Annotated in this window: 47 protein-coding genes and 1 riboswitch (1 of these 48 running past the window's edge); of the genes, 17 read left to right on the forward strand and 30 right to left on the reverse strand. The window is 68.3% G+C overall.

Translation table 11 applies throughout. The features are described 5' to 3' along the window. The 5 genes from GDJ08_RS07635 to GDJ08_RS07655 form a co-directional block, all read right to left on the reverse strand. Positions 1 to 145: transposase (locus tag GDJ08_RS07635; protein WP_153164635.1), on the reverse strand; the 145-nt coding region annotated here is incomplete at its 3' end. A gap of 233 nt (positions 146 to 378) precedes the next feature. Continuing rightward, on the reverse strand, positions 379 to 843 hold the full coding sequence (locus tag GDJ08_RS07640) for a hypothetical protein (RefSeq protein ID WP_153164636.1): 465 nt from the start codon (positions 841 to 843) through the stop codon (positions 379 to 381). A 288-nt stretch (positions 844 to 1131) separates the two neighbouring features. Further along, complete coding sequence (locus GDJ08_RS07645; protein WP_136003111.1) at positions 1132 to 2382, reverse strand: DUF819 family protein; 1251 nt, start codon at positions 2380 to 2382, stop codon at positions 1132 to 1134. A gap of 116 nt (positions 2383 to 2498) precedes the next feature. Beyond that, complete coding sequence (locus GDJ08_RS07650; RefSeq protein WP_017356898.1) at positions 2499 to 3812, reverse strand: sensor histidine kinase; 1314 nt, start codon at positions 3810 to 3812, stop codon at positions 2499 to 2501. Further along, positions 3799 to 4500, reverse strand: a complete 702-nt coding sequence (locus tag GDJ08_RS07655) for a response regulator transcription factor (RefSeq protein ID WP_017356899.1) — start codon at positions 4498 to 4500, stop codon at positions 3799 to 3801. Before GDJ08_RS07655 ends, GDJ08_RS07650 begins: the two co-directional genes overlap by 14 nt. A 131-nt stretch (positions 4501 to 4631) precedes the next feature. Between GDJ08_RS07655 and GDJ08_RS07660 the strand changes: the two genes are divergently transcribed. The 4 genes from GDJ08_RS07660 to GDJ08_RS07675 all read left to right on the forward strand — a co-directional run bounded on the left by GDJ08_RS07660 (position 4632) and on the right by GDJ08_RS07675 (position 10998). Then, a complete protein-coding gene (locus GDJ08_RS07660) occupies positions 4632 to 6338 on the forward strand; it encodes an ArnT family glycosyltransferase (RefSeq protein WP_136003109.1) in 1707 nt (568 codons plus the stop codon). 110 nt (positions 6339 to 6448) lie between these two features. Then, complete coding sequence (locus GDJ08_RS07665; RefSeq protein WP_037590791.1) at positions 6449 to 7222, forward strand: phosphatase PAP2 family protein; 774 nt, start codon at positions 6449 to 6451, stop codon at positions 7220 to 7222. Continuing rightward, positions 7219 to 8871, forward strand: a complete 1653-nt coding sequence (locus tag GDJ08_RS07670; RefSeq protein WP_136003108.1) for a phosphoethanolamine transferase — start codon at positions 7219 to 7221, stop codon at positions 8869 to 8871. Before GDJ08_RS07665 ends, GDJ08_RS07670 begins: the two co-directional genes overlap by 4 nt. A gap of 129 nt (positions 8872 to 9000) precedes the next feature. Then, positions 9001 to 10998: a M2 family metallopeptidase gene (locus GDJ08_RS07675; RefSeq protein WP_153164637.1), complete on the forward strand. Its 1998-nt coding sequence runs from the start codon at positions 9001 to 9003 to the stop codon at positions 10996 to 10998. A 201-nt stretch (positions 10999 to 11199) separates the two neighbouring features. On the opposite strand, the gene GDJ08_RS07680 is transcribed toward GDJ08_RS07675, so the two are convergent. Both GDJ08_RS07680 and GDJ08_RS07685 read right to left on the reverse strand, forming a co-directional pair. After that, positions 11200 to 11592 carry a hypothetical protein gene (locus GDJ08_RS07680; RefSeq protein ID WP_017354835.1) on the reverse strand — a complete coding sequence of 131 codons (393 nt, stop codon included), beginning with the start codon at positions 11590 to 11592 and terminating at the stop codon, positions 11200 to 11202. Positions 11593 to 11733: 141 nt separating this feature from the next. Beyond that, on the reverse strand, positions 11734 to 12957 hold the full coding sequence (locus GDJ08_RS07685) for a multidrug effflux MFS transporter (RefSeq protein ID WP_026070575.1): 1224 nt from the start codon (positions 12955 to 12957) through the stop codon (positions 11734 to 11736). Between the two features lie 293 nt (positions 12958 to 13250). Beyond that, positions 13251 to 13352, forward strand: a riboswitch (glycine riboswitch). Positions 13353 to 13435: 83 nt separating this feature from the next. On the opposite strand from GDJ08_RS07685, the gene gcvP reads away from it, so the two are divergent. Next, entirely contained in the window at positions 13436 to 16315 is a 2880-nt protein-coding gene (gene gcvP / locus GDJ08_RS07690; RefSeq protein WP_026070574.1) for an aminomethyl-transferring glycine dehydrogenase, read from the forward strand. Positions 16316 to 16393: 78 nt separating this feature from the next. On the opposite strand, the gene GDJ08_RS07695 is transcribed toward gcvP, so the two are convergent. Then, complete coding sequence (locus GDJ08_RS07695) at positions 16394 to 17788, reverse strand: amino acid permease (RefSeq protein ID WP_017354832.1); 1395 nt, start codon at positions 17786 to 17788, stop codon at positions 16394 to 16396. 92 nt (positions 17789 to 17880) lie between these two features. Then, positions 17881 to 18591 carry an AraC family transcriptional regulator gene (locus GDJ08_RS07700; protein ID WP_017354831.1) on the reverse strand — a complete coding sequence of 237 codons (711 nt, stop codon included), beginning with the start codon at positions 18589 to 18591 and terminating at the stop codon, positions 17881 to 17883. Positions 18592 to 18736: 145 nt separating this feature from the next. On the opposite strand from GDJ08_RS07700, the gene GDJ08_RS07705 reads away from it, so the two are divergent. Next, positions 18737 to 20821 (forward strand): catalase, encoded by a 2085-nt coding sequence (locus GDJ08_RS07705; protein ID WP_136003104.1) that lies wholly within the window; start codon positions 18737 to 18739, stop codon positions 20819 to 20821. 46 nt (positions 20822 to 20867) lie between these two features. Here the strand turns inward: GDJ08_RS07705 and GDJ08_RS07710 are convergent, their stop codons facing one another. From GDJ08_RS07710 to hflK, 9 genes are all read right to left on the reverse strand, one after another. Further along, positions 20868 to 21716 carry a hypothetical protein gene (locus GDJ08_RS07710; RefSeq protein WP_153164638.1) on the reverse strand — a complete coding sequence of 283 codons (849 nt, stop codon included), beginning with the start codon at positions 21714 to 21716 and terminating at the stop codon, positions 20868 to 20870. Beyond that, positions 21713 to 22519, reverse strand: a complete 807-nt coding sequence (locus tag GDJ08_RS07715) for a hypothetical protein (protein WP_136003102.1) — start codon at positions 22517 to 22519, stop codon at positions 21713 to 21715. Before GDJ08_RS07715 ends, GDJ08_RS07710 begins: the two co-directional genes overlap by 4 nt. Before the next feature lie 57 nt (positions 22520 to 22576). Next, the gene (locus tag GDJ08_RS07720; RefSeq protein ID WP_017354827.1) at positions 22577 to 22984 is read right to left on the reverse strand and encodes a hypothetical protein; all 408 of its coding nucleotides are present in this window, start codon (positions 22982 to 22984) and stop codon (positions 22577 to 22579) included. 5 nt (positions 22985 to 22989) lie between these two features. Beyond that, positions 22990 to 23454, reverse strand: coding sequence for a GNAT family N-acetyltransferase (locus GDJ08_RS07725; protein ID WP_051008561.1), 465 nt, complete (start codon positions 23452 to 23454; stop codon positions 22990 to 22992). A gap of 142 nt (positions 23455 to 23596) precedes the next feature. Then, entirely contained in the window at positions 23597 to 25717 is a 2121-nt protein-coding gene (locus GDJ08_RS07730) for a methyl-accepting chemotaxis protein (RefSeq protein ID WP_153164639.1), read from the reverse strand. Between the two features lie 193 nt (positions 25718 to 25910). Continuing rightward, positions 25911 to 27203 (reverse strand): adenylosuccinate synthase, encoded by a 1293-nt coding sequence (locus GDJ08_RS07735; RefSeq protein ID WP_017354824.1) that lies wholly within the window; start codon positions 27201 to 27203, stop codon positions 25911 to 25913. Positions 27204 to 27451: 248 nt separating this feature from the next. After that, a complete protein-coding gene (locus tag GDJ08_RS07740; RefSeq protein ID WP_026070572.1) occupies positions 27452 to 27637 on the reverse strand; it encodes a DUF2065 domain-containing protein in 186 nt (61 codons plus the stop codon). Positions 27638 to 27715: 78 nt separating this feature from the next. Then, positions 27716 to 28579 carry a protease modulator HflC gene (gene hflC, locus GDJ08_RS07745; protein ID WP_017354822.1) on the reverse strand — a complete coding sequence of 288 codons (864 nt, stop codon included), beginning with the start codon at positions 28577 to 28579 and terminating at the stop codon, positions 27716 to 27718. Continuing rightward, positions 28576 to 29712, reverse strand: a complete 1137-nt coding sequence (gene hflK / locus GDJ08_RS07750; protein ID WP_136003098.1) for an FtsH protease activity modulator HflK — start codon at positions 29710 to 29712, stop codon at positions 28576 to 28578. The genes hflC and hflK overlap by 4 nt, the downstream gene beginning before the upstream one ends. A gap of 205 nt (positions 29713 to 29917) precedes the next feature. Here hflK and GDJ08_RS07755 point away from each other — a divergent pair, with 205 nt between their 5' ends. Further along, positions 29918 to 30916: a YhdH/YhfP family quinone oxidoreductase gene (locus tag GDJ08_RS07755; RefSeq protein ID WP_153164640.1), complete on the forward strand. Its 999-nt coding sequence runs from the start codon at positions 29918 to 29920 to the stop codon at positions 30914 to 30916. Positions 30917 to 31005: 89 nt separating this feature from the next. Continuing rightward, positions 31006 to 31389, forward strand: coding sequence for a twitching motility response regulator PilH (pilH, locus tag GDJ08_RS07760; RefSeq protein WP_026070786.1), 384 nt, complete (start codon positions 31006 to 31008; stop codon positions 31387 to 31389). 40 nt (positions 31390 to 31429) lie between these two features. Here pilH and GDJ08_RS07765 read toward each other — a convergent pair whose 3' ends face one another. Next, a complete protein-coding gene (locus GDJ08_RS07765; RefSeq protein ID WP_136003096.1) occupies positions 31430 to 32329 on the reverse strand; it encodes a DnaJ C-terminal domain-containing protein in 900 nt (299 codons plus the stop codon). A 224-nt stretch (positions 32330 to 32553) separates the two neighbouring features. Between GDJ08_RS07765 and GDJ08_RS07770 the strand changes: the two genes are divergently transcribed. Beyond that, positions 32554 to 33036: a peroxiredoxin gene (locus GDJ08_RS07770; protein ID WP_017356157.1), complete on the forward strand. Its 483-nt coding sequence runs from the start codon at positions 32554 to 32556 to the stop codon at positions 33034 to 33036. A 29-nt stretch (positions 33037 to 33065) separates the two neighbouring features. Continuing rightward, positions 33066 to 33659, forward strand: a complete 594-nt coding sequence (locus tag GDJ08_RS07775; protein ID WP_153164641.1) for a ferritin-like domain-containing protein — start codon at positions 33066 to 33068, stop codon at positions 33657 to 33659. A gap of 43 nt (positions 33660 to 33702) precedes the next feature. On the opposite strand, the gene pbpC is transcribed toward GDJ08_RS07775, so the two are convergent. From pbpC to prpB, 7 genes are all read right to left on the reverse strand, one after another. Continuing rightward, a complete protein-coding gene (gene pbpC, locus GDJ08_RS07780) occupies positions 33703 to 36075 on the reverse strand; it encodes a penicillin-binding protein 1C (RefSeq protein ID WP_153164642.1) in 2373 nt (790 codons plus the stop codon). A 55-nt stretch (positions 36076 to 36130) separates the two neighbouring features. After that, positions 36131 to 41065, reverse strand: a complete 4935-nt coding sequence (locus GDJ08_RS07785; RefSeq protein ID WP_017355917.1) for an alpha-2-macroglobulin family protein — start codon at positions 41063 to 41065, stop codon at positions 36131 to 36133. Between the two features lie 99 nt (positions 41066 to 41164). Next, complete coding sequence (locus GDJ08_RS07790; RefSeq protein WP_017355918.1) at positions 41165 to 42619, reverse strand: bifunctional 2-methylcitrate dehydratase/aconitate hydratase; 1455 nt, start codon at positions 42617 to 42619, stop codon at positions 41165 to 41167. 61 nt (positions 42620 to 42680) lie between these two features. Then, complete coding sequence (gene prpF / locus GDJ08_RS07795) at positions 42681 to 43862, reverse strand: 2-methylaconitate cis-trans isomerase PrpF (RefSeq protein WP_153164643.1); 1182 nt, start codon at positions 43860 to 43862, stop codon at positions 42681 to 42683. Positions 43863 to 43916: 54 nt separating this feature from the next. Continuing rightward, positions 43917 to 46532, reverse strand: coding sequence for a Fe/S-dependent 2-methylisocitrate dehydratase AcnD (gene acnD, locus GDJ08_RS07800; protein WP_017355920.1), 2616 nt, complete (start codon positions 46530 to 46532; stop codon positions 43917 to 43919). Positions 46533 to 46671: 139 nt separating this feature from the next. Then, positions 46672 to 47829 (reverse strand): bifunctional 2-methylcitrate synthase/citrate synthase, encoded by a 1158-nt coding sequence (gene prpC, locus GDJ08_RS07805; RefSeq protein WP_017355921.1) that lies wholly within the window; start codon positions 47827 to 47829, stop codon positions 46672 to 46674. A gap of 29 nt (positions 47830 to 47858) precedes the next feature. After that, on the reverse strand, positions 47859 to 48749 hold the full coding sequence (prpB, locus tag GDJ08_RS07810; RefSeq protein ID WP_051008596.1) for a methylisocitrate lyase: 891 nt from the start codon (positions 48747 to 48749) through the stop codon (positions 47859 to 47861). A gap of 157 nt (positions 48750 to 48906) precedes the next feature. Here prpB and prpR point away from each other — a divergent pair, with 157 nt between their 5' ends. Continuing rightward, positions 48907 to 50526 carry a propionate catabolism operon regulatory protein PrpR gene (gene prpR / locus GDJ08_RS07815; protein ID WP_136003092.1) on the forward strand — a complete coding sequence of 540 codons (1620 nt, stop codon included), beginning with the start codon at positions 48907 to 48909 and terminating at the stop codon, positions 50524 to 50526. A 19-nt stretch (positions 50527 to 50545) separates the two neighbouring features. Here prpR and aac(6') read toward each other — a convergent pair whose 3' ends face one another. Then, positions 50546 to 51007, reverse strand: a complete 462-nt coding sequence (aac(6'), locus tag GDJ08_RS07820) for an aminoglycoside 6'-N-acetyltransferase (protein ID WP_153164644.1) — start codon at positions 51005 to 51007, stop codon at positions 50546 to 50548. Next, positions 51004 to 51603, reverse strand: coding sequence for a pyridoxamine 5'-phosphate oxidase (gene pdxH, locus GDJ08_RS07825; protein ID WP_136003090.1), 600 nt, complete (start codon positions 51601 to 51603; stop codon positions 51004 to 51006). The genes aac(6') and pdxH overlap by 4 nt, the downstream gene beginning before the upstream one ends. Positions 51604 to 51644: 41 nt before the next feature. Between pdxH and GDJ08_RS07830 the strand changes: the two genes are divergently transcribed. Then, on the forward strand, positions 51645 to 52505 hold the full coding sequence (locus tag GDJ08_RS07830) for a kinase (RefSeq protein WP_153164645.1): 861 nt from the start codon (positions 51645 to 51647) through the stop codon (positions 52503 to 52505). Here the strand turns inward: GDJ08_RS07830 and GDJ08_RS07835 are convergent. After that, positions 52474 to 52677: a dodecin family protein gene (locus GDJ08_RS07835; RefSeq protein ID WP_136003088.1), complete on the reverse strand. Its 204-nt coding sequence runs from the start codon at positions 52675 to 52677 to the stop codon at positions 52474 to 52476. The two genes, GDJ08_RS07830 and GDJ08_RS07835, sit on opposite strands and share 32 nt — an antisense overlap. Before the next feature lie 95 nt (positions 52678 to 52772). Between GDJ08_RS07835 and GDJ08_RS07840 the strand changes: the two genes are divergently transcribed. The 5 genes from GDJ08_RS07840 to mdtD all read left to right on the forward strand — a co-directional run bounded on the left by GDJ08_RS07840 (position 52773) and on the right by mdtD (position 57438). Next, positions 52773 to 53315, forward strand: coding sequence for a shikimate kinase (locus GDJ08_RS07840; RefSeq protein ID WP_136003087.1), 543 nt, complete (start codon positions 52773 to 52775; stop codon positions 53313 to 53315). Next, complete coding sequence (gene aroB, locus GDJ08_RS07845) at positions 53312 to 54421, forward strand: 3-dehydroquinate synthase (protein ID WP_153164646.1); 1110 nt, start codon at positions 53312 to 53314, stop codon at positions 54419 to 54421. Before GDJ08_RS07840 ends, aroB begins: the two co-directional genes overlap by 4 nt. Positions 54422 to 54492: 71 nt before the next feature. Beyond that, positions 54493 to 54744, forward strand: a complete 252-nt coding sequence (locus GDJ08_RS07850) for a WGR domain-containing protein (RefSeq protein ID WP_136003085.1) — start codon at positions 54493 to 54495, stop codon at positions 54742 to 54744. A gap of 66 nt (positions 54745 to 54810) precedes the next feature. After that, positions 54811 to 55884 carry a uroporphyrinogen decarboxylase gene (gene hemE / locus GDJ08_RS07855; protein ID WP_136003084.1) on the forward strand — a complete coding sequence of 358 codons (1074 nt, stop codon included), beginning with the start codon at positions 54811 to 54813 and terminating at the stop codon, positions 55882 to 55884. Between the two features lie 150 nt (positions 55885 to 56034). Beyond that, positions 56035 to 57438, forward strand: coding sequence for a multidrug transporter subunit MdtD (mdtD, locus tag GDJ08_RS07860; protein WP_017357382.1), 1404 nt, complete (start codon positions 56035 to 56037; stop codon positions 57436 to 57438). A gap of 6 nt (positions 57439 to 57444) precedes the next feature. Here mdtD and GDJ08_RS07865 read toward each other — a convergent pair whose 3' ends face one another. Beyond that, positions 57445 to 57671, reverse strand: partial view of a hybrid sensor histidine kinase/response regulator gene (locus GDJ08_RS07865; protein ID WP_017357381.1) — the 3' end only. Its footprint extends 3313 nt past the window's final position; only the last 227 of its 3540 coding nucleotides appear in the window; the start codon falls outside the window, past its right edge; its stop codon occupies positions 57445 to 57447.

Raw genomic sequence — 57671 nt, forward strand, 5'->3', positions numbered from 1 at the left:
CGCTCATGCCACCGAACTTGCTGCGCCACAGGTAGTACGAGGCCTCACTGAAGCCATGTTGGCGGCACAGATCCTTGATCGGCATGCCGGCCTCCGCCTCGCGCAGGAAGCCGATGATCTGTTCTTCAGAAAAGCGCTTCTTCACGTCCAATCTCCTTGTCGTTGAGGATTGGACTCCAAACCGTCGTGCTACTCAATCCCGGGGGGACGTCGGCTCCCCCTTGGGACTGAGCCCCACCACTACTTTCAATAAGGCGCTGCTCGCGTCCAGCGATTGCATCAGGATTTGAAGAGTTCTTGTCCACCGTGGCAGGACGGTACCCATCTGCAGTTTTGGCTTGATGATCTGGCTGAGCTGTACGCTTTGCCACCTGCTGCTCAGGCGTCCCTGTTCCGCTCGTTCTCCCTGAGTATGTTGGCTTGACCGGATGGTCGCTGCATATGCGACGCTTGTGACCGACGAGCAGCGCGCCATCGGCTCGGCGGTGTAGACGTTCCATCCCGAGTAATGCTCGAAGGTCCCCCCAGGTAGGGAATGTCGATGTCCCAGTCGCCCATCGGCAGGTTGGGAATCCCTTCGCCTGGCACCGCATACTTCCGCCCCAGCGCCACAGGCAAGTTGTTGTTGCCCGGAATGGAGACGTCGCTGACGGCGAAACTGAGCTCGCCCGTGTAAAGGTTTACGGCGTCGCCAAAGAGCTGCGGCCCTTCAGCCGTGATGCGCTCGCGCGATTTGATCAGCTTGGAGTATTCCTCCCTAGGCTGCGCGGCCCAGACTGGCTGCGTGAGAAGTACGAAGGCGCACAGCAGGGTCCGACCCGCCGCCCGAAGGAGAGGCTTCATAGGATGTGATTCCTTTCTGACGTTCCACGGCCTCCCCACTCATTGAATTGAGTCGGACAGCCCCCTGTTACCGATGTGTCGTGCTGCTGTCGGCTCCCCAGTCGAACAGCATCGGGTTTGTATCACGGGTAGGCGAGCTTCACAATCTCGGAAGGACGTCGGTCGGGGCGTCCGCAACAAGACCAAGGTGTTCAAGCGCGTCGCCCGGCAGCACCGGGACGACACGCTTTTTCTCCTGAAAGTCCGGGCAGCCCTCCCCGGCGCTGGGTGAAGGGCCGGTTTCGTCCCTTACCCCCCGGCCATCCATTTCAGGATCAGGCCGGTCACATAGGCCAGGCCGGTACCGGTGGCATAGCCCACCGTGCCGAGCAGCACGCCCACCGGTGCCAGCGACGGATGGAACGCCGCGGCGACCACCGGGGCCGATGCGGCGGCGCCGATGTTGCCCTGCGAACCAATGGCGAAGAAGAACAGCGGCGCGCGCACCAGCTTGGCGACGATCCACAGCACCAGGATGTGGGTGAGCATCCAGATCACACCCAGGGCAAACAGCCACGGGCGGTCCAGCAGCGACATCAGGTCCATCTGCATGCCGATGCAGGCGATCAGGAAGTACAGGAACACCGTGCCCAGGCGCGAAGCGCCGGCCGCTTCGAGTCGGCGCGCACGGGTGAAGCTCAGACCCAGGCCGAGCGCGGTGGACAGCAGCACCACCCACACGAACGGGCTGTCCAGGCTGAACTGGCTGGCCCAGCTGACGTTCTCCTTGAACCAGCCGCTGAGCGGCGCGGCAATCGCATGGGCCAGACCCACGCCGCCCAGCGCCACGCCGACAATCACCATCAGGTCGGTCAGGCTGGGAATGCGCGCGTTCTGCGCCTCGTAGGCGGAGATGCGTTCTTTCATCTCGTCGATGGCGCGGGTGTCGGCGCCGTTGCGGATGTCGATCTGCTTGGCGCGATTGGCCAGGAACAGCAGGATGGCCATCCACAGGCTGGCACAGGCCACATCGACCACCGCGAACTGGCCGAAGGTGGTGGCGTCGGTGCCGAACACTTCGCGCATCGCCACCATGTTGGCGCCGCCGCCGATCCAACTGCCGGCCAACGCCGCCATGCCCGTCCAGGTATCGCCGGCCACCGTTTCGGGGTGGATCCAGGACATCACCTGGAACGACACGATCGCGCCGAGCATGATGCCAAGCGTGCCGGCGCAGAACACCAGCAGCAGCTTGGGACCGAGCTTGATCACCCCCTTGATGTCGATCGACAACGTGAGCAGCACCAGCGCGGCCGGCAGCAGGACGTCACGGGCGATCGGGTTGTACAGCGTGGTGTTGTGCCCGTCGATCAGACCGGCGGTGTTGTAGATGGCCGGGATGAAGTAGCACAGCAGCAGCGCCGGGACCCAGGCGAAGATTTTTTTCAGGAGCGGGGTCGGGCCGCTGGCAGCCCAGAAAACAAGGGCCAGGGTGGCGGCAATCAGGCCGAGGCCGACGATGTCGCTGGTGATCAGGGCAGTACTGGGTTCGGTCGGCATGACGCCATCCTCTGTCGATCGAAGGGATAAAAAAAGCGCCGCATGTAGCGGCGCGTAGTGAGCTTAACATTGTCTTCACGACGGGCCGTGCCGCGGCGCAGCGTGGCCCGGGACGATCACGACGTCGGCCAATCCGGCAGCGACGCGCCCAGATCGAGAATCACCCGCGTCCCGCGTGGCTCGCACGGCTCGATCTGCAGGGCCCAGCCAAGGTGCTCGCAGAGGCGGGCAATCAGCTCCAGCCCGATCCCGCTCTGCTCATTGCGGTAGCCGCGGGCCATGCGCGCGTGCACCGCGGCGATTTCTTCCGGACTCATGCCGTGCCCGGGATCCTGCAGCGTCACCACGGCCTGCGGCGAGACCTCGATGCGGATGGTGCCGCGCCCGCTGTTCTCGATCGCATTGCGCAGCAGGTTGCCGATCGCTGCCTGCACCACGCCGAGTGGCGCCACGATGTCCACCCGGGCCAGTCCACCGAGGTCGATGCGCAGGTCCTTGTCGCCCATCAGGTGGCGATGGTCTTCGATGATGTCCGGCACCAGCTGGTCCAGCGCGATGCGCTCGCCCAGCGCCGCCAGCCGGGCCGGATCGCGCGCCAGCACCAGCAGCAGCTGGATCAGCTGCTCCACGCCCTGCGCGGTGCGCCGCACCCGCTGCATCTGCTGCCGCGCCCGATCGGGCACGTCCGGCTCGCCCAGCGCGAGCTCGGCCGCGCCGGTGATCACCGCGATGGGCGTGCGCAGCTCATGGCTGGCGGTACTGATGAACACACGTTCGCGCTCGACGAACTGCTCGTTGCGCGCCAGGTAGTCGTTGAGCGCATTGGCGATGACATACAACTCCGAACTGCCGCGCGGATCCACTTCCACACGCTGCCCCGGCACGCCCGGACGCAGTTCATCGATGCGGCGCGCCAGCGAGCTGAGCGGGCGCACCAGGCGGCCCACGCCGAAGGACGCCATGAGCACGGTGACAATGATCATCACCACGCCGGCCAGCATCACCCAGCGCGTGGCGAACTGCTCCAGCTCGTGGAAGTCGTTGATGTCCAGCACCAGCGCGAGACGGCCCAGATGGGGCGTCTCGCGCACCATCACCGCGCTTTGCCGGCCGCCGACCATGACCCCGTCGTGCAGACCCGGATGCAGCGCGCGCAGGCTCTCCGGCGCGTCGCTGGCGTCATTGATGTAGAACAGGCGCAGGGTGTCCGAATCCTGCCAGCGGTAGTGCGGCTCGTGCTCGATGTGGTTGACGATGCTGTCCAGTTCGGAATTGAGCAGCGCGCGCCATGCTGAATGTTCGGCATGCTCGTGCACGTAGTTGCCCACGCTGAACACCGCCAGTGAGATCAGCGCCAGATACCCCAGCAGCCACCACACCATGCGCCGGTGCAACGGTGCCGGCCGGCGCGTGGCACTACGCCATCTCATCGCTGCTCCCTGCGGCGCTGACGCCGAGTCGATAGCCCACGCGCGGCAGGGTGTGGATCAGCTTCTGCTGGAACGGACCGTCGACGCTGCGGCGCAGTTCGTAGATGTGCGAGCGCAGCAGGTCGCCGTCGGGCAGTTCGTCGCCCCACAGCGCGAACTCCAGCTGCTGGCGGGTCACGGCGCCCGGGCTGGCACGCATCAGCACCTCCAGCAACTTGCGGCAGGCCGGGTACAGGTGCAGCGTCTTGCCGTCGCGCTGCGCTTCCAGCGTGGCCAGGTCCAGGCGCAGGTCCGCCACTTCCAGTGCCTTGCGCGGGTTGCGGCCGTTGGCACGCACCATCAGCGCTTCCAGTCGCACCTCCAGTTCGGGCAGGGCGAACGGCTTGGTCAGGTAGTCGTCCGCACCGGCCCGGAACCCGGCGATCTTGTCGGGCAGCTCGTCGCGGGCGGTGAGCATGATCACCGGCACTTCCGAGCCGTGGTCGGCGCGCAGCCGGCGCAGCACCTCCGGCCCCTCCATGCGCGGCAGCATCCAGTCCAGCACCAGCGCATCGTAGGGGTGGGTGACGGCCAGGTGCAGGCCGGTCACGCCATCGGGGGCCACATCGAGCACATGTCCCCGCGATTCGAAATAATCGAATAGATTGGCGACCAGCTGGCGGTTGTCTTCGATGACCAGAAGCCGCATGGGGATACTCGGTGTGAAGGATCACGGCATGGTAGCGGGAACCACGTCGGAATCCGGTCGCAATACGATGCATTTCGACGCTTTTCCCACGCTGTCGGGGAGACAGTGACTGTTTGTTGTAGGGTCCGCGGATGCACCACACCTCACGTTCGGCACGCCTCTGGCGTCCCTTGGCCTGCCTGGCCATGCTGCTGGCCCTGGCGGCCGGCATTGGCCTGCGCCAGCCCTCGCCCCCGGATGAACCGCGCTTCGTGCTGGCCGCCCGCGCAATGGTCGATACCGGGCAGTGGCTGCTGCCGCACCGGGGCAACGAGCTGTACGCCGAGAAGCCACCGGTGTTCATGTGGATGCAGGCCGCCAGTCACCAGGTGTTCGGCGGCTGGAACCTGGCCTTCCTGGTCCCGTCGCTGCTGGCGGCACTGCTGACGCTGTGGCTGACCTGGGACCTGACCCGGCGCCTGTGGAACCGCCGCGTCGCGTGGTGGGCCGTGCTCGCCTTGTTCAGCTGCCTGCAGTTCGGGCTGATGGCCAAACGCGCGCAGATCGATATGGTGCTGGTGGCGATGACCACCCTGGCCATGTGGGGTCTGCTGCGCCATCTGCTGGAAGGCCGCAACCTGACCGCACTGTGGATCGCCGGCATTGCCGCCGGCGTGGGCACGGTGACCAAGGGCGTGGGCTTTCTGCCGCTGCTGGTGCTGCTGCCGTGGGCGGTGTGGCGCTGGCGCGGCCGGGCGCTGGACCGGCCGGCCGTGCCGGCACGTACGCTGTGGTGGCTGCTGCCCGCCTTCCTGCTGGGCACGGCGGTGTGGCTGGCGCCCCTGGGCATCGCGCTGCTGAGCGACCCCGACCCGAGCCTGCACGCCTATGCGCGTGAGCTGCTGTTCAAGCAGACCGGCACCCGCTACGCCAATGCGTGGCACCACGTGCAGCCGGCCTGGTATTACCTGCAGGTGATGGCGACGTTGTGGCTGCCCGGCAGCCTGCTGCTGCCGGCCCTGCTGCCGGGCTGGTGGCGGCGCCTGAAGCGGCTGGACGGCCGCTACTGGCTGCTGCTGGGCTGGTGCCTGCTGGTGCTGGTGTTCTTCAGCGCCAGCCCGGGCAAGCGCGAGGTCTACATCTTCCCGATGCTGCCGCTGCTGTGCGTGGCCGCCGCGCCGCTGCTGCCCGGCCTGCTGCGCCGGGCCGGGGTGCGCTGGCTCCTGCTGGCCTACGTGGCGCTGCTGGCAGTGGGCGCGCTGTACATCGCCGTGAACCTGCACGGCGGCAGCCCGTGGGCGCACGCGCAACTGGCCCGGCGTGACATGCCCGACAGCCTGCTGCCGGTGCTGGGCAACTGGCTGCTCGGCTTCGGCGTGGTGCTGGCGGTTCTGGTGGTGTGGCTGCGCCAGCGCCGCGCCGGCCTGCTGGTGGTGGTCACCGCGGTCCTGCTCTGGAACCTGTATGGCTGGGGCCTGATGCCGACGCTGGACCCGTACAGCTCGGCCTCGGCGCTGATGCAGCGGGTCGGCCAGCGGATCGGACCGGACGCCGAACTGGGTCTGGTGGCCTGGCGCGAGCAGAACCTGCTGCAGGCCGATCGCAAGGCCGCCGTGTTCGGTTTCAAGCGGCCCTGGGACCAGCAGTGGCAGGACGCCGGCCCGTGGCTCGCGCAGGCGCCACAGACCCGCTGGGTGCTGGTGCTGGACGAGGCGATGAGCCCGTGCGTGGATCGTGCCCAGGTGATCGAGATCGGCAGCAGCAACCGCAACCGCTGGCAGCTGTTGCCGGGTACCGCGTGGCGCAGCGACTGCACCGCGCACCTGCCCAGTGATGCTGCCGACCCGGACACGGACTGAACCGATGACGCATCCGGCCGCCGTTTAACCCTGGGCCAACATTGCTCCGACCCCGCTCCGACACTGCGCTGATGACCATGACGCCGGATCATTCACCGGCTCCCGCGCCCATGTCCTCTGCGTTCCCCGCTTCCGTGCCGCACCCCCTTGCCGCCGCGCCCGCGGCGGTCGGATTCCTGCGCCGCCATCTGTGGTCCCCGCTGCTGGCCGCCCTGCTCGTCAGCGCGGTCCTGATGGGGGCCGGTGGCGACCAGTGGCTGGCCGACCAGTTCTATCGGCTGGAGGGCCAGCAATGGGCTCTGCAGAACGCGTGGGTCACCAGCCACCTGGTGCATCGCGGCGGCAAGTGGGCCAGCAGCCTGGCCGCGCTGATCGCGATCGTGGCGTGCTTCCACGCCTGGCGCCAACCGCGCCTGGCACGCTGGCGCTGGCCACTGCTGTACCTGGTGCTGGCGGTGGCGCTCGGCACGGGCGCGGTGTCGCTGCTGAAGTCATTGACCAACATGGATTGCCCGTGGGACCTGGCCCGCTACGGCGGCGCCCGCGAGTACATCGGCCTGTTCGCTTCACGGCCGCACGACATGGCGCGTGGCATCTGCTTTCCTGCCGGTCATTCCAGCGCCGGCTTCGCCTGGGTGGCGCTGTACTTCTTCGCGCTGATGGTCCGCCCGGCGTGGCGGTGGCGTGGTCTGTCGGTGGGACTGGTGGCCGGCGCGACATTCGGCCTGTCGCAGCAGCTGCGGGGCGCGCACTTTCTCTCGCACGACCTGTGGACTGTGACCACCTGCTGGATGGTGTCACTGGGTCTCTACCTGGGTGTCCAGGCCATCGCCGCACGCCGCCAGGCGCGCGGCACGCTGCAACTGCAAGGAGAGCGGGCATGAGTGCATCGGTGTCGCGCGCGCAGCGCTTTCCGGCCCTGTCACAGCTGCTGGCCTGGCGCCCGCAGTGGTCAACCGAGACCCTGATCGCGGCGACCAGCCTGTTCTTCGCAGTCGCCTGCAATGGCCTGTTCTGGCACAGCGCGATGGCCACCCACCCGGGCAGCCTGCGCTTCGCCCTGTCGCTGCTGTTGTTCCTGGTCGGCGCACACTGCCTGTTGATGGGACTGCTGGTCTGGCGCTGGAATGCCAAGGGGGTGGTCAGCGTGCTGCTGCTCTGCACGGCGCTGGCCGCGCACTACATGGGCAGCTACCACATCTATCTGGATGCGGACATGCTGCGCAACGTGCTGGCCACCGACCACAAGGAGAGCCGCGAGCTGATGACCCCGGCGATGCTGCCGCCTGTGCTGCTGCTGGCGGTGTTGCCGATGGTGGTGGTGTGGCGGGTGCAGCTGATCCGTCGCGGCTGGGGCCGCACGCTGCTGTGGCGCGCCGGTTTCCTGCTGCTGTCGGCGCTGGTGGCATTTGGCGGGGCCATGCTGTCGTTCCAGGAAATGTCGGCCCTGATGCGCAACCAGCGTGAAGTGCGCTACCTGGCCACGCCGGGCAACATCCTGCTCGGCCTGCCCAAGGCGCTGCGCGGCGACAACCCGATCCAGCGCGCGCCGAAGCTGCCGATCGGCACCGATGCCAAGGCCACACCGCGCGCGGCCGGCAGCCGGCCGCGGCTGCTGGTGATCGTGATGGGTGAAACCGCACGTGCGCAGAACTGGGGCCTCAACGGCTACGCCAAGCAGACCACACCGCAACTGGCGCAGACCAACGTCATCAACTTCCCGGACATGCATGCCTGCGGCACCAGCACCGAGGTATCGCTGCCCTGTCTGTTCTCGCCCTATGGCCGTCACGACTACGACGAAAAGAAGATCCGCGCGCACCAGTCGCTGCTGCATGTACTGGATCGCGCCGGCATCGGCGTGCTCTGGCGCGACAACCAGTCCGGCTGCAAGGGCGTCTGCGAGGGCCTGGAGATGCAGGCACTGGACGATGCCAGGCATCCGACCCTGTGCGCGAACGGCCGCTGCATGGACGAGATCCTGATCGACGACCTGGCGGCGCAGGTACGTGCCAGGCCGGGCGACCGGGTGGTGGTGCTGCACCAGTTGGGCAACCACGGGCCCAGCTACTACGAGCGCTACCCGGCGCGGTTCCGCCACTTCACGCCCACCTGCGACACGCCGGACCTGGGCAGGTGCAGCCGTGAGCAGATCACCAACAGCTACGACAACGCGCTGCTCTACACCGATCACCTGCTGTCGCGCACGATCGGTACGCTGCAGGGCATGGACGACTACGACACCGCGATGATCTACGTGTCCGATCATGGCGAGTCGCTGGGCGAGAAGGGCCTGTACCTGCATGGCGTGCCCTACGCGATCGCCCCGCAGGAGCAGACCCGGGTGCCGATGACGATGTGGTTCTCGCCCGGGTTCGCTGCCAATCGTGGGCTGGACCTGGCCTGCGTGCGCCGGCGCGCCACGGCCTACACCGATCATGACAACCTGTTTCCCTCGGTGCTGGGCCTGATGCAGGTCAGGACCACGCTGTATGAGCGGCAGCGGGATCTGTTTGCGGGGTGCGAGGCGTAACGCACGGCGCGGCCGGTCTGCCCCGGCAGGCAGAGCGCCCCGCGCAGTGGGCGTTGTTGCCCTGCCCCTTGCGGTGCGGCGGGCGCTTCACTAGCCTTCGCCGGTCTGTCACCACCCAAGGATGTCCCCGTGAACCACCGCCCGCTCCTGCTGGCCCTGGCTGTCGGTGCTGCCGCACTGACGCTGGCGGCCTGCCAGAAGGAACCGTCCCCGGCCGATTCGCCGGCGGCGGGTACCGCTACCCCGTCCGAGACCGCGGACCAGTTCGTCGCCCGGGTCAACGCCGAGTACAAGGCCATGTACCCGGAAATGACCTCGGCGCAATGGCTGTCCTCGACCTACATCAACGACGACTCCGAGCGGGTGGCGGCCAAGGCCAACGAGCGCTGGCTGACGGTGCTCAACGGCTGGATCACGCAGGCGGCGGCATTCGACGGCCAGCCGATGTCCGAGGACAGCAAGCGCGCCATCCACCTGCTCAAGCTGATGACCTCGATGCCGGCTCCGCGAGACCCGGCCAAGCTGGCCGAGCTGACCCGCATCGCCAGCCGCATGGAAGGCGCGTACGGCGCGGGCAAGTACTGCACCGACGACGCCGACCCGGCGAGTTGCCGCCAGCTGGGCGATCTGGAACAGGTACTGGCGCGCAGCCGCGACTACACCCTGCAGCTGGATGCCTGGCAGGGCTGGCACAGCACCACCAAGCCGATGCGTGCCGATTACCAGCGCTTCGTCGGTCTGGTCAACGAAGGCGCCAAGGAAATGGGCTTCGCCGATGCGGGCCAGATGTGGCGCAGCGGCTATGACATGCCGCCGGAGCAGATCGGCCCGGAAACCGACCGGCTGTGGGAGCAGGTCAAACCGATGTACGAGCAGCTGCACTGCTACGCCCGTACCAAGCTGGACACGACCTACGGCAAGGACAAGGCCGAAGTGGACGGCGGCCTGATCGCCGCGCACCTGCTCGGCAACATGTGGCAGCAGGACTGGTCCAACCTGTGGGACCAGCTGGAACCCTACCCGGGCGCGGGCAGCCTGGACATCACCGCGGCGCTGGAAAAGCAGTACCAGACCAACCTGAGCGGCGCGCTGGCCAAGGCCGGTGGCAACGGCGCCAGCGCCGAAGCGCAGTTCAAGGCGCAGCGTGAGGCCGAACTGCGGACCGCCAAGCAGATGACCGAACGCGCGCAGGACTTCTACGTGTCGCTGGGCATGCCGGCGCTGCCGAAGTCGTACTGGGACAAGACCCAGTTCATCAAGCCGCTGGACCGCAATGTGGTCTGCCATGCCAGCGCGTGGGACATGAACATGGACGGCGATGTGCGCACCAAGATGTGCATCAAGCCGAACGAAGAGACCTTCACCACGATCTACCACGAGCTGGGCCACATCTATTACGACCTGGCCTACAACCCGCTGCCGCCGCTGTTCCAGGGCGGTGCCAACGATGGCTTCCATGAGGCGATCGGCGACACCATCGTGCTGGCGATGACCCCGCAGTACCTCAACTCGATCGGCCTGGTCGACAAGCCGCAGGAAAGCCGCGAGGCGACCATCAATGCGCAGATGCGCATGGCGCTGAGCGGCGTGTCGTTCCTGCCGTTCGGGCTGATGATCGACCGCTGGCGCTGGGGCGTCTTCGACGGCTCGATCACCCCGGACCACTACAACCAGGCCTGGTGGGATCTGAAGGCCAAGTACCAGGGCGTGGCCCCGGCCAGCGCACGCGGCGAGGAGTTCTTCGATCCGGGCGCCAAGTACCACGTGCCGGGCAACACGCCGTACACCCGCTACTTCCTGGCGCGCATCCTGCAGTTCCAGTTCTACAAGGGCCTGTGCGACGCGGCCGGCTACACGGGTCCGCTGCACCAGTGCAGCTTCTACGGCAACAAGGAAGCCGGTCAGAAGTTCTGGGCGATGCTGAGCAAGGGCGCCAGCCAGCCGTGGCAGGCCACGCTGAAGGAAATCACCGGCGGCGACAAGCTCGATGCCGGCCCGATGATCGAGTACTTCAGCCCGGTCAACGAGTGGCTCAAGCAGCAGAACCAGGGCCAGATGTGCGGTTGGCAGGTCCCTGCGGCCACCGCCGCGGCCAAGCCGGCAGCAGCGGCTCCCGCCGCCCACTGAGCAGTAATGCGATAAAAAAAGAACCGGCCGCAAGGCCGGTTTTTTTTGGGGGGGCTGTCTGCCGGTTACACCTGACAGCGGCGCCGTTCCGGGGTACCGCAGACGGTGGGACATTCGTCGGCAAGGGCATCGCCGCCCGGCGCCCGCCCATGCGCCGCTGCGCGGGGAACCGTCCAGCGCGCGCGTTGTGTTTGCCGTTGCTCAGGCCTGCGCGGATGCCTTCAGACTGGCGGCGAAGTCCACCTTGTACTGGTCGAAATCCTTGCCGTCGGCCTTGGCCTCGGCATGGGCGGCATCCTTCAACGCGTCCGAGTACACCAGCCGCACAGGGGTGCCTTGGCGCTCGTGCAGTTCAGCCGCCTGCATGATCAGCGCCAGTACGCGCGCCGCGCTGGCGGTCTGCCCGGCGATGCGGCCATCCATGCCCAGCACCCACTCGCCATCACGGCGCACGATCCCGGCCAGCAGCGTGCGCTGCTGGTCACGCAGTTCGGCATGCGGCTCGACCGGGGAGGCCTGGGCCTGCTCGCGGTTGGCGGCCTGGGTTTCGCGGCGCCGGCGGATGTCGCGGCGCAGTTTGGAGGTGGTCGACATCGGGGGACTTCCGGACTGCGTGAAAGTGCACAGGATACCGTACCGGCCGCAAGCGGCCCCCAGGGCATGCCCTGGCCGGTATTGGGGGGCAGCCAGCCGCGGGGCGACGTTGCCCTGCGCCGCCGCGGCGTGCCGCAGGCGTCAGCCCGGCGGCAGCAGGGCCTCGTCGCGGCGCTCGCAGTGCCGCTCCCAGTACCAGAATGTCGCACCGATGGCGAAGAAGCCCGCATAGCCCAATGCCAGATGCAGCGGATTGCCGCTGAGCAGGGGCGACACCACGCCGGCGACGACGGTGTTGATCATCAGCTGGATGAACATCTGCATCGACGAGGCCAGGCCGCGCTGCTGCGGATACATGTCCAGCACCGCCAGCGCCAGAATGGGGAAGATCAGCGCCATGCCGACGCCACCGAGGAAGATCGGCAGCACTGCCCACGGCAGCGCGATCTGCGGCACCGACAGCACATAGCCCAGGTTGAGCAGCGCCGACAGCGCGCACAGGCCGAAGCCGATCGCGATCTGCCGCTGCGCCACCACCCGGCCGGCCATGCGCCCGGACAGGAACGACCCCATCGTCATGCCGCCGATGGTGGGAATGAACAGCCAGGCGAACCCGCCCTCGCCCAGCTTCAGGTGGTGCATCACAAACACCGGCGCCGAGGCGATGTAGAGAAAGATGCCGGAGAAGTTGAACGCACCCGCCGCCGCCAGCCGCAGCAACCGCGGGTGCGAGCCCATGCGCGCATAGCTGCGCAGCAGGGCGCGCATCGACAGCGGCGTGCGCGCCTGTACCGGATGGGTTTCGGGCAGCCACTTGCCGGTGGCCAGCAGCAGCACCACCGCGAACACCACCAGGAACCAGAAGATCAGCGGCCAGTCGCCGCCGCCGAGCAGGATCCAGCCGCCGATGATCGGCGCGATCGCCGGGGCCACACCGAAGATCATCGACACCTGGCTCATCAGGCGCTGCGCATCGGCACCGTGGTACAGGTCGCGGATCACCGCGCGGCCCACGATCACGCCGACGCCGGCGGTCACACCCTGCAGGGCGCGGAACACCAGCAGCGTGGGCATGTCGCGCGACAGCGCGCAGCCGACCGACGCGGCGATGAACAGCACCAGCCCGCCGATGATCACCCGCCTGCGACCGAACGCATCCGACAGCGGGCCGTGCGCCAGGCTCATCAGGCCGTAGAAAAGCAGGTACACGCTGATGGTCTGCTGCACGGCGACCTGGTCCACCTGCATGCGTTCACCCAGCAGCAGGAAGGCCGGGAAGATGGTATCGATCGAGAACGGACCGAACATCGCCAGGCCTGCGAGCAGCAGGGCCAGGCGGCGGGTCGAGGGCGAGGCGGGCGTCATGCGGTCTTCCGTCTGGGCCATGCGCAAACGCACGGCGGGCGCCAGCCCGGAACGGGCGGCGCCAGATGAATACGAGGATCCGGTGATGATAGGCCTTTGTGTGGCCGGGCACCATCGCCACGGCCCTGTTCGGACGCCCATACCACCCCGTATTCATGTGGCGTAGGGACGCAGCGGATCAGGCCGCTGGGCTATAATCGCCTGGCTACATGGTGGGAGAAGCGGACGGTCGTTTTGGGCCAGCCGCTGCCGAAGGCGCAACGCCCGTAATCGCTCAGGCCCGATACCACCCGCACCACAACTCTGGAGAGACCGGCGAGTGCCGGCGCCGAAGGGGCACGGAGCACGCAGATGCGCGCTTTTAAACTCTCAGGCAAAAGGACAGAGGGGCACCCAGGAAGACCGCAGGGTCCGGTGGCTCGCGCCTGTTCGCGCCACGGCCCGGCCGCCTTCCGAACGTGCGTGCCCACTCTCCGAGATGCCAGCCATGTCCAACAACACCCCTTCCCTGCGCGAGCTTGAACACAGCCACGCGTTCGTCGAACGCCACATTGGCCCGAACGACGCCGAGATCGCGCAGATGCTCGACGTGGTCGGCCACGCGTCGCTGGATGCGCTGACCGATGCGATCGTCCCGGCCGGGATCAAGTCGCCGGCACCGCTGGCCCTGCCCGATTCGCTGACCGAAGTGCAGGCACTGGCCAAGATCCGCGCCATCGCCGACAAGAACCAGGTGTTCCGCACCTTCATCGGCCAGGGCTACTACGGCACGCTGACTCCGAACGTGATCCTGCGCAACGTGCTGGAAAATCCGGCGTGGTACACCGCCTACACCCCGTACCAGGCCGAAATCTCGCAGGGCCGCATGGAAGCGCTGATCAACTTCCAGACGCTGTGCGCCGACCTGACCGGCATGGAAATCGCCAACGCCTCGCTGCTCGACGAAGCCACCGCCGCGGCTGAAGCGATGACGCTGGCCAAGCGCTCGGCCAAGTCGAAGTCCGACACCTTCTTCGTGCACGACGCCGTGCACCCGCAGACGCTGGAGCTGCTGCGCACGCGCGCCGAACCGCTCGGTATCGTGCTGCGCGTGGGCACTCCGGCCGAGGCGCTGGAGGCGGAGGCCTACGGCGTGCTGCTGCAGTACCCGGATACCTTCGGCCATATCGGCGACCACAAGGCGCTGGCCGATGCCGTGCACGCCCGTGGCGGCCTGGTGGCGGTGGCCACCGACCTGCTCGCCCTGACCCTGATCGCCGCCCCCGGCGAATGGGGCGCGGACATCGTGGTCGGCAACTCGCAGCGCTTCGGCGTGCCGTTCGGTTTTGGTGGCCCGCATGCCGCCTTCATGGCCTGCCGCGATGCCTACAAGCGTTCGATGCCGGGCCGCCTGATCGGTGTGTCGGTCGATGCGCAGGGCAATGCCGCCTACCGCCTGACCCTGCAGACCCGCGAGCAGCACATCCGTCGCGAGAAGGCCACTTCGAACATCTGTACCGCGCAGGTGCTGCTGGCCGTGATGGCCTCGATGTATGCCGTGTACCACGGCCCGGACGGCCTGACCCGCATCGCCCGCCGCACGCATCGGCTGGCCAGCATCCTGGCGGCCGCGCTGCGCGGCGCCGGCGTCAACGTCGGCGAGCACTTCTTCGATACGCTGCACATCAAGGACATCGACGCCGGGGCGATCCACGCCAAGGCCGCCGCCGCACGCATCAACCTGCGCGCGATCGACAGCGAAGCGGTCGGCATCAGCCTGGATGAAACCGCCACCCGTGCCGACATCGTCGCGCTCGGCCAGCTGTTCGGTGTGAACGTCGATGTGGACGCGCTCGACGCCACCACCGCCGACGCGCTGCCGGCCGGCCTGGTGCGCACCAGCGCCTTCCTGACCCACCCGGTGTTCAACACCCACCACAGCGAACACGAACTGCTGCGCTACCTGCGTTCGCTGGCGGACAAGGACCTGGCGATGGATCGCACCATGATCCCGCTGGGCAGCTGCACCATGAAGCTCAACGCCACCGCCGAGATGATCCCGGTGACCTGGCCGGAGTTCGCCAACATCCATCCGCTGGCCCCGGCCGACCAGGCCACCGGCTACAAGGAACTCATCGACGGCCTGGAAGCGATGCTGGTGGAGTGCACCGGCTACGACGCCGTCAGCCTGCAGCCGAACTCCGGCGCGCAGGGCGAGTACGCCGGCCTGCTGGCGATCCGCGCCTACCACCGCTCGCGCGGCGACGACCACCGCGACGTGTGCCTGATCCCCGATTCGGCGCACGGCACCAACCCGGCCTCGGCGCAGATGTGCGGCATGAAGGTCGTGGTGACCAAGACCGATGCCAACGGCAACGTCGACGTCGAGGACATCCGCGTCAACGCCGAGAAGTACAGCGACCGCCTGGCCGCGCTGATGATCACCTACCCGTCCACGCATGGCGTGTTCGAGGAGGAAGTGGTCGAGATCTGCGAGATCATCCACAAGCACGGCGGCCAGGTGTACACCGACGGTGCCAACATGAACGCCCTGGTGGGCGTGGCCAAGCCCGGCAAGTGGGGCTCGGACGTGTCGCACCTGAATCTGCACAAGACCTTCTGCATTCCGCACGGCGGCGGCGGCCCGGGCGTGGGCCCGTGCGCGGTCAAATCGCACCTGGCGCCGTTCCTGCCCAAGGTGCTGGGCGGCGAAGGCGATGTGGGCATGGTCAGCGCGGCCAGCTTCGGCAGCGCCTCGATCCTGCCGATCAGCTGGATGTACATCACCCTGATGGGCACCGCCGGCCTGCGCAAGGCGACCCAGGTCGCGCTGCTCAACGCCAATTACATCGCCAAGCGTCTGGCCCCGCACTTCAAGACCCTGTACACCGGCCGCAACGGGCTGGTGGCGCATGAGTGCATCCTGGACGTGCGTCCGCTGGAGAAGACCTCCGGCATCGCCGCCGAGGACGTGGCCAAGCGCCTGATCGACTTCGGCTTCCACGCCCCGACCCTGAGCTTCCCGGTCGCCGGCACGCTGATGGTGGAGCCGACCGAAAGCGAATCGCTGCACGAACTGGATCGCTTCATCAACGCGATGATCCAGATCCGTGAAGAAATCGCCGCGATCGAAGACGGCCGCCTGGACCGCGAGGACAACCCGCTCAAGAATGCGCCGCACACCGCCACGGCGGTCTCGGCCAGCGAGTGGGCCCATGCCTACCCGCGCGAGCTGGCGGCCTTCCCGCTGGCCAGCCTGCGCCAGCAGAAGTACTGGCCGCCGGTGGCACGCGTGGATAACGTCTACGGCGACAAGAACGTGATGTGCGCCTGCATCCCGGTCGATGCCTACAAGGAAGACGAGGGCGTGGAGGTCTGAACCTCCCTGCCCTGACGCAACGAAAAACGGCCCGCGCAAGCGGGCCGTTTTTTGTTGGGAGATGCCTCGTGGTGCCGGTCAATCGCCCGGACGGTTGGCCCGCACGCGGCGCGCCACTTCACTGGTGATCGCGATCACTGCGGTCAGCGCCGCCATCGAGAGGAACTGCAGGCGGGTGTGCGCTTCGGACAGCAGCAGGCCGAAGATCAGCGCCAGCACGCCCAGGCCGAGCACGGTCAGGTAGGGATAGCCGGCCATGCGGAACGGCAGGCGGGTGCCATCACGGTTGGCGCGGTGGCGCAGGATCAACTGCGACAGCAACGAGATCGTCCACACCAGCAGGCAGGTCGAGCCAACGATGTTGAGCAGCACCGGCAGCACCCGCTCCGGGAACAGCAGTTCCATCACCGTGGCCGCAAAGCCGAACAGCACGCTGGCCAGCACCGCGATGATGGGGACCTGGCGCGGATCGGTCCACCCGAGCACGGCCGGCGCTTCGCGGCGCTGCGCCAGCGAGAACATCATGCGCGAGGCGCCATACAGATTGGCATTGAGCGCGGACAGCAGCGCGATCACCGCGATCAGGGTGATGGCGGTGGCCGCACCGGGAATCCTGGCCACCTCCAGCACCGCGGCGAACGGCGACTTGAGCAGCTCGCTGGTCCACGGCACCACGGCGATGATCACGCTCAGCGAGCCGATGTAGAACACCAGGATGCGCCAGGCCACGGTGCGGATCGCGCGCGCGATGCTGCGCTCGGGGTCTTCGGTTTCCGCTGCGGCCACCGCCACGATCTCGGTGCCTCCGAAGGCGAACACCACCACCAGCAGGGCCGCGCCGACGCCGGCCAGCCCCGTGGGCGCAAAGCCACCGTGCGCGGTGAAATTGCTCAGGCCCGGCGACGTCACATCGGGCAGCCAGCCCAGCAGCAGCGCCGCGCCGATCAGGATGAAGGCCACGATCGCCACCACTTTGAGGATCGCGAACCAGAACTCGAACTCGCCGAAGTTCTTCACCCCCAGCAGGTTGATCGCGGTGAAAAACACCATGAAGGCCAGCGCCGCCATCGGCACCGAAATCACTGGCCACACCGTGGCCAGCAGGCCCGCCGCGCCAACCGCCTCGGCGGCGATCACGATCACCAGCTGCACCCACCACAACCAGCCCACCGTGGCGCCGGCGGTGGCGCCCATCGCATCGGCGGCGTACACCGAGAACGCGCCGCTGGTCGGCTTGGCCGCCGCCATTTCGCCCAGCGCGTTCATCACGATGATCACCAGCGCGCCGGCGACCAGGTAGGACAGCAGTACTGCCGGCCCGGCGGCCTGCACGCCCACGCCGGAGCCGAGGAACAGACCCGCGCCGATCGCGCTGCCCAAGCCCATCATGATCAGCTGGCGGGGTTTGAGCGCGTGGCCCAGGCGGGCGTTGGCGGGAGAAGCGGCAGGAGCCGGAGTCGGAGATGCGGGCATCGGGATCGCTTGGCGGGCAACGAGTGCGACACGATACCGCGTCCGGCGGCATGACGGGATAGGCCGGAAGGCCGGGTCGGCCGGGGCCGCGCTCAGGCCTCGGCGCGTTCGCCGATCTGGGCGCGGTAGCCACGCGGCGATACCCCGACCTCGGCCTTGAACTTGCGCGTGAACGCGCTCTGGTCGGTGAAGCCACAGGCCTGGCCGATGCTGGCGATGGTGTCCGGACCATGCAGCAGATGGACCGCCATCTGGATGCGCAGGCGGGTCAGCACCTGCTGCGGGGTCATCTGGAACACTTTGCGGAAGGTCCGCTCCAGCTTGGACAGCGAGAACCCGGTGATGTCCAGCAGCGTCTGCATGCGTACATTCTCGGCGTAGTGCGCGTTCAGATGCGCCAGCGCCAGGCGCAGCTGCTCGTACTGGGTGCCCAGGCTGTCCTTCTGGCCCAGGTCGCGCGAAATCCCGATCAGCCCCTGCACCTGGCCCTCGACCAGCAGCGGGCGCTTGCAGGTCAGGCACCAGCCCGGCTCGCGGTTGGCGAACAGGTGCAGTTCCATCAGGTTCTCGATCACCTTGCCGGCCAGCACCTGCGCGTCCTGGGAGGCGTAGTCGGCGCCCAGCCCGGTCGGGTAGATTTCCGCGGCGGTCCGGCCGATCACCTCCTTGCGCGACTTCAGGCCCAGCCGGCGCAGCATCGTCTGGTTGATGTGCGTGTAGCGGCCCTGGCGGTCCTTCATGAAGAACAACACGTCCGGGATCGCGTCGAAGAGGGCTTCGATGTCGGCGGGTTCAACGCGCATGGCACGGCAGGCTGGGAAGGAACACGCGCCAAGGATACCCGTCGCGTGAAGCGCAGGTGCATGCTGCCGGCCATTTTCGCACCGCTGGTTAACGCCCGGGTTGCCAGTGTGAGGTGTTGCCACCCCGCCAGCCCGGAGAGCCCTCATGGCCACCAGCAAGCCCCGCAAGCCCGCCCCTGCCTCCACCGACGCGCGCGGTACAGGCGACGAACTCCACCAGCGCGCGGGGGGCGGCCATCCCCAGTTGACCACCGCGCAGGGCATCCCGGTGGCCGACAACCAGAATTCCCTGCGCGCCACGCCGCGCGGGCCGACGCTGCTGGAAGACTTCATCCTGCGCGAGAAGATCACCCACTTCGACCACGAGCGCATTCCCGAACGCATCGTGCACGCCCGCGGCAGTGCGGCCCACGGCTACTTCGAGCTGACCCGCTCGCTGGGCGACTACACGCGCGCACGGGTGTTGAGCGAGGTCGGTGTGCGCACCCCCGTGTTCACCCGCTTCTCCACCGTGGCCGGTGGCGCCGGCTCGGTGGATACGCCGCGCGACGTACGCGGTTTCGCGGTCAAGTTCTACACCCGCGAAGGCAATTGGGACCTGGTCGGCAACAATATCCCGGTGTTCTTCATCCAGGATGCGATCAAGTTCCCCGACCTGATCCATGCGGTGAAGATGGAACCGGATCGCGCCTTTCCCCAGGCAGCGAGCGCGCACGACACGTTCTGGGATTTCATCTCGCTGATGCCCGAATCGATGCACATGGTCATGTGGGCCATGAGCGACCGTGCCATTCCACGCTCGCTGCGCATGATCGAGGGCTTCGGCATCCACAGCTTCCGCCTGCTCAACGACGCCGGCGAATCCACCTTCGTCAAATTCCACTGGCGTCCCAAGCTGGGACTGCAGTCCACCGTGTGGGACGAAGCCGTGAAGCTGCAGGGCGCGGACAACGACTTCCACCGGCGCGACCTGTTCGAGTCGATCAGCGCCGGCGACTTCCCCGAGTGGGAACTGGCCGTGCAGCTGTTCACCGAGGAGGAGGCCGATGCGTTCCCGTTCGACCACCTGGACCCGACCAAGATCATTCCCGAATCGCTGGTACCGTTGACGGTGGTCGGCCGGATGGTGCTGGACCGTTGGCCGGACAACTTCTTCGCCGAAACCGAGCAGGTGGCGTACTGCCCGGCAAACGTACCGCCGGGGATCGATTTCAGCAACGATCCGCTGCTGCAGGGTCGCCTGTTCTCCTACCTGGATACGCAGCTGAGCCGGCTGGGTGGGCCGAACTTCCACCAGATTCCGATCAACACCCCCAAATGCCCCTTTGCCAACCACCAGCGCGACGGGCATATGCAGATGGACGTGCCCAAAGGCCGGGTGGCGTACGAGCCGAGCTCGCTGCAGGACGACAGCCCGCGCGAAAGCGCCGACGGGTTCCCCAGCCACGCCACCGCGCCCGACGATGGCCGCAAGGGCCGCGTGCGAGCCGAGAGCTTTGCCGACCATTACAGCCAGGCTCGGATGTTCTTCCGCAGCCTGGAGGCACCGGAGCAGGCACACCTGGCCTCGGCGCTGGTGTTCGAACTGTCCAAGGTGGAGACGGCGCGCATCCGCGAGCGCACGGTGAGCCACCTGCGCAACATCGATGAGGGCCTGGCCAAGCGGGTGGCAGCGGGCCTGGCGATGCCGGCCCTGCCCGACCCGGCCGCCACGGCGACGCCGGCGCAGGACCTTCCCGCGGCGCCGGAAGTGCGCGTGATCGGCCGGACCCGGGACACCCTCAAGGGACGCTGCATCGGCATCCTGTTCGATGCCGGATCGGATGCCGGAGTAATCAATGCCCTGCGCAAGGCAGCGGCCAAGGCCGGGGCCAGCGTCAAACTGGTCGCCCCCAAGATCGGCGGCGGCGCGCTCAGCGATGGCAAGGTGCAGCCGGCCGATGGCCAGCTCGCCGGCACGCCCTCGGTGGTGTTCGACGCCGTGGCGGTGGTGCTCAGCGCCGACGCGGCCAAGCGACTGACCAGGGAATCGGCGGCCATCGACTTCGTGGCCGACGCCTGGGCCCACCTGAAAGCCATCGCCGCCGATGAAGGGGCCCAGGCGCTGTTGAAGGCCGCGCGCGTGGGCAACGATGCCGGCGTGGTCGAAGCCGAAGATGCGGCCGGCTTCATCGCCGTTGCCGCTACCCGCCAGTGGGCGCGCGAACCCAAGGTGCGCACGCTGGCCTAGCGCGGGATGTCGCTGCGACGGCGGGGTGCCGTCGTCGCAGCACGGATCACCGCGGTGCGGGCAGTGCCTTGTTGTTGCACGCCAGCCCGCCGGCCGACAGCGCTTCGATGCGCAGGCAGCCCTGCAGTCGTTCGATCTGCTCCGGGGCCACGGCCACGAAGTCCATGCCGTTGAAGTACACGCACCAGCGGGTGCCGCACTCGAGCAGCATGGCGTCCTGCGCGGGGTGCGGCGGCGTTTTCAGATGGACCAGGGTGAACGCCCGCTGCTGGTTGTCCGGCGCGCTCCACAGGCGATAGCGCTGGTCGGTCTGCCGGGCCAGCTGCGTGCCTGCCACGTGGCCCCATATCGGAGCCAGCACCAGCACCACCCAGCCGACGAGCAGCAGACCGAACCACCTGACGCGGCGATCCAGCGTATCTGTAACGACCATCACCCGGCCGAACTCACGCCGGCTCAGCCAGCGTTCGCCGCGGACCTCACGCCGCAGCCTGCGCCGCGCAATCCGCAGCCGCGCCCGCTGGCGACGCAGCCAGGGCTGGCGGCGGACCCGCACCAGCCAAGCAACGCAAATGAGGGTGCCGATGCCGAGGACCACTCCCAGCACCGCGGCGACAACCAGCAGCACCGGCAAGGGCATCGACAGGCCGGTATCCGGAAGCAGCTTCATGCTCTCGGCGGCCGTATACCAGACCACCTCGAACCCGCGATACACCAGCGCTTCGACGCCGCGATCCACCAGACCGTCGCCAAGCCCCAGGCCAGCCCAGTACGCCGCCTCGCAGGTGCGCCCCAGCAGATACGCGGCCGGCAGCAGCACCACCAGCACCTTGCCCAGTCCATCCAGCCACCCCCACAACGGCGGCCGTGAACGACGCCACCCTGGCGCGCTCATCGCGCCGCAGGCGCCGGTTTGGGCGCGGCAACGGCCTTGGGCGCCACCACGGCCGCCTGCAGGCGCTTGATCGCCGAGATCGGCACGGCCTCCGCGCGATGCTGCTGCGGCCACCACAGGAACACGAACGCGCTGCTGCTGCCGAGCAGGCGTGCGTCACCCTGCAGCGGTGCCACGTCGCCAGTGAGATGGACGGTCACCCTGTTGCCCTGCCCTTCGGTGCGGATGCCTTCGGCCTTGTCCAGCGAATAAATCGCCGCGCCCAGCGCCATGAACAATGCGACGGCCATGCACAGTCCGGTGAGCGGGCGCACGCCGGAGATGTCCCAACTGGTCAGCGGCGAACGCGAAAACAGCAGGCGCCAGCCCCAATGGCGCGCGCGCAGCGCGTCCACCTTCGCCGGGTTGCGCCGACGCAGGGTGTCCGGCCAGCCCACCACAATGGCCAGCGCGATGCCGCCCCCGAGGATCGCGGCGTAGGCGGGATCACGCAGCCCGGCCACCAGGAAATCGCTGATCTGCAGGTAGTCGAGGATCGACAGCTCGAAGCGCAGGTAGAAGAAATAGCTCGACCACAGGCCGAGCAGCGACAGCAGCACGTAACCGGCGCTGACGATCAAGGCCGGTTCCTGCCGCAGCAGCCGCCACAGCACCATGACCACCGAGTCCTCGCTGCCCCGTACCACGGGCAGCACCGACCAGTCGGTGGATGCCCCCTCCCCTGGCGCGGCACCGGGGTGTCCGCCCGATGGCGCGATCGCCGGCACGTTGTCCTCGGTGCGGCCTTGATCCCTGTTGTCCATGTTGCCCCCTGTCCTGCGCAGAGCATCGCTGAAAAGCCCTGCCGTGGGTAGCCTGCGCTACGCCGCGAGGTGGTGCTCGATGGCCGCCTGCAGATCCAGGTCGGTCAAGGCCGTCGCGGCGACGAATCCCGCGTTGGCCACCGCCTGCGTCCCGCGGCGATGGCCGTCGTGGTAGCGCAGCTGCGCTCCGCCACACTGCGGGCAACGCAGGCCGTGCACCAGCGGCTGGCCCCCGATCGGGTCGGCCAGCGCGGCCAGCACCGGCCAGAACCGTGCGTCCGCGCCGGCCGGCAACAGGGCCGCCACGCGCTGTGGCACCGGGTCGAACGCACTGGCCACCACGACGTGATGGCCGTCGGCACTGCACAGGAGTGCCTCGCCATAAGCATGGTCACCCAGCGCCGGATGCGCGAACACGTGTCCACAGAGGGCGCAGCCGCCCTCCAGCAGCGCAAGCGTCCGCATCCGGATCAGCCCACCGGTGCCGCGATGTGGTGCGGTGTGTGCATGGGCTGGTAAACCAGACCCGATGCCGTGGCGACGTCGCCCGCACAGACGAAGCCATAGCGGGCATAGGCAGGCACCGAGGGCAGCGACGCGCTGACCGTGATCAACGGCGCACGCGCATGCGTCAACAGCGCCGTCATCAATGCACGACCGACACCGCGCTGCTGGCAGTCCGGCGCCACGAACAGCATCGCCACGTGCCGCCCTTCCTTGAGCTCGGCCACGCCACGCACCTTGCCCTCGTCGACCGCGACCAGGATGACGTTGTCGCCCTGCAGGCGTGCGGTGAATGCCTCGGCCGAAGCGACCCCACCGAACGTGGCGACACCCTGCGCAGACAGCGATGGCGCGACGGCGATGTTAAACGCCTGCAGGCAGATGGCGCTGGCGGCGTGGACGTCGTCGGGCGTCATGGGGCGGATGATCATGCACAGCCTGGCGCGGTGGCGGAGCCTGCCACGGTACTGGAACCGGGTGGCGAAAGGGAACTCCGCCAGCCGTTCCGCCGTGCGGTCAACACACTGCTTGCGCGACACCGTCCTGCGGTGCCGCGCATGCACGCCCGTCGGATCAGGCGACCCGGCGCATCGGTGCGAGGCTGCCCGTGTCCAGCTTGAACACCGCCACCGCGTCGGTGAGGGTGCTGGCCTGCTGTTCCAGCGAACGGCTGGCCGCGGTGGCTTCTTCGACCAGCGCGGCATTCTGCTGCGTCACCTGGTCCATCTGCACCACCACCTGGTTGACCTGTTCGATACCGGCCGCCTGTTCCTTGGTGGCGGCGGCGATGTCGCTCATCAACTGATTGGTGCGCGAGCTGGCCTGGGTCAGGCGGGTGATCGCCGCTTCGGATTCCACGGTGACGCTCAGGCCGGTCTTGACCTTGGCGCTGGCGTCGTCGATCAGGTCCTTGATCTCCTTGGCGGCGACGCCGGCACGCTGGGCCAGGGTGCGTACTTCGCTGGCCACCACGGCGAAACCGCGGCCGTTTTCGCCGGCGCGGGCCGCTTCCACTGCCGCGTTCAGGGCCAGGATGTTGGTCTGGAAGGCGATGCCGTCGATCACCGAGGAGATCTCGGAGATGCGTGCGGACGACTGGTCGATCTCGCCCATCACCGCCGCCATCTGCGCGATGGCCTGCTCGGTGGCCTTCACCGCCGCGCCGGCGGCGTGCGCCTCGTGGTCGGCCTGGCTGGCAAGCTCGGCATTCTGGCGCACGGTGGAGGTCAGCTCCTCCATCGAGGCGGCCGCCTCTTCCAGATTGGCGGCCTGCTGCTCGGTGCGGCGCGACAGGTCGTTGTGGCCGGCAGCCAGTTCCTGGGCGGCATCGTTGATGCTGCCCGCCGCGAGCTGGATCTTGCCTACGATGCCGGTCAGCTGCGCGGCAGTAACGTTGGCATCGTCGCGCATCTGCGCGAACACGCCTTCGTAGTGGCCGTCCATGCGCGAGGTCAGATCGCCGACGGAGATCGCGCGCAGCACAGCCGAGAGATCGGCGATGCTGGCCTGCGAACTGGCCATCATGCCGTTGAGGTTGGCCACCATTGCGCGGAACTGGAACTGGAAGGCCGCCTCATTGCCGCGCACCGAGAAATCGCCCGCGCTGGCGGCCTGGGCCAGCAGGTCGATCTCGGCATTGATCGCTTCCAGGCTGTGCTTGACCGTGGCCATCGTGCGGGTCAGTACCGCCTTCTCGCCGGGGTAGCTGTCGAGGTCGCGGCTCAGGTCGCCGATCGCATAGCGTTGCATCACCTCGACCATGTGGAACTCGACCGCCACGTGCGAGGCAACCAGTTCGTTGGTGGCATGCACCATGCGCCCGTAGTCGCCGGGGAACGCCGCTTCGTCCATGCGGTAGCTGATCGCACCGGCCTCGTGCTGACCCGCCATGTCGAGCTGCGCGGTGATCGCCGCCTGCACGTTGTGGCGCACGCTGGCCATCGCCTCGCCCAGCTGGGTCAGTTCGTCGCGGCCGTCCAGGCGGAAGTCCTGGTCCAGCTCGCCCCTGGCCATGCGCTCGGCCAGGCCCACTGCCCGGGCCAGCGGGCCGGTCAGGCTGCGCCCGATCAGCACGGAGGCCGCAATGCCGACCAGCAGCGCCACACCGCCGAGCACCAGCAGTTGCAGCAGGGTGCGCTCACCCAGCCGGATCGCCTCGCCGGCGGCCTCGCGGCTCTGGGTTTCTTCGTAGGCCACGCCATTGGCCAGGGCCTTGTTCCAGCCGTTGGCTGCATCCTGCACCGCGCCAAGCGTCAACGCGACGGCGGCCGGGAAGTCGCCCTGCTGCATCAGCTCGCTGGTCTGCTTGTTCAATGGACGGGCGGTGGCGCGCCGGGCGGCGATCTCCTCGCCGATCTGCTTGCCCTCGGCATCGCCCGGCAGCGCCTGGTAGGCGGTCCAACTGGTTTCGTAGCGCTTGACCAGGTCGGCGATGCGGGCCTCGTCGGCCTCGCGCGCTTCACCCTGGCGGATCAGCATTTCACGGCGCACGACCATCATCTGGTTGTTCGCGTCGAGCATGTCCGACAGCAGCCGGACCTTGGCCACGCTGACCTCGGCCACGTCCTGCATCGCGCGCTTCTGCACCACGCTGCCGGTGGCGCCGGTAGCCACGACGGCGGCCACCAGCAGCAACAACAGGCCAAAGCCCATACCTAGACGCCAGACGACGCTGACGTTCCTCAAGAAATCCATGATATCGATCCAAACCGGGGGGAGTGCCCGGTTATCGGCGCTGACCGGCGCGTTCTTGACCGGCGAGCGCCGGCCGGGATGGGTCCGATTCACCTTGACCCACGAAAAAGCCCCGCTTGCGCGGGGCTCTTTCATTGGGGCCGTGTCAGCCACCCGGCCGGGCGCCGGGCATGGCCCGGGACCGGCGGTCCGCTCAGGCGAACGGGTCCTGCAGGACCATCGTGTGGTCACGATCCGGGCCGGTGGAGACGATGCTGATCGGGCAACCGGCCAGCTCTTCCAGCGCGCGCAGGTACGCACGGGCCGCCGGCGGCAGGTCGTCCCAGTTGGTGATGCCGTGGGTGTTCTCGGTCCAGCCCGGGAACTCCAGGTACACCGGGGTGCACTCTTCCCAGCCCTGGGCGTCCAGCGGCGCGTACTCGGTGCGCTTGCCGCGGTATTCGTACGCGATGCAGACCTTCAGCTTCTCCATGCCATCGAGCACGTCGAGCTTGGTGATGCACAGGCCGCTGATGCCGTTGATGGCCACGGCGCGCTTGAGCGCGACGATGTCCATCCAGCCGCAGCGACGCGGACGGCCGGTCGAGGCGCCGTACTCGGCACCACGGTCGCGGATGCCCTGGCCGATCTCATCGTCCAGCTCGGTCGGGAACGGGCCGCCGCCGACGCGGGTGGCGTAGGCCTTGGCGATGCCCAGCACGTAGTCGATCGCATCGGCACCCACGCCGGCACCGGCGAGTGCGCCGCCAACGGTGGTGTTGGAGCTGGTGACGTACGGGTAGGTGCCGTGGTCGATGTCCAGCAGCGCGCCCTGGGCGCCTTCGAACAGCACGCGCTTACCCTGCTTGCGCAGGTCGTGCAGGATGCCGGCGACGTCGGACTTCATCGGCTCGACGTACTCGCCGAAGGCCAGGGCTTCGTCGTAGGTCTTCTGGAAGTCGATCGCGTCGGTGTTGAGGTACTTGGTCAGCACGAAGTTGTGGTAGTCCAGCGCGGTGCGCAGGAGCTCTTCAAGCTGCTTGGGATAGTGCAGGTCGGCGATGCGGATGCCGCGACGCGCCACCTTGTCTTCGTATGCCGGGCCGATGCCGCGGCCGGTGGTGCCGATCGCCTTGCCGCCGGCAGCGCGTTCGCGCGCCTGGTCCAGGGCGATGTGATACGGCATGATCAGCGGCGCGGCCGGGGAGATCTTCAGGCGCGAACGCACTTCCACGCCGGAGGTTTCCAGCTCGGCGATTTCCTTCTGCAGCGCGGCCGGCGAGATCACCACACCGTTGCCGATCAGGCACAGTGCATCGGCACGCAGGATGCCCGACGGGATCAGGTGCAGGACGGTCTTCTTGCCGTTGATGACCAGGGTGTGGCCGGCATTGTGACCGCCCTGGAAGCGCACGACGGCGCCGATTTCCTCGGTGAGCAGATCGACGATCTTGCCTTTGCCTTCATCGCCCCACTGGGCACCAAGCACTACGACAGACTGACCCATGACGGGCTCCTCAATGTGTTGCGGCCATCGGGGCCGCGGACGGGTAGACCGTGGCGGGGCTGGCCAGCGCGGTGATGGCGGCTCCAAACGGGGAGCGGCCGGCGATGGAAGGCCCAGACACAGAAAAAGCCGAACGGGGAGGCCCGTCCGGCTTTTGTGCATTATCCGGGTTTCCGGGGTCCGGTGCCACCCCGGCGGCACGCGGCTTCACCGTCCGGTCAGGCCCGCCATCCGGGGGCCGGGCCGTCTCAATGCTTCAGCCACCACAGCGTGGTGAGGCCGGCCAGCAGGATCACCCCGCCCCAGGTCCGCAGGGCGCTGCTGCGCAGCATCAGCAGCTGCTCGGCCATGCGCTTCCAGGCACGGGGCGCGACGAACAGGAACAGGCCTTCGAACACGGCCACCAGGCACAGCGCCGAGAACAGGTCTTTCATGAAGAACTCCACACCATCACAAATGAAACGGGGACCCGGTCTGCACCGGGTCCCCGTGGGTTGCTGCCGTCTGCGGCCTCAGCGATCGCTCTTGAGGTACTGCAGGAACGGATCGTTCTTGTCGAGCACGATCACGCCATTGCCGTCGGTCATGGAGCCGCGGTAGGCCTCCAGGCTGCGGTAGAAGGCGTAGAACGACGGGTCGGCCGAACCGGCCTTGCCGTAGATGCGGGCGGCTTCGGCGTCACCGGCACCGCGCAGCTGCTGGGCATCGCGCTCGGCTTCGGCCACCAGCACGGTGCTGTCGCGGTCGGCCTGGGCACGGATGGTCAGCGACTGCTCCTCACCCTCGGCGCGCAGCTTGGCCGCTTCCTGCTTGCGCTGGGCGCGCATGCGCTCGTACACATCGTTGATCACCTGGCTGTCGGTGGGCAGGTCGATCTGCTTGATGCGCAGGTCGATGATTTCCATGCCCAGTTCCTTGACCGCCTTGTTGATGCCGGTCAACTGGTTGGCGATCAGTTCGCTGCGATCACCCGACACCAGCTGCTGCAGGGTGCGCGAGTTGATCTGGTTGCGCAGCGAGTCGGTGATGATCGGTGCCAGGCGCGCATTGGCCAGGGCGGCATCGCCACCGGTGGCGCGGTAGTAGTTGCGCACGTCGGAAATGCGGCCGATGGCGAAGAAGTCGACGCTGACGTCCTTCTGCTCGGCGGTGAAGTAACGCGCCGGCGCGGTGTCCAGCACCTGGAAGCGGCGGTCGAACACGCGTACCGATTCCACCAGCGGCACCTTGAAGTGCAGGCCCGGCTTGATGTCCGCACGGACCACCTTGCCCAGGTTCAACACCATCGCGGTCTGGTCCTCACGGACCACATACACCGACCCCAACAGGCCCAGCAGGGCGGCCACGGCCAACCCGATCCACAGTGAACTCTTCATCGGCTGGCTCCTTCACGACCGGTCGGTCGTCCGGTGGGTCGGGTGGTCGGGCGCTCGGCATCGCGCGCCCCATCCACCGGCGTGCTGGCCGGCAACGACGGCAGCATCACTTCCGGGGTCACCGCCGGGGCGGCACCGGCGGCACCGGCGCGGGCATCACCCGGCATCGGCACGTAGATCAGCTGGCGGCCATCGCCACCGATGATCTTGCGGTTCTGCGAGAGCACCTGCTCCACCGTTTCCAGCCACAGCCGCTTGCGGGTGACTTCCGGGGCGTCCTTGTACTGCACCTGCAGCAGGCTGAAGCGGTCGGCATCACCCTGCGCCTTGGACACCACCGCCTGCTTGTAGCCTTCGGCGGTGGTGCGGGCACGCGAGGCCTGGCCGCGCGCTTCGGGCACGACCTTGGCCGCATAGGCCTGGGCTTCGTTGATCAGGCGTTCCTTGACCTGCTGCGCGCCGTTGACCTCGTCGAACGCCGGCTTCACTTCTTCCGGCGGGCGCGCGTCGGGCAGGGTCAGCCCGGTCACGACCAGGCCGGTCTGGTAGGCCTTCAGCGCCGACTGCAGACGCTCTTCGGCGACCACGGCCAGCGGACCGCGGTTGTTCAGCACGGTATTGAGGTCGGCACGGCCCACCTGCTCGCGCACCGCGCTCTGCGCCGACTGCTCCAGCACCTGGTCGGCCGAGACCGAACCGAACAGGTACTTCTGCGGATCGGCGATGCGGTACTGCACGTTGACCGAGACGTTGACGATGTTCTCGTCACGGGTCAGCACCGGCACCTGGCTGCTGAAGGTCTTGATCTGGGTGGCATTGACCTTGGTCACCGATTCGATCGGCCACGGCAGCTTGAAGTTCGGGCCAGGCCCCAGGATCCGCGAGAACTGGCCGAAACGCAGCACCACGCCACGTTGCTGTTCGCCGATCAGCTGGAAACTGGAGAACAGCAGCAGCAGCACCACCGCTACCGCGACCCAGCGCAGGATGTTCCCATCGAACATCTCCTTCAGCGGTCCGGGCAATCCGCCCCAACCACCGCCATTGCCGCCGCCGCGCGGCTTGAACGGCCCGCGTCGATTATCGTCGGGGCCTTGTCCGCCCTTGTTGCCGCCGGGTGTATTCCAGGCCATGCACGCTCCATCAAGGTAAGGCTGCCTGCGGGCCACTCCCGCAACGTCAACCGGTGTATCTCATCCGATTCTACTAGATGGGGCTGACCGGCAGGATTGGAAGGGGGAAGGTGGCGCGGGATGCGATTCATGCAGCCTTGCACCGGCCCCGCCCCCGCTGCCAGCGGGTAAGGTGTGTGCCTCCCTTCCCCGCCAGGTCCCGGCCATGCTCCCTTCCGCCCCCTTCGACGCATTCCGCATCCACCAGGCCGCCGACGGCGGCCATCGGGCCGGGATGGAGCCGATCGGACTGGACGACCTGGCGCCCGGCGAGGTGGTGATCCGGGCCGGCTGGTCCTCGGTCAACTACAAGGATGCCCTGGCCGGCACCGGCACGGGGCGGATCCTGCGACGCTTTCCGCTGGTGGGCGGGATCGATGTGGCCGGCACGGTGGTCGCCTCCACCGACCCGGCCTGGCGCGAAGGCGATGCGGTGCTGGCCACCGGCTGCGGGCTGAGCGAGACCCGCGATGGCGGCTACAGCCAGTATGTCCGGCTGGCCTCCAGCGCGGTGATCGCCCAGCCGGCCGGGCTGACCCCGCGCGAGGCGATGATCCTGGGCACGGCCGGTTTCACTGCCGCGTTGGCGCTGCTGCGCATGCTCGACAACCGGCTGACGCCCGAACTGGGGCCGCTGGCGGTCACCGGCGCCACCGGCGGCGTGGGCTCGCTGGCGGTGGACATCTTCAGCCAGGCCGGATTCGAGGTGCATGCCATCAGCGGCAAGGCCGGGCAGGCCGACTACCTGCGCGGCCTGGGGGCGCGTGAGGTGCTGCCGCGCGAGGCGCTGGCCACCACCCGGCCGATGGAATCGGCGCGCTTCGGTGGCGGCCTGGACAACGCCGGCGGGCCGATGCTGGCCAGCCTGCTGGCGCAGACCGCGCCGTACGGCAGCGTGGTCAGTGCCGGACTCGCCGCCAGCCCTGCGCTGGACATGACGGTGATGCCCTTCATCATCCGCGGCGTGTCGCTGCTGGGCGTGTCGTCCTCCAGCGCGCCGCGGGTGCTGCGCGAGAAGGTGTGGGACAAGCTCGGCAGCGAGTGGCGGCCGCGCCACCTGGAGCGCATCTGCACCGGCGAAGTGGGCCTGGACGGCCTGCCTGGGGTGTTCGAACGGCTCCTGGCCGGCGGAGGGCACGGGCGTACGGTGGTACGAATCGACTGAGCGCGCCAGCCGGGCGACGGACGGTGCGCCGGATGCTTCACGCCGATGCGAGGCGCGCACTACACTGCGCGCATCACATGGGGAACAACATGGCACGCATTCTGATCGTCGACGATTCACCGTCGCAGCTGTTGGGGATACAGCGCATCGTCGAGAAGCTCGGTCACGAGATCCTGACCGCCACCGATGGTGCGGCCGGTGTGGAAGCGGCCAAGGCCGAACTGCCCGACCTGGTCCTGATGGACGTGGTGATGCCCAACCTCAACGGCTTCCAGGCGACCCGCACGCTGTCGCGCGATGCGGCCACCAAGCATATCCCGGTGATCCTGGTGACCACCAAGGACCAGGACACCGACCGCATGTGGGGCATGCGGCAGGGCGCCAAGGCCTACATCACCAAGCCGTTCTCCGAGGACGAGCTGTCCGAGGTGCTGGAGCGGGTGTTCAGCAGCCAGGAACCGCCGGCCCTTTGACCCGCGTGCCGACCTGCGGTCGGCACCCACCGGGCGTCGTTCAGATCTTCTCGCCGAAGGCCTTGGCCAGCGCCTTGTAGGCCTTTTTCTGCGCTTCTTCGGTCGGGGCCGGCGCGACGATCTCCAGTTCCACGATCTGGTCCCCGTCCGGCGTGCCGGGCAGGCCGCGGCCACGCAGGCGCAGCTTGCGCCCCGCATCCGAATCGGCCGGCACCTTCAGTTCCACCGCACCGCCCAGCGTCGGGACGCTGATGCTGGTGCCCAGTGCCGCCTGCCACGGCGTCACCTGCAGGGTGTAGAGCACGTTGCGTCCGTCCACCTCGAACTGCGGATGTTCGGCGTACTCCACTTCCAGCAGCAGGTTGCCACCGCCGTTGCCCTGCCCGGTCAGACGGATCACCTGGCCGGGACGGATGCCCTTGGGGACGCGCACGTCCAGCTGGCGGCCGTTGACGTTGATGCGCAGCGAGTCGCCGGCATAAGCCGCTTCCAGCGGCACGGAGAGTTTGGCGCGGGTGTCGCGCAGCGGCTGCGGGCCAGCGCCGGCGCCGGCGAAACCGCTGGAGCGCCCGCCACCGCCACCGCCGCGCTGGCGCGCGAACAGGCTTTCGAAGAAGTCGCTGAAGCCGCCACCGCCGGCGCCACCGCCGAACACCTCCTCGAAATCAAAGCCCTGGCCACCGCCATAGTTCGGCGGTGCGTGGAACTCCTCGCCCGGGCGATAGCCCTGCGCCTTGAGCTGGTCGTAGGCGGCACGCTTCTGCGGGTCGCGCAGGGCCTCATAGGCCTCGTTGACGGCCTTGAACTTCTCTTCCGCGCCGGCCTCCTTGCTGACGTCGGGGTGGTACTTGCGCGCCAGCCGCCGGTAGGCGGTCTTGATCTCCGCGTCGCCCGCGGTCGGTTCCACACCGAGCGTGGCGTAATAATCCTTGAATTCCATCCAGACACCTCGAATAAGTTCGGTCGCCCACGCAGGCGGGCACCGTCCGGCCAATTCTAGCGGTTGGCGACGCTTCCGCCCGTCACCCCCGGGCCCGCGGCTTGATCCTGCGCAATGCCAGCGCCATCGACGAGGGCCAGAATGGGGCTGGGCAGCGCGTTTTCAACGTTTTGACGCCGCCCTCCCATCGCCCGCCCTACCCTGCCGATGTACAAGGAGCCCGCATGACCATCCACGTAGGCGATCGCATCCCCGAAGTGACCCTCAAGCGCATCCGCGAGGGCATGGAGACCATCGACACCCACGCCCTGTTCGACGGGCGCAAGGCGGTGCTGTTTGCCGTGCCGGGGGCCTTCACGCCCACCTGCTCGGCCCGCCACCTGCCCGGCTACATCGAGCACTTCGCCGATTTCCGCCACCTCGGCATCGATGTGTTCTGCATGGCCGTCAACGACCCGTTCGTGATGAAGGCCTGGGGCGAAAGCCAACAGGTCCCCGATGGCCTGCAGATGCTGTCGGACGGCAACGGCGAATTCACCCGCGCCCTGGGTCTGGAGATGGACGCCAGCAGTTCCTGCATGGGCCTGCGCTCGCGCCGCTTCGCGCTGTACGTCGAAGACGGCGTCGTGCGCCAGACCTTCATCGAAGAACCCGGCACATTCGAGGTGTCCTCCGCGCAGTACGTGCTGGAGCACCTTTCCCGCTGAACCCACGCAACAGAGGAACCCGGCCAGCCATGTCAAAGCCAGCCAAGAATGCCCGCCCCGCCCCTTCTTCCGCCGCCGGCACCCGACGTCCGGCCGGCATCAGCGACACCGCCACCCTGCGTGCGCGTGCGCGAAAGGACATCGAAGATGGCGCCATCACCGACACCTACAGCGCCGACCGCAAGGCGGTGATCAAGCTGCTCAACGACGCCCTGGCCACCGAATATGTGTGCGTGCTGCGCTACTACCGCCACTACTTCATGGCCAAGGGCATGCTCGCCGATGCGGTGAAGGCCGAGTTCCTTGAACATGCCCAGCAGGAGCAGGCGCATGCCGGCAAGCTGGCCGAGCGCATCGTGCAGCTGGGCGGGGAACCGGACCTCAATCCGGACACGCTGACCGCGCGCTCGCACGCCGAGTACAAGGAAGGCACCGATCTGCGCGACATGGTCCGTGAGAACCTGATCGCCGAGCGCATCGCGATCGACAGCTATCGCGAGATGATCAACTTCGTCGGCGACAAGGACACCACGACCAAGCGCATCCTGGAAGAGATCCTGGCGCAGGAAGAGGAGCACGCTGACGAATTCGCCGACCTGCTGGAAGGCTGGATCGGCGAGTAGCACTGGCGGCCGGCCGGCGGCCGACCACCCACCTGCGCTGCGCTCAGCGCAGGATGCGGAAGCGCACCTGGGTCCAGGCGCCATCCGTGGCGAGTGCGGTCAGGGTGTGGTCGCCGACGTCGTCAAAATCCCGCTGGAACAGGCGCGCGCCTTCGGTGCGCGCGATCCAGCGGTCATCCAGCAGCCAGTCGATGCTGCCATCTGTCCCGAGCGCACGCAGCTGCAGGCGCACACCGTGCTCGGCGTTGGGTGCCCGTGCCAGCGTCGCACGGTCGTTGAGCCCTTCGATGTGCAGGCTGCCGCCGCTCTGCCGGCCGTCGTCGCGGCAGTCCGGGGACAGCGCGGGCAACTGCGCGGCGCGGCGCTGCGCCAACGGCAGCCACGGCGATACCAGCGCCGGCCAGCGGGCGATCTCGCGCGCTTCGGCCACATGCGGTGCGCTGCAGTCAGGCGACAGCCGCAGGCCGGTGCGCGCGTCCACCTCGAAGCGCTGCCGCCCGGGTTGCCAGAGCCGCGCATCACGCTCGGCAAACGTCGGCGGCACCACCCCGTCCAGCACGAACGCCTGCAGGCGACGCTGGCACAGGTCAGGCGGCGTACCGTCCGCCAGCTCACCGGTCGGCCAGCAGATGTCGTTGCGGGTCACGCTGGCCGGCATCGGCGCCGCGCTGGCATCGCCGCTCTGGCGCGGCAGGCTGTCGATCACTTCGAACATAAGCGGCAACGCGGTGACCGCGCCGTACTGGCCGGGCAGCGGGGTGCCGTCAGGCCGCCCGACCCACACGCCCACCGTGTAGTGCCGCGTGCTGCCAATCGCCCACGCGTCGCGGTAGCCGTAGCTGGTGCCGGTCTTCCAGGCCACGCGCGGCCGGCCGGTGACATCGAAGGTGCCGGTGCCGTAGCCGGGGCGCGGATTGGATTCAAGCACCTCGCGGGTGATCCACGCCGCGCCCGGCGACATCAGCCGCCGCTCGATCACCGCATCGTCGGCGGTGTAGCGCACCCGCCCGGCGATGCCATTGCGGTTGAATGCGGCGAACGCGCCCACCAGGTCTTCCAGCCGTGCGCCGGTGCCGCCCAGGATCAGCGACAGGTTCGGGCTGCTGCCGCGTGGAAAGCGCAGGGTGATGCCGGCATGCGACAGCCGCGCGGCAAAGCGCGCCGGCCCCACCCGGTCCAGCAGGTCCACGGCGGGCACGTTCAGTGACAGCCGCAGTGCGGTAGCCGAACTGACCGGGCCGTTGAAGGCGGCATCGAAGTTGCCCGGACGGTAGCCGCCGAAGCCCTGCGGCGCATCGACCATCAGGCTCTCGGAGTGGATCAGCCCATCGTCCAGCGCCATTCCGTACAGGAACGGTTTGAGCGTGGAGCCGGGCGAACGCCAGGCCGCCACCATGTCCACGTGGCCGAGCCGTTGTTTGTCGCCGAATGCCACCGAACCGACGTAGGCGCGCGCTTCGAGGGTGCGGTTGTCGACCACCAGCAATGCCGCCGAGGTGCGCTCGGGCAGCTGCGAGAAATAGGAGGACACGCGTTCTTCGAGCGTGCGCTGCAGGCCGATGTCCAGCGTGCTCTGGATCCGCGCCGCGCGCGGCTGCGCCGACCGCAGCCGCTGCGCGAGCAAGGCGGCGTGCAGCGGCGGCTGCAGCGCGCGGGTCACCACCGGCTCGATCCGCGCATCGTCCACCTCCTCACGCGACCACACGCCGAGGTCGGCCATGCGCGTGAGGACCTTGTCGCGTGCAGCCTGCGCCGCCTCGGGATGGCGGTCCGGCCGCAGCCGGCTGGGCGACTGCGGCAGCACCGCGAGCAGCGCCGCCTCGGCATGCGACAGCGCCGAGGCCGGCTTGCCCAGGTAGGCCCAGCTCGCCGCTTCGACGCCTTCGATGGTGCCGCCGTAAGGCGCGCGCTCCAGGTACAGCGCCAGGATCTGCGCCTTGCTCAGGTGCACCTCCAGCTGCACCGCGCGCAGCAGCTGCTTGGCCTTGCCCCACGGGGTACGGGTATGCGGGTCGAGGATGCGCGCCACCTGCATGGTGAGAGTGGAACCGCCGGAGACGATCCGGCGCTCGACCACCCATTGCCTGCCGGCGCGCAGCATCGCCCACGGGTTGACGCCGGGATGGCGCCAGAACCAGCGGTCCTCGTAACCGAGCAGCGCCTGCAGGTACAGCGGCGACACACTGTCGGCGGAGGCCGGATAGCGCCACACGCCTTCGGCGTCGGCGAAGGCACGCAGCGGCGTCCCGTCACGCGCGACCACCAGTGTGCTGGTATCGCGCTGGCGTGGCAGCGGCGGCGGGAACGCCAGGTCCAGCGCCAGCAGCAGTGCCAGCGCGCCCGCCGTGCCCCAGCGCAGCCACGGCCACAGCGGCCGCAACTGGCGGCGCAGACGGGAAAGGAAGGAAAAGGTCATGGCATCAACGACACGGACCGCCGGGCCGCCGCGCGGGCGGCGACCCGGCCAGTGGCTATGGCTGCACCACGGTCAGCGTGGTCGGGTTGCTGCGGCCCACGCCGCGCAGGTCGGGACGGTACATGTCCTCCACCAGCGGCGGCGGCACGCGGTAGGTGCCCGGGGTGACCGCACGCACCAGGTAGAACACCTTGGCCGTGCTGCCGCGCGAGAGTTTGAGCGCGGCCACATAGCGGTCATCGCGGAACTCCTCATGCTTGACGTTGGCCGCATCGCCGCGGTCGTTCACGCTCAGCCCGTCGACCACCACGTCGGCCCACTGCTTGGCATCGCCCAGGTTGAAGTTCTCGATCTCCAGGCCGGCCGGCAGCAGGTCGGTGAGCAGCGCGTCGGGCATGTCCACGTTCGGGGTCACGCTGACCCGCACGATCAGCGCCTCGCCCTCCTTCAGCGCACGCGGCGTCCACGGCTTGCCGTCGGTGGTGTACCAGCTGCGCTCCACGCCAAGCGTACGGCTGTCCGGCTCGGGCGGGTTGCGCGGGATGCCGGCCACTTCCAGGCTGGCGAACATCGGCGGCTCGCCCTGCGGGGTGAAGCGCACGCCCTTGGCCAGTGCGGCGTAGTCGACGCTGCGGCCGAACATGCGGCGCGCGGAGATGGCCTCGCTCTCACCGCCGATCGCCAGCTCACCGGACACCAGCTTCTTCTGGTTGGCCGCCAGCGCCTTGCCCATGCGCGCCAGCGCCACCTGTTCCTGCGTGCTCAGCCACATATAGCCGCTGTTGCGGCGTGCATCGAGCGCGCGGCCCAGGTCGATGGCCCGCGCGTCGTACGCCGGCTTGGACAGCTTGCGCTCGTGCAGCAGCGCGATCATCAGGGCGTCGTCGCGGACGGCACTGCCGTAGTCGCCGAAGTAGGCCGGACGGTCACCCGCGCTCTTGGCGAAGCCGGCCGCGATCGCGGCATCGCCGCGCTTGTGGTCACCCTGCAGCGACAGCGCGATGCCGAGGTGAACCAGCGACAGCCCGGTCAGCGACTTGCTGCGCTCGTTGTCATACAGCGCGCGCAGCGTGCCCAGCGGAGCGCGGTTGACGCGGGCCAGCACATAGCCCGAGTACGCCTGGTTGGCAAACTTCAGGTTCTCGCGGCGGTCCTCGCCGTAGAACTGGTTGCCGCCGGACAGCAGGTCCTCGCTGAGGCGGTTGAGCGCCTTCTGCAGCACCGTGTCCGGTACCGCAAAGCCCGCGTCTTTGGCATCCAGCAGGAACTCGGCGATGTACGGAGTGAGCCACGGATTGACGTACCCGTCGTCGCCCCACATCGAGAAGTTGCCGTTGGCCACCTGCATCGAGGCCAGCCGGCCGAACGCCCCTTCCATGCGCTCGCGGCGGGTCTTGGCATCCAGGCCATCGGCGCCGAGCATGGCCGAGGTGGCCTCATCCAGCATCAGTGCCGCATAGCCCTTGCTGGTGGTCTGCTCGGCACAGCCGTAGGGGTAGTTGAGTGCGCCGTTGAGCGCACTGGCGAACGGAATCGGCGGCAAGGCGCTGACCAGCATGCGCGCGGTCACCGAGTCGTTCATCAGGCCATCGGCCAGGCTGGCGTCCATGCTCACCGCCGCCAGCGGATCGAGCGTGCGGGTCTGCGCGCGCAGTACCTGCGGCCATGCGGCACGCACCGGCAGGTCGTAGCGACGATCCACCTTGAAACCGTTGCCGTCCACGCGCACCCGCACCTTGGCCACCGTATAGCCCTCGCGCGCGGTGAGCGGGAAGCTCAAGGTGCGCTTGGCATCGACGGCCAGGGTCAGCGCGCGGGTAGGCTCGCCCAGCGTCAGCGGCCCGATTCCATCGACCTGCACCTTGAACTCGCCCGGCTTGCCGGTGAAGTTCTGCACATCCAGGGTCACTGTACTGGTATCGCCGGGTGCGAGCACGCGCGGCATGCTGGCCTCGGCCAGGATCGGCGCGCGCACCACCGTTTCCATGTCGCGCTTGCCGTACTGGTCGTCCGAATACACCAGCGCGGAGATGCGCAGGGTGCCGTTGAAGTCCGGCACCTTCAGCGCAACCCGGGCAATACCCTTGGCATCGAGCTTCACCGGGCCGGAGAACAGGTCCACGGTCTGCACGCGCGCGGTGGGCCGCTTGGCCTGTGGCATCGCCGCCAGCGCCATGTCGCCGCCGAATTTCAGCTTGCCGCTGGCGCCGTCGAAGCTTTCGATCACACGGCTGTAGATGTCGTAAGCATCCACGCCCAGGCGGCGCTGCGCGAAGAAGTGCGCGGCGGCGTCGGGTACCGGGAAGCGGGTGATGTTGAGGATGCCCACATCCACCGCCGAAACGGTGACATGCGCGACCTTGCCGGCCAGCTGCGGAGCGCTCACGGTCACCGGCAGGGTCTGCTCGGGACGCATCTGCTTGGGCGCGGACAGGCCCACGGCGATCTGTCGGGCCTTGCGGTCCATCGGCACATGCACCACCCCCACCGCGCGGGCCGGGGTGATCTTGCTCGGCGCACTGCCGCCGCGGAACACCAGGGCGGTGATGTAGATGTCGTGGCGTTCCCATTCCGCCGTCACCGGGATGTCGAAGGTGCTGCCCGGCTTGGCATCGATGTCCTGCACGTAGAGCATCTTGTCGCTTTCCACCATCAGCACACCCTTGCCGGCGTGCGGCGGGGTGACGGTGACGCGCACGGTGTCACCGGCCTTGTAGGCGGTCTTGTCCAGGGCCAGTTTGACTTTGTCGGGACGTGCATCCAGACCACGGTTGTCGTCATTCCAGCTCCAGCCGGCACGGAACGGGTAGCGGCTGGTCAGGCCGGTGGCCGGATCGAACACGTCCAGCCGGTACTCGCCCCACTCCACCGGGAAATCGACCGTGGTGGCGGCCGTGCCGGCATCGAGGGTGCGGGTTTCCTTGTTCTCGAAGCGGCGGGTGAAGTCGTAGTCCCAGCGGTTGTCGTTGAAGCTCCAGTGGTAGTCGCGCAGCTCGCGCACCAGCGTGGCTTTCAGGCCCTTGGCCGGCTGTGCCTTGCCGGCCGCATCCACGCGCATCAGTTCGAAGCGCGCGTTGCTGTTGGCGTCGGCGCCGTCCTCGGGCTTGAACAACGGGCGCACGCCGACCAGTACCGGGGCCGGCCACATCACCCGCTTGAGGGTGCGGGTGACGGTGCGGCCACCGGTCTCGTACACGCTGCCGGACACCACCACGGCCACCGGGGCGGTCGCCTTGACCTCGGCCGGCAGCACCACGTCCTGGCGCAGTTTGCCGTCGGCCGGGAACTCGGTGTCGATCACATCGCGCGCTTCGCGCGGCAGTTCCATCGTCGGGTCGCCGAAGAAGTAGCCGGGCAGCGATTCCACCGGCGACTGTTCGGCGGCCACCGCCAGCCGCGCGGTGAAGCGGTTGCCGTCGGCCGGCGCGCCATACAGGTAGGCGGCGTCGGCCATCAGCTTGAGCGGTTCGCCCGGCTTGAGGGTCTTCTGCGCGCTGTCCAGGTCCAGCTTCATGCGCTCGGGCAGGAACTCCTCGATGCGCAGCGTCATGCCCTGGATGGCTTCCTTGCTGGCGGGGTTGGTGCGGAACTCCACCTGCCAGCGCCCGGTCGGCGCTTCGGCCGGAATGGTCTGTTCAAAGCTGATGTAGCCCTGCTCGCCCGGCTGCAGCCGGGTTTCGCGGAAGGTCTTGCCGTCCGGCTGCTTCAGCCGCAGGAACACCGGCTGGGCGGCCTTGCCCGGGCCGCCGACCGGCTTGCCGTCGTTGTCGCGCAGCAGCGCGGAAATGCGCACCGTCTCGCCGGGGCGGTAGAGGTCGCGGCCGGACCAGGCGAACACGTCGAACCAGGCGTTGTCGCGCCCGGCGACGGCGAACTCGCTCAGGTCCAGCGCCGGCTGGTTGAACGGCAGCATGGTGGTGTCGCCGCCGCTGCTGGCGATCAGCACGTGGCTGGCATCCAGCGTGTACTTCAGCAGCGCGTTGCCATTGCCGTCGGTCGCGCCCTTGAGCACCACCTCACCCTTGCCATCGAGCACGCGCAGTTCGATCTTCTTGAGCGACGCGCCGCTCTGCAGGGAGGCGGTATGGACGAACAGCGTGTCCTTGTAGGCACGCGTGTGCAGGCCGATGTCACTGACCGTGAAGAACGCGGTATCGAACTCGCTGTCGAACGAGCCGCTGCGCTTCATCACCGCAAAGTACAGACCCGGGGCCTGCAGTTCCTTGATGTCCTGGGTGGGCAGGTAGGTGAGCACCCGCTCGTTCTGCTTGCCGCCCAGCACGAAACGGTTCACGTACACCGGCTCGGCCAGCTTGGACATCGGGGTCTTGTCGCCGTATTCGCTGTCCAGTTCCCAGCTGCCTCGGCGGCCGCCGCGCTGGTACTGGCTGAAGAAGTTCGGCAGCTCTTTCTCGCGCACGCGCAGGAACTCGACGTCCACTTCCGGCACGTTCACCGACACCACCGGCAGGCCACGGCTGTCGCGCGCGGGCAGCACGCTGCCCTGCGAGGCGAAGCCGGCAGCCGGCGACAGTTCGCCGCTGAACACCTTCTGTCGCAGCTCCTTGCCGATCCGGCTGCCGTCGGCGGCGAGCAGGTCCGGCGAGACGATCACGGTGTACTCCTTGGCCGCCTCCACGAAGGGGTAGCGCAGGGTCTTGCCGTCATCGGACAGGGTCCAGCTGCTCTCGTCGGTGCCGACTTTCTCGGCAAAGCGGACCAGCGTGTCGAAGTCCTGGGTGCCGACCAGCGGGCGCGAGAACTCCAGCGCCAGCGACAGGCCGTCGCTCTTCTGGTCCGGGAAGGCGCGCACCAGGGTAAACCCGGCAACGGTCTCGGCCTTGGCCGCGATCGGCGCCCCGGAAGGGGCCGGCAGCTGGCCGCTGTCGTTGCGCTTGCAGCCCCCGACGCCCAGTACCAGGCCGGCGGCAAGCGCCAGACCCGCGATTCCCTTCCAGCCCCATTGCCCGACCCGACTGCGGCTAGCCATGACGTCACTCCTTGATCAAGGAGGCCATTATAGGCACCGAGCCTTGCGGTCAGGTTGCCGGCGCCGTGGTCCGCCCCCCCTGCCGGGCAGGGCCGGGCACTACGCCACGTAAAGGTCCACGTACTCGTGGACGGGCATCGCCTCCAGCACCACCGGGTCGAGCGAGGCGTCCAGGATGCGGCGCTGCTGCACCGTCGGGAAGAGGCCGGCCAGGTGCCGGCGGAATTTGTCCTCCAGCAGCGGAATGCCTTCGGCGCGGCGGCGGGCGTGGCCAAGCGGATACTCGACCGTCTCCTCCAGCGTGGTGCCGTCCTTGAAGGTCACGTGCAGCGCGTTGGCGATACTGCGCTTGTCCGGGTCCAGGTAGTCGGCGGTGAAGCGCGGCTCCTCCACGCAGGCGATGCGCGCGCGCAGCGGGTCGATGCGTGGATCGGCGGCGACGTCGTCCTCGTAGTCCTCGGCAACCAGCCGGCCGAAGATCAGCGCGATGGCGACCATGTACTGCACGCAGTGGTCGCGGTCGGCCGGATTGTGCAGCGGCCCGGGCTTGTCGATGATCCGCAGGCAGGCCTGCTGGGTGCGCAGGGTGATCCGCTCAATGTCCTCACTGCGCCTGCCGGCCGCCCGCATCCGGGCGTGCACCTGCATGGCCGCTTCCACCGCCGTCTGGCCGTGGAACTCGGCCGGGTAGCTGATTTTGAACAGCACGTTCTCCATCACATAGCTGCCGTAGGGACGCTGGAAGCGGAACGGCTGCCCGCCGAAAGACACGTCGTAGAACCCCCACGTCGGCGCGGTCAGGGCACTGGGATAGCCCATCTCGCCCGTGGCCGCCATCAGCGCCAGGCGCACCGCGCGGCTGGTGGCGTCGCCGGCCGCCCAGCTTTTGCGTGAACCGGTGTTCGGCGCATGCCGGTACGTGCGCAGGGCCTGTCCGTCCACCCAGGCCAGCGACACCGCGTTGAGCATGCGTTCGCGGTCCAGCCCGAGCAGGTGCGCGACCACGGCAGTGGAGGCGACCTTGACCAGCACCACGTGGTCCAGTCCGACCCGGTTGAAGGCATTTTCCAGTGCGAGGCAGCCCTGGATTTCATGCGCCTTGATCATCGACACGAGCACGTCGCGCATGGTCAACGGGGGGCGACGCAGTGCCTCGGCATTGCGGCTGAGCCAGTCGGCAGTGGCCAGGATGCCGCCGAGATTGTCCGAGGGATGGCCCCACTCGGCGGCCAGCCAGGTGTCGTTGAAATCCAGCCAGCGCACCATCGCCCCGATGTTGAAGGCGGCCTGCACCGGGTCCAGCTCGAACCGGGTACCCGGCACCCTGGCCCCGTGGACCACCCGGGTTCCCGGCGCCAGCGGCCCGAGCAGTCTGCTGCAGGCCGGAAACGACAGCGCCGCCAGCCCGCAGCCCAGGGTATCGATCAGGCAGTGCCGCGCGGTCGTGTACGCAAGGGGCGATTCCACCGGGTACTCGCGCACGTAGTCGACGATGTCGGTCATCACCGCGTCCCAGGCGACGCGCTCGTTGGACGGGGGGCTGCCGCTGGACATGGTGTCGCTCCTGCTGTGGCAGCGGGGCGGAGCCCCGCTCGACGTGGGTAGGCGATGCGATTTACACGGGGACGCGCACCGCACCTTCCATCAGCACGCGCGCACTGCGGCTCATGATGGCCTTGGTGACTGTCCACTGGCCGTCAACGCAGGCCGCCTGGGCGCCCACGCGCAGCGTGCCGGACGGATGGCCGAAGGTGACCGCCTCGCGCGTGCCGCCGCCGGCGGCGCGGTTGACCAGTGTGCCGGGAATCGCCGCGGCAGTGCCGATGGCGACCGCGGCCGTGCCCATCATCGCGTGGTGCAGCTTGCCCATCGACAGCGCGCGCGCGTGCAGATCGATGTCGCCGGCCGCGATCCGCCTGCCGCTGGAGGACACGTAGTCCTGCGCGGGTGCGACGAAGGCGACCTTGGGCGTGTGCTGGCGCGTGGCCGCCTGCTCGACGCTGTCGATCAGGCCCATGCGTACCGCACCGTGCGCGCGGATCGCTTCGAACCGTGCCAGCGCGGCCTTGTCCTCATTGATCGCCGGCTGCAGCTCGGTGCCGGTGTAGCCCAGGTCGGCCGCGTTGAGGAAGAGGGTGGGAATGCCGGCGGTGATCATGGTCACCTCGAAGCGGCCCACGCCGGGCACATCGAGGGTATCGACCAGGTTGCCGGTCGGGAACATCGATCCGCCATCGCCTTCGCCATCGTCGGACGGATCAAGAAACTCGAGCTGGATCTCGGCCGCCGGGAACGTCACCCCGTCCAGCTCGAAATCGCCAGTCTCCTGCACTTCCCCCCCTGCCATCGGTACGTGCGCCAGGATGGTCTTGCCGATGTTGGCCTGCCAGATGCGGACCGTGCAGATGCCGTCGCGCGGCACACGCGCCGGATCGATGAAGCCGTTGCTGATCGCAAACGGGCCGACCGCGGTGCTGAGGTTGCCGCAGTTGCCGCTCCAGTCAACGAACGCGGCATCGATCGAGACCTGGCCATACAGATAGTCGACGTCGTGGTCAGGCACCGACGGCGCGGCAATGATCACGCACTTGCTGGTGCTGGAGGTGGCGCCGCCCATGCCGTCGGTGTGCTTGCCATAGGGATCGGGCGAACCGATCACGCGCATCAGCAGCGCATCGCGGTCCGCCCCCGGCGTCTGTGCGGCGACGGGCAGATCCTGCAGGCGGAAGAACACGCCCTTGCTGGTGCCACCGCGCATGTAGGTGGCGGGAATACGGAGCTGGGGAAGAAACGCCATGAGAAGTCCTGGTAGGAAGACGGCCCGTCGCCGGGCCGTCGTGAGGCGGGTGGATCAGGCGACCTGCGAGGATTCCAGGAAGTCCTGGGCGAAGCGCTGCAGCACGCCGCCCGCTTCGTAGATGGACACTTCCTCGGCCGTGTCCAGGCGGCAGGTGACCGGCACATTGAGCTGCTCACCGCTGCGGCGGTGGATGACAAGCGTCAGCTCGGCACGCGGCACGCGTTCGCCGATCACATCGAAGGTTTCAGTGCCGTCGATGCCCAGCGTTCTGCGGTTGACGCCTTCCTTGAACTCCAACGGCAACACGCCCATCCCGATCAGGTTGGTGCGATGGATGCGCTCGAAACCCTCGGCGACGATGGCCTCCACACCGGCCAGGCGCACGCCCTTGGCGGCCCAGTCGCGCGAGCTGCCCTGGCCGTAGTCGGCACCGGCGATGATGATCAGCGGCTGCTTGCGCGCCATGTAGGTTTCGATCGCTTCCCACATGCGGGTCACCTCGCCCTCCGGCTCCACGCGCGCCAGCGAGCCCTGTTTCACCTGCCCATCGACCACAACCATCTCGTTGATCAGCTTGGGGTTGGCGAAGGTGGCGCGCTGCGCGGTGAGGTGATCGCCACGGTGGGTGGCGTAGGAGTTGAAGTCCTCTTCCGGCAGGCCCATCTTCGCCAGGTACTCGCCGGCCGCACTGCTGGCCAGGATCGCATTGGACGGGGACAGATGGTCGGTGGTGATGTTGTCGCCCAGCACCGCCAGCGGACGCATGCCACGCAGCGGACGCTCGCCGGCCAGCGCGCCTTCCCAGTACGGCGGACGGCGGATGTAGGTGCTCTGCGGACGCCAGTCATACAGCGGGCTGATCGGCGCGCCGTGCTCCACCTTGAAGGTGAACATCGGGTCGTAGACCTGGCGGAACTGTTCCGGCTTGACGCTGGCGGCCACCACCGCGTCGATCTCGGCATCGCTGGGCCACAGGTCCTTCAGCGTGATCGGGTTGCCATCGGCGTCATGGCCGAGCGCATCCTTTTCAATGTCGAAGCGCACAGTGCCGGCAATGGCGTAGGCCACCACCAGCGGCGGCGAGGCCAGGAACGCCTGCTTGGCGTACGGATGGATGCGGCCGTCGAAGTTGCGGTTGCCCGACAGCACCGCCGTGGCATACAGGTCGCGGTCGATCACTTCCTGCTGGATCTTCGGATCAAGCGCACCGCTCATGCCGTTGCAGGTGGTGCAGGCGAAGGCGACGATTCCAAAGCCCATCTGCTCCAGGTCGCCAAGCAGGCCGGCCTCCTCCAGGTACAGCTGCACGGCTTTGGAACCGGGCGCCAGCGAGCTCTTGACCCACGGTTTGCGGGCCAGGCCGGCACGGTTTGCATTGCGCGCCAGCAGCGCAGCAGCAATCACGTTGCGCGGGTTGCTGGTGTTGGTGCAGCTGGTGATGGCCGCGATGATCACCGCGCCGTCGGGCATCAGGCCCTGTTCCTGCTCGACCTTGCCCGAGGCCAGCTTGGCTTCATCGGCGATGCCGCGCGCGGCCAGATCGGTGGTCGCCACGCGCTTGTGCGGATTGGACGGGCCCGCCATGTTGCGAACCACGCTGGACAGATCGAACTGCAGCACGCGCGGATACTCGACCTGGGCCAGATCGTCCGACCACAGGCCGGTGGCCTTGGCATAGGTTTCCACCAGCTGCACCTGGGCTTCTTCGCGGCCGGTCAGGCGCAGGTAGTCCAGGGTCTGCTGGTCGATGGAGAACATCGCCGCGGTGGCGCCGAACTCCGGGGTCATGTTGGAGATGGTGGCGCGGTCGCCAATGGTCAGTGCCGTTGCACCCTCGCCGTAGAACTCGATCCAGGCGCCGACCACGCGCTCCCTGCGCAGGAACTCGGTCAACGCCAGCACGATGTCGGTGCAGGTGATGCCGGGCTGCGGGCGGCCAGTCAGTTCCACGCCGATGATGTCGGGCAGGCGCATCCACGAGGCGCGGCCAAGCATAACGTTCTCCGCTTCCAGGCCGCCCACGCCGATCGCGATCACGCCCAGCGCATCGACATGCGGGGTATGGCTGTCGGTGCCGACGCAGGTATCCGGGAAGGCCACGCCCTCGCGCACCTGGATCACCGGCGACATCTTCTCCAGATTGATCTGGTGCATGATGCCGTTGCCCGGCGGAATCACGTCGACGTTCTTGAACGCCTTTTTGGTCCAGTTGATGAAGTGGAACCGGTCCTCATTGCGACGGTCTTCGACGGCGCGGTTCTTTGCGAAGGCAGCCTTGTCGAAGCCCGGGTACTCCACCGCCAGCGAATGATCGACGATCAGCTGGGTCGGTACCACCGGGTTGATCTGGGCCGGGTCACCCCCGGCATCGGCGATGGCATCGCGCAGGCCGGCCAGATCGACCAGCGCGGTCTGGCCGAGAATGTCATGGCAGACCACGCGCGCCGGATACCACGGGAAATCCAGGTCCTGGCGGCGCTCGATCAGCTGGCGCAGCGAGGCGTCCAGCGTGGCCGGGTCGCAGCGGCGCACCAGGTTCTCGGCCAGCACGCGCGAGGTGTACGGCAGCGTGGCGTAGGCGCCGGGCTGCAGCGCGTCGATGGCGGCACGGGTATCGAAATAATCCAGCGAGGTGCCGGGAAGGGTCTTGCGGTAGTTGCTGTTCATGGCTGGCGATAGCTGCTTGTTGGCGGGCCGGGGCGTCGTGACACCGGCAAAAAAGGAGGTGCGACGCCGCAACGGAGCAGACCGGCATCGCGCCGGCCTGCTCCGCAAGGCACCCGCGAACGGGTGCGGTACGTCGGTCTTACCTGCGCTGGTCGATCGGCACGAAGGCCTGGTCTTCCGGCCCGGTGTAGTTGGCGCTCGGCCGGATGATCTTGCCGTCGACGCGCTGCTCGATGATGTGCGCGCTCCAGCCGGAGGTGCGTGCGATGACGAACAGCGGGGTGAACATCGCCGTCGGCACGCCCATCATGTGGTAGCTCACCGCGCTGAACCAGTCCAGATTCGGGAACATCTTCTTGATGTCCCACATCACCGTTTCCAGCCGCTCGGCGATGTCGAACATCTTCAGGTTCTGCTGCTCGGTCGACAGCTCACGCGCCACGTCCTTGATCACATTGTTGCGCGGATCGCTGACGGTGTAGACCGGGTGGCCGAAGCCGATGACCACTTCCTTGCGCTCGACGCGCGCCTTGATGTCGGCTTCTGCATCGTCGGGCGAGTCATAGCGCTTCTGCACTTCGAAGGCGACTTCGTTGGCACCGCCATGCTTGGGGCCGCGCAGCGCGCCGATGCCGCCGGTGATGCAGCTGTACATGTCGCTGCCGGTGCCGGCGATGACGCGGCAGGCGAACGTGGACGCGTTGAACTCGTGCTCCGCGTACAGGATCAGCGAGGTGTGCATCGCCTTGACCCACGAATCCTGCGGCTTCTCGCCGTGCAGCAGGTGCAGGAAGTGGCCGCCGATGGAGTCATCGTCGGTTTCCACGTCGATGGCGCGGCCGTTGTGGCTCCAGTGGTACCAGTACAGCAGCATCGAGCCCAGGCAGGCCATCAGCTTGTCGGCGATGTCGCGCGCGCCCGGGTGGTTGTGGTCGTCCTTCTCCGGCGACACGCAGCCGAGCACCGACACGCCGGTGCGCATCACGTCCATCGGGTGCGCCGACGGCGGCAGCTCTTCCAGCGCAGCCTTGACCGCGGCCGGGATGCCGCGCAGCGACTTCAGCTTGGCCTTGTAGGCGACCAGTTCGGCGCGCGTGGGCAGCTTGCCGTGCACCAGCAGGTGGGCGATCTCCTCGAACTCACTGGTGTTGGCCAGGTCCAGGATGTCGTAGCCGCGGTAGTGCAGGTCATTGCCACTGCGGCCAACGGTGCACAGTGCGGTGTTGCCGGCGGCGGTGCCCGACAGGGCGACGGACTTTTTCGGCTTGAAGCCGGGGGCGGTGGTTGCTTCGCTCATGATCCCTCCAGGAAAACAGTGCTTCGGTCTTACTTCTTGGCGGCGAACAGCGCATCGAGCTGCTGCTCGAAGGCGTGGTAGCCGATACGGTCGTACAGTTCCTCGCGCGTCTGCATCGCGTCGACCACGTTGCGCTGGTGGCCTTCCCGACGGATGGTCTCATACACGTTCTCGGCGGCCTTGTTGGCGGCGCGGAACGCGGACAGCGGGAACAGCTGGATTGCCACGCCGGCCGAGGCCAGTTCATCGCGGCTGAACAGCGGGGTCTTGCCGAACTCGGTGATGTTGGCCAGCACCGGCACCTTCACCGCATCGACGAAGCGGCGGTAGGTGTCCAGGTCATAGGCGGCCTCGGCGAAGATGCCATCGGCACCGGCCTCCACGCAGGCGATGGCGCGCTCGATCGCCGCGTCCACGCCGTCCACCTGGATGGCGTCGGTACGCGCGATCAGGAAGAAATCCGGATCGGTCTTGGCATCGGCGGCGGCCTTCACGCGGTCGACCATCTCGCCCTGCGTGACGATTTCCTTGCCGGGACGGTGACCACAGCGCTTGGCGCCGACCTGGTCTTCAATATGGCAGGCGGCCGCACCTGCCTTGATCAGCGACTTTACGGTGCGCGCGATGTTGAACGCGCTGGGGCCGAAGCCGGTGTCGATGTCCACCATCAGCGGCAGGTCGCAGACGTCGGTGATGCGGCGCACGTCGATCAGCACGTCTTCCAGGGTGTTGATGCCCAGGTCCGGCAGGCCCAGCGAGCCTGCGGCAACGCCGCCGCCGGACAGATAGATGGCCCGGTAGCCGGCACGCTGGGCCAGCAGGGCGTGGTTGGCGTTGATCGCGCCGATCACCTGCAGGGGCGATTCGGCGGCCAGCGCAGCGCGGAAGCGGCTGCCCGCGGAGGAAACAGAGGAGCTCATGTGGCATTCCATCGTGAGTGACGGGAGGACAGGCGCAAGGGCCGTGCCAAGTCGCAACCCCATGAATTCATTGAGACTGGACCACGGCAGCGACGTTTCATGTCCGTCCAATGAAACACATGTAACATGGATGGAACCGAAACATTGAAACAACGCCATGTCCGTCATCCTGCCGCGCCCTCGCCTGCCCGACCCGGACCCCGGCCACCTGCCGGTGATCTGGACGGTGAGCGTCTCCCGCCTGACCGGCCTGCTCGGCGATGTGATTCCCGAATTCGACCGCCGCGCACGGATCGTGCCGATCAACCTCGGCTTCGAGGAAGCGGTGGACGTGATCGGCCAGCGGCTGCGTCGCGAGCACTGCGATGTGGTGATCGCTGGCGGCTCCAACGCGGCCTACCTGCGCAGCCGGCTGGAGGTGCCGCTGGTGCCGATCCAGGCCAACGGCTTCGACCTGATGGAAGCGCTGGCGCGCGCGCGGCGCATCGCACCGCGCATCGGCCTGGTCACCCATGCCACCGACGTGCCCACCTTCGGCAGCTTCCAGCACAGCTTCGGGCTGGACATCGAACACCGCCGCTTTGTCACCCGTGAAGACGCCCGCGACTGCATCGCCGACATGCGTGCCAACGGCATCGAGGTGATCGTCGGCACCGGCATGGCCATCGATCATGCCGAGCAGGTGGGCCTGCCGGGCGTGCTGCTGTACTCGGCCGATTCGGTGCGGCAGGCATTCGAGCATGCGCTGGAACTGACCCAGACCCTGGCCCGGTCCGGTGCCCCGTCGCCGCGGCGCCGGCCGCCGGCCCGGCACCGCGATGCCGACCACGCCCTGCTCGGCGACAGTCCGCCGATGCAGCAGGTACGCGATCGCATCGCGCTGTACGCCCCGCACGACAGCACCGTGCTGGTCACTGGCGCCACTGGCACCGGCAAGGAACTGGTGGCGCGCCAGCTGCACGCCGCCAGTGGCCGGCGCGGCCGCTTCGTGGCGCTCAACTGCGGGGCGATCAGTGAATCGCTGCTGGAGGCCGAGCTGTTCGGCTATACCGAAGGCGCCTTCACCGGCGCGCGCCGGGGTGGGCGCGTGGGCCTGGTCGAAGCGGCCGAGGGCGGCACGCTGTTCCTGGACGAGATCGGCGAGCTGCCACTGCCGCTGCAGACCCGCCTGCTGCGGGTGCTGGAAGAGCGCGAAGTGCTGCGCGTCGGTGCGACCGAACCTACGCCGGTGGATGTGCGTGTGGTCGCCGCCACGCTGCAAAGCCTGGAATCGCTGGTGGAGGCGCAGCGCTTCCGCCGCGATCTGTACTTCCGGCTGGCGGCGCTGCGGATCGCCCTGCCCACCCTGCGCGAACGCAGCGAGGACATTCCGCTGCTGGTGGCCCACTTCTTCCGGCAGCTCGGCCAGACCGCCTCGCCCCTTTCTGTGGCAGCGCTGCAGCGGCTGGGCGAGGCGCCGTGGCCGGGCAACGTGCGGGAACTGCGCAACGTGGTCGACCGGCTGCGCATCCACTGGCAGCACCGGCCAGGCGACCTGTCGTTGGCGCAGATGCTGCAGTGGGTGCCGGAACTGGACGGATTGCCCCGCGCGCCCGCGCCTGCCCGGGTCGATACGCCGCCGTCGGGCGTGGGGGCGGCCGCCGCCGCCCGGCCGGACGCCGTCACGCTGCAGCAGGTCCTCGCCGCGTGCGGGGGCAACCGCGAGCAGGCGTGCGCGCAGCTCGGCGTTTCGCGCACCACGCTGTGGCGATGGCTGCGCGCCGCCGCGATCGTCTAGCGGCCACGCGGTACGCGCGTCAGGGCAGCGGCTGCAGCGCCATGCGGAAGTACACCACGCGCTCGGTTTCCTCGAATCCGCACGCACGATGCGCCGCATGCGCGGCCACCGCGTCCAGCGCGCTGTCCGAGGCCAGTTCGCTGCAGCCGGCCGCGCGCGTCCAGGCCGCCGCCGCATCGAGCAGCGTGCGTCCCGTGCCCTGGCCCTGCCAGCCCGGCTGCACGTACCAGCCTTCGAGAAAGCCAACCGGCGAGCTGTCGGTGCCGTTGACGTAGTCGCGGCGCAGCCGCACCTCGACAAAACCGATCGCCTCGCCGTCGGCCGTACACGCCAGCAGCACCGCCCCGTCGGTGTCGGCCAGCGACAGCGCCAACGCATCAACCGTGTCGTCGGCGTCGGGCCACAGCCCCAGCCTCAGCCGCGCCCATGCCGCCGCGTCGGCGGGCACCGCCTGCCGGATCACGGGCGCAGGCGCACTCACGGGAACAGCAGCCGCTTGCTCCACTGGCCGGATGCGTCGATCTCATAGCACCAGCGCTCATGCAGGCGGAACTGCGCGCCGTACCAGAACTCGATGCGCTGCGGCACTACGCGCAGACCGCTCCAACCCGCCGGACGCGGCACGTCCTGGCCGTCGAAGCGCGCTTCGATCTCCGCCACGCGCGCATCGAATGCCTCGCGCGACGCCAGGGTCTGCGACTGCAGCGAGGCCCATGCACCGATCTGGCTCATGCGCGGACGCGACGCGAAGTAGGCATCGGCCTCCGCGTCGGCCACCTGCTCCACCGCACCTTCGATGCGCACCTGGATGCCGGCCTCGCGCAGGCTGCGCCACAGGAACAGCAGGGCCGCATGCGGGTTCTCCTGCAGTTCCCGGCCCTTGTGGCTGGCCAGGTGGGTGTAGAACACGAAGCCACGCGCATCGAACGCCTTGAGCAGCACGGTACGCGCCGATGGCCGCCCGCCGGCGCCGGCGGTGGCCACCGTCATGGCATTGGGTTCGACTTCGCGGCTTGCCTTGGCTTCTTCGAACAGCCCGGCAAAGGTGGACAACGCTTCGGCATACAGATCGGTCATGGCGGTTTTCTTGTCGCGCGGTTTGGGTTTATTGTCGCTGCATGCCCGCACCTGCGTACATGCCCGCCACAAAAGGATTTCCAGATACGCTGGTCGCGCAGGCGCTGGACGATGCACTGGGGTGTGGTGCGGCCCGTCCAGTATTGGCGATCAGCGGGCTGCAGGGGAGCGGCAAATCGACGCTGGCCGCCCAGGTCGTGGCCCTGGCGGAGGCGCGTGGCCTGCGCGCGGCGATGCTCTCCATCGATGATGTCTACCTGACCCGGGCGCAGCGTCAGCGCCTGGCACGGCAGGTGCACCCGCTGCTGCTGACCCGTGGTCCGCCCGGCACCCACGATCTGCCTCTGGCCCACGCCACGCTCGATGCGGTCGCCACTGGCGGGCCGGTCACCCTGCCCCGCTTCGACAAGCTGGCCGACGAGCGCGAGCCGGCGTCGGCATGGCCACGTCTGGCAGGCCCACTGGACCTGCTGGTGTTCGAAGGCTGGTTTCTCGGCACGCCACCCGAGACCGGGGCCGCACTGGCGGCACCGCTCAACGCGCTCGAGCGCGAGGCCGACCCGGACGGGCGCTGGCGGCGCTGGTGCAACGAGGCGCTGGCCAGGGACTATCCGGCCCTGTGGCAGCGCTGCAACCGGCTGTGGTTCCTGCAGCCGCCGGATTTCTCGGTGGTCCCGCGCTGGCGCTGGCAGCAGGAACAGAACCTGCAGGCCGCCCAGCCCGGTCGCAGCAGCATGAGCCGCGCCCAGCTGGAGCGGTTCGTGCAGTACTACGAACGGGTCAGCCGGCAGGCGCTGCGCACGCTGCCGGCCCTGGCCGACCGGGTGATCACGCTGGACGAGCAGCGCCGCGTCGTGCCGGCAGCGCCTCTCAGCTCACCAGGAACGTCACCCGCAGGTTGACCCGCCATTCGGTGATGTTGCCGTCGCCGTCGGTGACCACCTTGGTCTCGTTGATCCAGGCGCCCTGGATGCCCTTCACCGTCTCGGATACCTTCTTCAGGCCGCTGCGGACGGCGTCCTCGACGCTGGTCTTGGAGGAGGCATTGATCTCGATGATTTTGGCCACTGACATGGACAGGCTCCGGCTGCGCGCGGGACATTCCGCGCAGCCCACCATGCGGGCCGGCGCGTAAAGGCCGTGGCACGGAGATGTTAGGATCGCGGGTAATGAATCCCGCTCCGAACCTGATCCTGATCGGCCCGATGGGTGCCGGCAAAACCTGCATCGGGCGCCGCCTGGCGGAGCGCTTCACGCTGGACTTCGTCGACGCCGACCAGGCCATTGTCGAGGCCACCGGCGCCAGCATTCCGGCCCTGTTCGAGCACGCCGGCGAAGCCGGCTTCCGCCAGCACGAACGCCAGGTGCTGCAGGCACTGCTGACCGGCCGCAACCAGCTGGTGTCCACCGGCGGCGGCGCCGTGCTGGACCCGGACAACCGCGCGGCCATCGCCCGGCGCGGCTTTGTGGTGTACCTGCGGGTCAGCGTGCCGGCCCAGCTTGAACGCTTGGCGCGTGACCGCGGCCGCCCGCTGCTGCAGCGCCCGGACCGCGAACAGGTGCTGCACGAGATGGCCGCCCTGCGCGACCCGCTGTACCGCGGGCTGGCCGACCTCACCCTGGATACCGATCTCTACACCCCCGCCGAGGCCACCGCGCAGCTGGTGCTGCGCCTGGCCGCGCAATGGCAGCGACAGGACACCCCCGCATGACCCCCGCTCCCCGCACCGTCGCCGTCGGCGGCGACTCGCCTTACACCATCCATATCGGCCCGGGCCTGCTCGGCCAGGGTGCCCTGCTGGCCCGCCACGTCCGTGGCCGCCATGTGCTGCTGCTCAGCGATTCGTCCGTGGCGCCGTTGTACCTTGACGGGGTAAAGACCGCCCTGCTCGACGCCCGCCCGGACCTGCTGATCGGCACGCTCGTGCTGCCGGCCGGCGAAGCCTCCAAGACCCTGGACAATTTCGGCGCGGCGCTCACCGCACTCGCCGCGCTCGGCGCCACCCGCGATGCCTGCGTGATGGCGCTCGGCGGCGGCGTCGCCGGCGACCTCGCCGGCTTCGCGGCGGCCTGCTGGATGCGGGGCGTGGACTGTGTGCAGTTGCCGACCTCGCTGCTGGCGATGGTCGATTCCTCGGTCGGCGGCAAGACCGCCGTGGACATTCCCGAAGGCAAGAACCTGGTGGGCGCCTTCCACCCGCCGCGCGCGGTGATCGCCGATACCGCCGCCCTGCGTACGCTGCCCCCGCGCGAGCTGCGTGCCGGCCTCGCCGAAGTGATCAAGTACGGCGCGATCGGCGACCCGCTGTTCTTCCAGTGGCTGCAGGCCGAGCACGCCGCGCTGCTGGCCGGTGATGACACCGCGCTGGCCCAGGCGATCGCACGCAGCTGCGAGCACAAGGCCGAGATCGTCGCCCGCGATCCGCTGGAAAAAGGCGAGCGCGCGCTGCTCAACCTCGGCCACACTTTCGGCCACGCCATCGAAACCGAACAGGGCTACGGCGCACCGGGCAATGACAACCTCAACCACGGCGAAGCAGTCGCGGTGGGCATGGTACTGGCCGCACGCCTGTCGGCCCAGCTGGGCATGAGTACCGAGGCCGACACCGTGCAGCTGCGCGATCTGCTGGCGCGCTACGAACTGCCGGTGACGATTCCGCCGGGACTGGCGCCCGAGGCCCTGCTGGCGCGGATGCGGCTGGACAAGAAGAACATCGCCGGCCGCCTGCGTCTGGTGCTGTGGCGTGGCATCGGCCGCGCCGAGGTCGTGGCCGACGTCGACGAAGCCGACGTGCTGCGTGTGCTTGCCGCCGGCTGAGGCTGCGACCGTCTGCCGCACCCGGGGCGGCGTCCACGGCCGCCTCCGGCGTTCGCGGCTACAATCGGCACATGCGCGTTTTCCTGCACCAACTCGCCCGCGGTGCCGACCCGGCCCGCTACCTACAGCTCACCCTGCAGCCGGACCTGTTCGGCGGCTGGGAGCTGCTGCACGAGTCCGGCTCCATCGGCGGGCGCGGGCAACTGCGCCGCGAGCTGTTCCTGCAGGAAGACCTGGCGCAGGCCGCCTTCGAGAAAGCGCGCGATGCGCACCTCCACCGCGGCTACACCCTCACCCGCGGCCCCGGCGACCCGCCGCGCTAGGCGGCCACCGCGCCGCCAGCCCCCTTTCGTTCGGCCCTGCGCCACCAGATTCCAAGGAAGCGTTCCGTGACCAGCCCCTCCCGCCATGACCGACTGCTGCGTGCCCTGCGCCGCGAACCGGTGGACTGCACCCCCATCTGGTTGATGCGCCAGGCCGGCCGCTACCTGCCGGAGTACCGCGCCACCCGCGCCAAGGCCGGCAGCTTCCTGGCGATGGCCAAGACGCCCGACATCGCCTGCGAAGTCACCCTGCAGCCGCTGCGCCGTTTCGATCTGGACGCGGCGATCCTGTTCTCGGACATCCTCACCATTCCCGATGCGATGGGCCTGGAGCTGTACTTCGTCGATGGCGAAGGCCCCAGGTTCCGTCACCCCGTACGCGATGCCGCCGCCATCGCCCGGCTGGCGGTGCCGGACATGGAGACCGAACTGCGCTACGTGATGGACGCAGTGCGCGTGATCCGCCGCGAACTCGATGGCAAGGTCCCGCTGATCGGTTTCTCCGGCAGCCCGTGGACGCTGGCCTGCTACATGGTCGAGGGCGGTGGCAGCAAGGACTTCGCCCGGATCAAGGCGATGGCGTTGAACGAGCCGGCCGCTCTGCACCAGTTGCTGTCGGTGGTCACCGATGCGGTGATCGCCTACCTGGCGGCCCAGCGCGCCGCCGGCGCCCAGGTCCTGCAGGTCTTCGACACCTGGGGCGGCGTGCTCAGCCCCTCGATGTACCGCGAGTTCTCGCTGCGCTACCTGACCCGCATCGCGCAGGCGCTCGAGCGCGGCCAGGGCGACCAGCGCACCCCGTTGATCCTGTTCGGCAAGGGCACCGGCCTGCACCTGGGCGCACTGGCCGACACCGGCGCCGATGCACTCGGTGTGGACTGGACCCTGGATCTGTCCGACGCCGTGGCCCGCACCGGTGGTCGCGTCGCACTGCAGGGCAATCTCGACCCCGCCACCCTTTACGGCAACCCGGCGGCCATCGAGCGTGCCGCCGGCCGCGTGCTCGACAGCTATGCCGAGGGCAACGGCGGCTCGCGCGAGGGCCACGTGTTCAACCTGGGGCATGGCATGTCGCCGGACATGAACCCCGACCATGTCGGCGTGCTGGTGGACGCGGTGCATCGGTTGAGCCGGCGCTGAGGGGCAGATGCCGGGCAGCACCCGGCACTGCGCGCCACAGCTGGGTCTCCGCGGCGGGAGACCGGCGCCTCCCGGTCCGACGACGCGGCTCCACCGTTTCTTGATCCAGCATCGGCGATTATGTGTGCCTCGTTGAGGAAGGCACGCACGATGACGACCGGCAGCTACGCTTCGATACGGCCCCTGTTGTGGCTGGTATCGCTGGCGATCTTCATGCAGATGCTGGATTCGACCATCGTCAATACCGCCCTGCCGGCGATGGCGCGCAGCCTCGGCGAAAGCCCCCTGCAGATGCAGTCGGTGGTGTTCAGCTACGCGCTGGCGGTGGCCACCTTCATTCCCGCCTCCGGCTGGATCGCCGACCGCTTCGGCACGCGCCGCACGTTCCTCGTCGCCATCATCCTGTTCACCCTCGGCTCGCTGGCCTGCGCCCTCGCCCAGACGCTGCACCAACTGGTGGGCGCGCGTGTCCTGCAGGGCGTTGGTGGCGCGATGCTGCTGCCGGTCGGCCGCCTTGCCGTGATGCGTTCGGTTCCGCGCGACGACTTCCTGCGCGCCATGAGCTTCATCGCCATCCCCGCGCTGATCGGCCCGCTGATCGGGCCCACCCTCGGCGGGTGGCTGGTCGAGGTCGCCTCCTGGCACTGGGTGTTCCTGATCAATCTGCCGATCGGCGTGATCGGCTTCATCGCCGCCATGAAGATCATGCCCGACCATTACGCCGAGCACCGCACCCGCTTCGACCTGCCCGGCTACCTCATGCTTGCGTTCGGCATGGTGGTGCTGTCGCTCGCGCTGGACGGCATCTCCGGCATGGGCACGCCGCACGCGCTGGTCATGCTGATGACGGTGGCCGGCCTGGCCGCGCTGGTCGGTTACTGGCTGCACGCGGCCAACTCCACCGCGCCGCTGTTCTCGCTGGCCCTGTTCCATGTGCCCAGCTATCGCATCGGCATCCTCGGCAACCTGTTCTCGCGCATCGGCAGCAGCGCCATGCCGCTGCTGATACCCCTGCTCCTGCAGGTCGGCATGGGCATGAGCCCGATGAATGCCGGCCTGTTGATGATTCCGGTGGCCGCCGCCGGCATGGTCTCCAAGCGCTATGCCGTCAAACTGGTCGAACGGTTCGGCTACCGGCGTGTGCTGATGGTCAACACTGTGCTGGTCGGCCTGGCAATGGCCAGTTTCATTGTCATGACCCCCGGGCAGCCGACGTGGCTGCGCGTGGTGCAGCTGGCGGTATTCGGCGCGGTCAACTCGCTGCAGTTCACCGTCATGAACACCGTGACCCTGCGCGATCTCGACCGCGAATTCGCCAGCCCCGGCAACAGCCTGCTGTCGATGGTGATGATGCTCGCCACCGGCTTCGGCGCTGCGGCGGCCGGCAGCCTGCTGGCCGCGTTCGGCCACCTCGACGTCGCCCACGGCGCCACCGCCGCGCTGCATGCCACCTTCGTCTGCGTGGGTGCGATCACGCTGACCTCCACGCTGATCTTCTGGCAGCTTCCCGATACGCGCCCTTCACCGCGCGATGTTGAAGAAGTGGCCGAGTAGCGCCCCTCACACGGGCGGCGGCCAGGGCCCCAGCGCGCGGGCGATTGCGGCGACCAGCAGATCGCCGGTCACCGGCTTGCGCAGGAAGTCCTTGAACCCGGCCTGGCGTACCTGCGCCTCGATCGCCGGATCGGTGCGCGCGGTCACCGCGATGATCGGCATCTCGTAGCCCTGATTGCGGAACTGCTCGGCCAGTTCGATGCCGCTCAGCCCGGGCAGATCCAGATCCAGCA

It is taken from the genome of Stenotrophomonas nematodicola, assembly GCF_009467805.1.
GTDB lineage: Bacteria > Pseudomonadota > Gammaproteobacteria > Xanthomonadales > Xanthomonadaceae > Stenotrophomonas > Stenotrophomonas nematodicola.

Coding starts and splice junctions, on each gene's coding strand:
- GDJ08_RS07640 (WP_153164636.1), bottom strand. CDS start 843: ATGAAGCCTCTCCTTCGGGCGGCGGGTCGGACCCTGCTGTGCGCCTTC.
- GDJ08_RS07645 (WP_136003111.1), bottom strand. CDS start 2,382: ATGCCGACCGAACCCAGTACTGCCCTGATCACCAGCGACATCGTCGGC.
- GDJ08_RS07650 (WP_017356898.1), bottom strand. CDS start 3,812: ATGAGATGGCGTAGTGCCACGCGCCGGCCGGCACCGTTGCACCGGCGC.
- GDJ08_RS07655 (WP_017356899.1), bottom strand. CDS start 4,500: ATGCGGCTTCTGGTCATCGAAGACAACCGCCAGCTGGTCGCCAATCTA.
- GDJ08_RS07660 (WP_136003109.1), top strand. CDS start 4,632: ATGCACCACACCTCACGTTCGGCACGCCTCTGGCGTCCCTTGGCCTGC.
- GDJ08_RS07665 (WP_037590791.1), top strand. CDS start 6,449: ATGTCCTCTGCGTTCCCCGCTTCCGTGCCGCACCCCCTTGCCGCCGCG.
- GDJ08_RS07670 (WP_136003108.1), top strand. CDS start 7,219: ATGAGTGCATCGGTGTCGCGCGCGCAGCGCTTTCCGGCCCTGTCACAG.
- GDJ08_RS07680 (WP_017354835.1), bottom strand. CDS start 11,592: ATGTCGACCACCTCCAAACTGCGCCGCGACATCCGCCGGCGCCGCGAA.
- GDJ08_RS07685 (WP_026070575.1), bottom strand. CDS start 12,957: ATGACGCCCGCCTCGCCCTCGACCCGCCGCCTGGCCCTGCTGCTCGCA.
- gcvP (WP_026070574.1), top strand. CDS start 13,436: ATGCCAGCCATGTCCAACAACACCCCTTCCCTGCGCGAGCTTGAACAC.
- GDJ08_RS07695 (WP_017354832.1), bottom strand. CDS start 17,788: ATGCCCGCATCTCCGACTCCGGCTCCTGCCGCTTCTCCCGCCAACGCC.
- GDJ08_RS07700 (WP_017354831.1), bottom strand. CDS start 18,591: ATGCGCGTTGAACCCGCCGACATCGAAGCCCTCTTCGACGCGATCCCG.
- GDJ08_RS07705 (WP_136003104.1), top strand. CDS start 18,737: ATGGCCACCAGCAAGCCCCGCAAGCCCGCCCCTGCCTCCACCGACGCG.
- GDJ08_RS07710 (WP_153164638.1), bottom strand. CDS start 21,716: ATGAGCGCGCCAGGGTGGCGTCGTTCACGGCCGCCGTTGTGGGGGTGG.
- GDJ08_RS07715 (WP_136003102.1), bottom strand. CDS start 22,519: ATGGACAACAGGGATCAAGGCCGCACCGAGGACAACGTGCCGGCGATC.
- GDJ08_RS07720 (WP_017354827.1), bottom strand. CDS start 22,984: ATGCGGACGCTTGCGCTGCTGGAGGGCGGCTGCGCCCTCTGTGGACAC.
- GDJ08_RS07725 (WP_051008561.1), bottom strand. CDS start 23,454: ATGATCATCCGCCCCATGACGCCCGACGACGTCCACGCCGCCAGCGCC.
- GDJ08_RS07730 (WP_153164639.1), bottom strand. CDS start 25,717: ATGGATTTCTTGAGGAACGTCAGCGTCGTCTGGCGTCTAGGTATGGGC.
- GDJ08_RS07735 (WP_017354824.1), bottom strand. CDS start 27,203: ATGGGTCAGTCTGTCGTAGTGCTTGGTGCCCAGTGGGGCGATGAAGGC.
- GDJ08_RS07740 (WP_026070572.1), bottom strand. CDS start 27,637: ATGAAAGACCTGTTCTCGGCGCTGTGCCTGGTGGCCGTGTTCGAAGGC.
- hflC (WP_017354822.1), bottom strand. CDS start 28,579: ATGAAGAGTTCACTGTGGATCGGGTTGGCCGTGGCCGCCCTGCTGGGC.
- hflK (WP_136003098.1), bottom strand. CDS start 29,712: ATGGCCTGGAATACACCCGGCGGCAACAAGGGCGGACAAGGCCCCGAC.
- GDJ08_RS07755 (WP_153164640.1), top strand. CDS start 29,918: ATGCTCCCTTCCGCCCCCTTCGACGCATTCCGCATCCACCAGGCCGCC.
- pilH (WP_026070786.1), top strand. CDS start 31,006: ATGGCACGCATTCTGATCGTCGACGATTCACCGTCGCAGCTGTTGGGG.
- GDJ08_RS07765 (WP_136003096.1), bottom strand. CDS start 32,329: ATGGAATTCAAGGATTATTACGCCACGCTCGGTGTGGAACCGACCGCG.
- GDJ08_RS07770 (WP_017356157.1), top strand. CDS start 32,554: ATGACCATCCACGTAGGCGATCGCATCCCCGAAGTGACCCTCAAGCGC.
- GDJ08_RS07775 (WP_153164641.1), top strand. CDS start 33,066: ATGTCAAAGCCAGCCAAGAATGCCCGCCCCGCCCCTTCTTCCGCCGCC.
- pbpC (WP_153164642.1), bottom strand. CDS start 36,075: ATGACCTTTTCCTTCCTTTCCCGTCTGCGCCGCCAGTTGCGGCCGCTG.
- GDJ08_RS07785 (WP_017355917.1), bottom strand. CDS start 41,065: ATGGCTAGCCGCAGTCGGGTCGGGCAATGGGGCTGGAAGGGAATCGCG.
- GDJ08_RS07790 (WP_017355918.1), bottom strand. CDS start 42,619: ATGTCCAGCGGCAGCCCCCCGTCCAACGAGCGCGTCGCCTGGGACGCG.
- prpF (WP_153164643.1), bottom strand. CDS start 43,862: ATGGCGTTTCTTCCCCAGCTCCGTATTCCCGCCACCTACATGCGCGGT.
- acnD (WP_017355920.1), bottom strand. CDS start 46,532: ATGAACAGCAACTACCGCAAGACCCTTCCCGGCACCTCGCTGGATTAT.
- prpC (WP_017355921.1), bottom strand. CDS start 47,829: ATGAGCGAAGCAACCACCGCCCCCGGCTTCAAGCCGAAAAAGTCCGTC.
- prpB (WP_051008596.1), bottom strand. CDS start 48,749: ATGAGCTCCTCTGTTTCCTCCGCGGGCAGCCGCTTCCGCGCTGCGCTG.
- prpR (WP_136003092.1), top strand. CDS start 48,907: ATGTCCGTCATCCTGCCGCGCCCTCGCCTGCCCGACCCGGACCCCGGC.
- pdxH (WP_136003090.1), bottom strand. CDS start 51,603: ATGACCGATCTGTATGCCGAAGCGTTGTCCACCTTTGCCGGGCTGTTC.
- GDJ08_RS07830 (WP_153164645.1), top strand. CDS start 51,645: ATGCCCGCACCTGCGTACATGCCCGCCACAAAAGGATTTCCAGATACG.
- GDJ08_RS07835 (WP_136003088.1), bottom strand. CDS start 52,677: ATGTCAGTGGCCAAAATCATCGAGATCAATGCCTCCTCCAAGACCAGC.
- GDJ08_RS07840 (WP_136003087.1), top strand. CDS start 52,773: ATGAATCCCGCTCCGAACCTGATCCTGATCGGCCCGATGGGTGCCGGC.
- aroB (WP_153164646.1), top strand. CDS start 53,312: ATGACCCCCGCTCCCCGCACCGTCGCCGTCGGCGGCGACTCGCCTTAC.
- GDJ08_RS07850 (WP_136003085.1), top strand. CDS start 54,493: ATGCGCGTTTTCCTGCACCAACTCGCCCGCGGTGCCGACCCGGCCCGC.
- mdtD (WP_017357382.1), top strand. CDS start 56,035: ATGACGACCGGCAGCTACGCTTCGATACGGCCCCTGTTGTGGCTGGTA.